Origin of the sequence: Ectopseudomonas alcaliphila (assembly GCF_900101755.1) — a bacterium.
GTDB lineage: Bacteria > Pseudomonadota > Gammaproteobacteria > Pseudomonadales > Pseudomonadaceae > Aquipseudomonas > Aquipseudomonas alcaliphila.
The window spans coordinates 312,393-369,197 of record NZ_FNAE01000003.1 but is presented as its reverse complement, the minus strand read 5'-3'; the positions used below and the strand labels follow the sequence as shown (position 1 = coordinate 369,197).

General features: G+C 62.9%; 49 protein-coding genes (2 of these 49 running past the window's edge). 19 read left to right on the top strand and 30 right to left on the bottom strand.

The annotated features are described in order from the left end of the window. The 3 genes in view from BLR77_RS13385 to BLR77_RS13375 are tightly spaced (at most 26 nt apart) and all read left to right on the top strand, a layout consistent with a single transcriptional unit that may run on beyond the window. Positions 1 to 484: the 3' portion of a DMT family transporter gene (locus BLR77_RS13385; RefSeq protein ID WP_074678531.1), read on the top strand. 461 nt of this gene lie to the left of the window's left edge; the window shows 484 of its 945 coding nt (coding positions 462–945); its start codon lies off the left edge, out of view; its stop codon occupies positions 482 to 484. A gap of 26 nt (positions 485 to 510) precedes the next feature. Beyond that, on the top strand, positions 511 to 957 hold the full coding sequence (locus BLR77_RS13380) for a DUF3291 domain-containing protein (protein WP_074678529.1): 447 nt from the start codon (positions 511 to 513) through the stop codon (positions 955 to 957). A gap of 14 nt (positions 958 to 971) precedes the next feature. After that, complete coding sequence (locus tag BLR77_RS13375; RefSeq protein ID WP_074678527.1) at positions 972 to 2,165, top strand: winged helix-turn-helix domain-containing protein; 1,194 nt, start codon at positions 972 to 974, stop codon at positions 2,163 to 2,165. Here BLR77_RS13375 and BLR77_RS13370 read toward each other — a convergent pair. The 3 genes from BLR77_RS13370 to BLR77_RS13360 form a co-directional block, all read right to left on the bottom strand. Further along, positions 2,162 to 2,548, bottom strand: a complete 387-nt coding sequence (locus BLR77_RS13370; RefSeq protein ID WP_074678525.1) for a lysozyme inhibitor LprI family protein — start codon at positions 2,546 to 2,548, stop codon at positions 2,162 to 2,164. The two genes, BLR77_RS13375 and BLR77_RS13370, sit on opposite strands and share 4 nt — an antisense overlap. 51 nt (positions 2,549 to 2,599) lie before the next feature. Then, entirely contained in the window at positions 2,600 to 3,355 is a 756-nt protein-coding gene (gene loiP, locus BLR77_RS13365; RefSeq protein WP_074678523.1) for a metalloprotease LoiP, read from the bottom strand. Positions 3,356 to 3,516: 161 nt separating this feature from the next. After that, positions 3,517 to 4,863 carry a class II 3-deoxy-7-phosphoheptulonate synthase gene (locus BLR77_RS13360; protein ID WP_074678521.1) on the bottom strand — a complete coding sequence of 449 codons (1,347 nt, stop codon included), beginning with the start codon at positions 4,861 to 4,863 and terminating at the stop codon, positions 3,517 to 3,519. A gap of 262 nt (positions 4,864 to 5,125) precedes the next feature. Between BLR77_RS13360 and BLR77_RS13355 the strand changes: the two genes are divergently transcribed. Both BLR77_RS13355 and BLR77_RS13350 read left to right on the top strand, forming a co-directional pair. Continuing rightward, the gene (locus BLR77_RS13355) at positions 5,126 to 5,905 is read left to right on the top strand and encodes a spermidine synthase (protein WP_074678519.1); all 780 of its coding nucleotides are present in this window, start codon (positions 5,126 to 5,128) and stop codon (positions 5,903 to 5,905) included. Between the two features lie 364 nt (positions 5,906 to 6,269). Continuing rightward, on the top strand, positions 6,270 to 7,961 hold the full coding sequence (locus BLR77_RS13350) for a DEAD/DEAH box helicase (RefSeq protein ID WP_074678517.1): 1,692 nt from the start codon (positions 6,270 to 6,272) through the stop codon (positions 7,959 to 7,961). Between the two features lie 85 nt (positions 7,962 to 8,046). Here BLR77_RS13350 and BLR77_RS13345 read toward each other — a convergent pair whose 3' ends face one another. The 8 genes from BLR77_RS13345 to BLR77_RS13310 form a co-directional block, all read right to left on the bottom strand. Next, positions 8,047 to 8,448, bottom strand: a complete 402-nt coding sequence (locus tag BLR77_RS13345; protein WP_074678515.1) for a helix-turn-helix domain-containing protein — start codon at positions 8,446 to 8,448, stop codon at positions 8,047 to 8,049. Between the two features lie 142 nt (positions 8,449 to 8,590). Then, on the bottom strand, positions 8,591 to 9,088 hold the full coding sequence (locus BLR77_RS13340) for a DUF934 domain-containing protein (protein WP_064494784.1): 498 nt from the start codon (positions 9,086 to 9,088) through the stop codon (positions 8,591 to 8,593). Further along, positions 9,072 to 10,730, bottom strand: a complete 1,659-nt coding sequence (locus BLR77_RS13335; protein ID WP_074678513.1) for a nitrite/sulfite reductase — start codon at positions 10,728 to 10,730, stop codon at positions 9,072 to 9,074. The genes BLR77_RS13340 and BLR77_RS13335 overlap by 17 nt, the downstream gene beginning before the upstream one ends. 207 nt (positions 10,731 to 10,937) lie before the next feature. After that, positions 10,938 to 12,953 carry an SWIM zinc finger family protein gene (locus BLR77_RS13330; RefSeq protein WP_074678511.1) on the bottom strand — a complete coding sequence of 672 codons (2,016 nt, stop codon included), beginning with the start codon at positions 12,951 to 12,953 and terminating at the stop codon, positions 10,938 to 10,940. Beyond that, positions 12,950 to 14,074: a VWA domain-containing protein gene (locus BLR77_RS13325; RefSeq protein WP_074678509.1), complete on the bottom strand. Its 1,125-nt coding sequence runs from the start codon at positions 14,072 to 14,074 to the stop codon at positions 12,950 to 12,952. The genes BLR77_RS13330 and BLR77_RS13325 overlap by 4 nt, the downstream gene beginning before the upstream one ends. Then, the gene (locus tag BLR77_RS13320; RefSeq protein ID WP_202907447.1) at positions 14,067 to 16,538 is read right to left on the bottom strand and encodes a DUF5682 family protein; all 2,472 of its coding nucleotides are present in this window, start codon (positions 16,536 to 16,538) and stop codon (positions 14,067 to 14,069) included. Before BLR77_RS13320 ends, BLR77_RS13325 begins: the two co-directional genes overlap by 8 nt. 3 nt (positions 16,539 to 16,541) lie before the next feature. Continuing rightward, positions 16,542 to 17,636: an AAA family ATPase gene (locus BLR77_RS13315; RefSeq protein WP_074678507.1), complete on the bottom strand. Its 1,095-nt coding sequence runs from the start codon at positions 17,634 to 17,636 to the stop codon at positions 16,542 to 16,544. Beyond that, positions 17,630 to 21,322: a DUF4132 domain-containing protein gene (locus BLR77_RS13310; RefSeq protein WP_074678505.1), complete on the bottom strand. Its 3,693-nt coding sequence runs from the start codon at positions 21,320 to 21,322 to the stop codon at positions 17,630 to 17,632. The genes BLR77_RS13315 and BLR77_RS13310 overlap by 7 nt, the downstream gene beginning before the upstream one ends. A gap of 492 nt (positions 21,323 to 21,814) precedes the next feature. Between BLR77_RS13310 and BLR77_RS13305 the strand changes: the two genes are divergently transcribed. Then, positions 21,815 to 22,843 (top strand): ABC transporter substrate-binding protein, encoded by a 1,029-nt coding sequence (locus tag BLR77_RS13305; protein WP_074678923.1) that lies wholly within the window; start codon positions 21,815 to 21,817, stop codon positions 22,841 to 22,843. Here the strand turns inward: BLR77_RS13305 and BLR77_RS13300 are convergent, their stop codons facing one another. Then, the gene (locus BLR77_RS13300) at positions 22,844 to 23,071 is read right to left on the bottom strand and encodes a DUF2970 domain-containing protein (protein WP_074678503.1); all 228 of its coding nucleotides are present in this window, start codon (positions 23,069 to 23,071) and stop codon (positions 22,844 to 22,846) included. It lies immediately after the preceding gene. A 118-nt stretch (positions 23,072 to 23,189) separates the two neighbouring features. Here BLR77_RS13300 and BLR77_RS13295 point away from each other — a divergent pair, with 118 nt between their 5' ends. Genes BLR77_RS13295 through BLR77_RS13280 form a run of 4 tightly spaced genes read left to right on the top strand, consistent with a single transcriptional unit; the run spans position 23,190 to position 26,965 of the window. Next, positions 23,190 to 24,011 (top strand): AraC family transcriptional regulator, encoded by an 822-nt coding sequence (locus BLR77_RS13295; RefSeq protein WP_074678491.1) that lies wholly within the window; start codon positions 23,190 to 23,192, stop codon positions 24,009 to 24,011. Positions 24,012 to 24,056: 45 nt separating this feature from the next. Next, the gene (locus BLR77_RS13290; RefSeq protein ID WP_074678489.1) at positions 24,057 to 25,463 is read left to right on the top strand and encodes an NAD(P)/FAD-dependent oxidoreductase; all 1,407 of its coding nucleotides are present in this window, start codon (positions 24,057 to 24,059) and stop codon (positions 25,461 to 25,463) included. A gap of 34 nt (positions 25,464 to 25,497) precedes the next feature. Beyond that, complete coding sequence (locus BLR77_RS13285; RefSeq protein WP_074678487.1) at positions 25,498 to 25,839, top strand: cupin domain-containing protein; 342 nt, start codon at positions 25,498 to 25,500, stop codon at positions 25,837 to 25,839. 49 nt (positions 25,840 to 25,888) lie between these two features. After that, positions 25,889 to 26,965, top strand: coding sequence for a polyamine ABC transporter substrate-binding protein (locus BLR77_RS13280; protein ID WP_139202974.1), 1,077 nt, complete (start codon positions 25,889 to 25,891; stop codon positions 26,963 to 26,965). On the opposite strand, the gene BLR77_RS13275 is transcribed toward BLR77_RS13280, so the two are convergent. The 4 genes from BLR77_RS13275 to BLR77_RS13260 form a co-directional block, all read right to left on the bottom strand. After that, positions 26,949 to 27,209 carry a hypothetical protein gene (locus tag BLR77_RS13275; protein ID WP_074678483.1) on the bottom strand — a complete coding sequence of 87 codons (261 nt, stop codon included), beginning with the start codon at positions 27,207 to 27,209 and terminating at the stop codon, positions 26,949 to 26,951. The genes BLR77_RS13280 and BLR77_RS13275 overlap by 17 nt on opposite strands. Positions 27,210 to 27,244: 35 nt before the next feature. Beyond that, positions 27,245 to 29,128, bottom strand: coding sequence for a methyl-accepting chemotaxis protein (locus tag BLR77_RS13270; protein WP_074678481.1), 1,884 nt, complete (start codon positions 29,126 to 29,128; stop codon positions 27,245 to 27,247). 147 nt (positions 29,129 to 29,275) lie between these two features. After that, positions 29,276 to 30,316, bottom strand: a complete 1,041-nt coding sequence (locus BLR77_RS13265; protein WP_074678479.1) for an RNA methyltransferase — start codon at positions 30,314 to 30,316, stop codon at positions 29,276 to 29,278. A 15-nt stretch (positions 30,317 to 30,331) separates the two neighbouring features. Then, the gene (locus tag BLR77_RS13260; protein ID WP_074678477.1) at positions 30,332 to 31,357 is read right to left on the bottom strand and encodes a DUF5924 family protein; all 1,026 of its coding nucleotides are present in this window, start codon (positions 31,355 to 31,357) and stop codon (positions 30,332 to 30,334) included. Between the two features lie 139 nt (positions 31,358 to 31,496). On the opposite strand from BLR77_RS13260, the gene BLR77_RS13255 reads away from it, so the two are divergent. Further along, positions 31,497 to 31,790 (top strand): DUF1883 domain-containing protein, encoded by a 294-nt coding sequence (locus BLR77_RS13255; protein ID WP_074678475.1) that lies wholly within the window; start codon positions 31,497 to 31,499, stop codon positions 31,788 to 31,790. Between the two features lie 88 nt (positions 31,791 to 31,878). After that, positions 31,879 to 31,965 carry a small membrane protein YohP gene (locus tag BLR77_RS25955; RefSeq protein WP_442873392.1) on the top strand — a complete coding sequence of 29 codons (87 nt, stop codon included), beginning with the start codon at positions 31,879 to 31,881 and terminating at the stop codon, positions 31,963 to 31,965. Positions 31,966 to 32,006: 41 nt separating this feature from the next. Here BLR77_RS25955 and osmE read toward each other — a convergent pair whose 3' ends face one another. Both osmE and metH read right to left on the bottom strand, forming a co-directional pair. Next, a complete protein-coding gene (gene osmE, locus BLR77_RS13250; protein ID WP_074678473.1) occupies positions 32,007 to 32,342 on the bottom strand; it encodes an osmotically-inducible lipoprotein OsmE in 336 nt (111 codons plus the stop codon). A gap of 152 nt (positions 32,343 to 32,494) precedes the next feature. Further along, positions 32,495 to 36,205: a methionine synthase gene (gene metH, locus BLR77_RS13245; RefSeq protein WP_074678471.1), complete on the bottom strand. Its 3,711-nt coding sequence runs from the start codon at positions 36,203 to 36,205 to the stop codon at positions 32,495 to 32,497. Positions 36,206 to 36,356: 151 nt separating this feature from the next. Between metH and BLR77_RS13240 the strand changes: the two genes are divergently transcribed. The 3 genes from BLR77_RS13240 (at position 36,357) to nfuA (ending at position 40,444) form a co-directional block, all read left to right on the top strand. Then, positions 36,357 to 38,633 (top strand): fatty acid cis/trans isomerase, encoded by a 2,277-nt coding sequence (locus BLR77_RS13240; protein WP_074678469.1) that lies wholly within the window; start codon positions 36,357 to 36,359, stop codon positions 38,631 to 38,633. Between the two features lie 136 nt (positions 38,634 to 38,769). Continuing rightward, on the top strand, positions 38,770 to 39,789 hold the full coding sequence (locus BLR77_RS13235) for an acyltransferase family protein (RefSeq protein ID WP_074678467.1): 1,020 nt from the start codon (positions 38,770 to 38,772) through the stop codon (positions 39,787 to 39,789). 70 nt (positions 39,790 to 39,859) lie between these two features. Beyond that, positions 39,860 to 40,444, top strand: coding sequence for a Fe-S biogenesis protein NfuA (gene nfuA / locus BLR77_RS13230; RefSeq protein WP_072424033.1), 585 nt, complete (start codon positions 39,860 to 39,862; stop codon positions 40,442 to 40,444). Positions 40,445 to 40,495: 51 nt separating this feature from the next. Here nfuA and BLR77_RS13225 read toward each other — a convergent pair whose 3' ends face one another. The 4 genes from BLR77_RS13225 to BLR77_RS13210 all read right to left on the bottom strand — a co-directional run bounded on the left by BLR77_RS13225 (position 40,496) and on the right by BLR77_RS13210 (position 44,381). After that, positions 40,496 to 40,723 (bottom strand): DUF1272 domain-containing protein, encoded by a 228-nt coding sequence (locus tag BLR77_RS13225; RefSeq protein ID WP_074678465.1) that lies wholly within the window; start codon positions 40,721 to 40,723, stop codon positions 40,496 to 40,498. Between the two features lie 102 nt (positions 40,724 to 40,825). Then, on the bottom strand, positions 40,826 to 41,095 hold the full coding sequence (locus tag BLR77_RS13220; protein WP_074678463.1) for a hypothetical protein: 270 nt from the start codon (positions 41,093 to 41,095) through the stop codon (positions 40,826 to 40,828). Positions 41,096 to 41,276: 181 nt separating this feature from the next. After that, positions 41,277 to 42,470 carry a catalase family protein gene (locus tag BLR77_RS13215; protein ID WP_074678461.1) on the bottom strand — a complete coding sequence of 398 codons (1,194 nt, stop codon included), beginning with the start codon at positions 42,468 to 42,470 and terminating at the stop codon, positions 41,277 to 41,279. Positions 42,471 to 42,506: 36 nt separating this feature from the next. Then, positions 42,507 to 44,381, bottom strand: a complete 1,875-nt coding sequence (locus BLR77_RS13210; RefSeq protein WP_074678459.1) for a di-heme-cytochrome C peroxidase — start codon at positions 44,379 to 44,381, stop codon at positions 42,507 to 42,509. 227 nt (positions 44,382 to 44,608) lie between these two features. Here BLR77_RS13210 and BLR77_RS13205 point away from each other — a divergent pair, with 227 nt between their 5' ends. Next, a complete protein-coding gene (locus tag BLR77_RS13205; protein ID WP_174578063.1) occupies positions 44,609 to 45,820 on the top strand; it encodes a sigma-54-dependent transcriptional regulator in 1,212 nt (403 codons plus the stop codon). A 69-nt stretch (positions 45,821 to 45,889) separates the two neighbouring features. Next, positions 45,890 to 46,357, top strand: a complete 468-nt coding sequence (locus tag BLR77_RS13200; protein ID WP_074678457.1) for a DUF3429 domain-containing protein — start codon at positions 45,890 to 45,892, stop codon at positions 46,355 to 46,357. Here the strand turns inward: BLR77_RS13200 and BLR77_RS13195 are convergent. The 4 genes from BLR77_RS13195 to BLR77_RS13180 are packed head-to-tail and all read right to left on the bottom strand — an operon-like array spanning position 46,325 to position 49,749. Then, on the bottom strand, positions 46,325 to 46,876 hold the full coding sequence (locus tag BLR77_RS13195; protein WP_074678455.1) for an AAA family ATPase: 552 nt from the start codon (positions 46,874 to 46,876) through the stop codon (positions 46,325 to 46,327). The two genes, BLR77_RS13200 and BLR77_RS13195, sit on opposite strands and share 33 nt — an antisense overlap. Continuing rightward, positions 46,873 to 47,442: a nicotinamide riboside transporter PnuC gene (pnuC, locus tag BLR77_RS13190; protein WP_074678453.1), complete on the bottom strand. Its 570-nt coding sequence runs from the start codon at positions 47,440 to 47,442 to the stop codon at positions 46,873 to 46,875. Before pnuC ends, BLR77_RS13195 begins: the two co-directional genes overlap by 4 nt. A gap of 50 nt (positions 47,443 to 47,492) precedes the next feature. Continuing rightward, complete coding sequence (locus BLR77_RS13185; protein ID WP_074678451.1) at positions 47,493 to 48,107, bottom strand: hypothetical protein; 615 nt, start codon at positions 48,105 to 48,107, stop codon at positions 47,493 to 47,495. A gap of 7 nt (positions 48,108 to 48,114) precedes the next feature. After that, complete coding sequence (locus tag BLR77_RS13180) at positions 48,115 to 49,749, bottom strand: methyl-accepting chemotaxis protein (RefSeq protein ID WP_074678449.1); 1,635 nt, start codon at positions 49,747 to 49,749, stop codon at positions 48,115 to 48,117. A gap of 251 nt (positions 49,750 to 50,000) precedes the next feature. Between BLR77_RS13180 and BLR77_RS13175 the strand changes: the two genes are divergently transcribed. Continuing rightward, the gene (locus BLR77_RS13175; RefSeq protein ID WP_074678447.1) at positions 50,001 to 50,831 is read left to right on the top strand and encodes an undecaprenyl-diphosphate phosphatase; all 831 of its coding nucleotides are present in this window, start codon (positions 50,001 to 50,003) and stop codon (positions 50,829 to 50,831) included. Further along, on the top strand, positions 50,828 to 51,550 hold the full coding sequence (locus BLR77_RS13170; RefSeq protein WP_074678445.1) for a DUF1294 domain-containing protein: 723 nt from the start codon (positions 50,828 to 50,830) through the stop codon (positions 51,548 to 51,550). The genes BLR77_RS13175 and BLR77_RS13170 overlap by 4 nt, the downstream gene beginning before the upstream one ends. On the opposite strand, the gene BLR77_RS13165 is transcribed toward BLR77_RS13170, so the two are convergent. The 4 genes from BLR77_RS13165 to mexE form a co-directional block, all read right to left on the bottom strand. Further along, positions 51,536 to 51,889: an MmcQ/YjbR family DNA-binding protein gene (locus tag BLR77_RS13165; protein WP_074678443.1), complete on the bottom strand. Its 354-nt coding sequence runs from the start codon at positions 51,887 to 51,889 to the stop codon at positions 51,536 to 51,538. The two genes, BLR77_RS13170 and BLR77_RS13165, sit on opposite strands and share 15 nt — an antisense overlap. Positions 51,890 to 52,129: 240 nt before the next feature. Continuing rightward, positions 52,130 to 53,518, bottom strand: a complete 1,389-nt coding sequence (locus BLR77_RS13160) for an efflux transporter outer membrane subunit (protein WP_074678441.1) — start codon at positions 53,516 to 53,518, stop codon at positions 52,130 to 52,132. After that, positions 53,515 to 56,694, bottom strand: coding sequence for an efflux RND transporter permease subunit (locus BLR77_RS13155; protein ID WP_074678439.1), 3,180 nt, complete (start codon positions 56,692 to 56,694; stop codon positions 53,515 to 53,517). Before BLR77_RS13155 ends, BLR77_RS13160 begins: the two co-directional genes overlap by 4 nt. A 27-nt stretch (positions 56,695 to 56,721) precedes the next feature. Beyond that, positions 56,722 to 56,805 carry the 3' portion of a multidrug efflux RND transporter periplasmic adaptor subunit MexE gene (gene mexE / locus BLR77_RS13150; protein WP_074678437.1) on the bottom strand. Its footprint extends 1,155 nt past the window's final position, so only the last 84 of its 1,239 coding nucleotides appear in the window; its start codon lies beyond the right edge, outside the window; its stop codon occupies positions 56,722 to 56,724.

Sequence of the window (56,805 nt, the reverse complement as noted above, 5' to 3'; positions counted from 1 at the left end):
TCGCGACATCCTGCTTGGCGATGCGCTGGGACTTTGTGCGGGTATGGCCTGGGGTGCCACCACTGTGGTGGTACGGGGTTCGCGCCTGTCCGAGGCGCCGGCGGGACTGACGCTGTTCTATCAGTTGGCGGTGGCATTCGTGCTGCTGCTGGCCTACGCGCTGGCAGTGGTCGATCTGGCTCAACTGCGCTGGAGCCCAATCGCCATCGGCAGCATTCTGCTGCAGGGTGTGGTGGTGTCGTTCTTCACCTACCTGACCTGGTTCTGGCTGCTGCGCCGCTACCTGGCCTCGAACATGGCGGTGTTTTCCTTCATGACGCCGCTGTTTGGCGTCACCTTCGGTGTGCTGGTGCTGGACGAGCCACTGACCCTGAACTTCATCATCGGCGCAGCGCTGGTGCTATCGGGTATCACCCTGGTCAGCAGCGAGACCTGGCTGCGTCGACGTCTGGCCGCCTGGCGCGGCTTGCCGCAACAGCTCTGATCATTCACCTGCAAGGAGGCTGGAAATTGCCTGCTCATCACCTGGCCCAACTGAATATCGCCTGGATGAAGGCGCCACTTCATGCGCCGGAAATGGTCGATTTCGTCGCCAATCTGGAACGTATCAACGCGCTGGCCGAAGCTTCGCCCGGCTATGTCTGGCGTTTGCAGGACGAGGCGGGTGATGCCACGGCGATCCGTCCGTTCGGTGACGAAGTGCTGGTCAACATGTCCGTCTGGCAGGACGTGCAGTCGCTCAGCGATTACGTCTATAAATCGGCGCACACCGAGATGCTCAAGCGCCGTCGCGAGTGGTTCGAGCGCGTCGAGCAGGCGCACCAGGTGCTGTGGTGGGTGCCGGCCGGCCATCGCCCAGGCGTGGCCGAGGCGGCCGAACGCTTGGCTCACTTGCGTGAGCATGGCGCCACACAGCAGGCCTTCACCTTTCGCCACGCGTTCGCGGCGCCGGCCTGATAGGCTGGGCCGGCATGACGCTCTCACTTTCTCTCGCCGAAGCGCGCCGTCTGGCCCTGGCTGCCCAGGGGTTTGGTCGTACGCCACGCGGTGCCATCGCCCATCGGCAGCTGCAGGCGCAGATCGAGCGCCTCGGTGTATTGCAGATCGACTCGGTCAACGCCCTGGTGCGCTCGCACTACCTGCCGGCGTTTTCCCGCCTCGGTCATTACCAGGCCGAACACCTTGATGAACTGGCCTGGGGCCGTGCGCGGCGCCGGCGTCTGTTCGAATACTGGGGGCACGAAGCTTCGCTGTTGCCGCTCGAGCTTTATCCGCTGCTGCGCTGGCGCATGCGCCGAGCTGCGGATGGGCAGGGCATCTACAGCCAACTGGCGAAATTCGGTGTGGAGCGTCGCGATGCGATAGATGCCGTGCTCCAGACCGTGCGCGAGCGTGGTGCATTGGGCGCCGGCAGCCTTTCCACGCGAACCGAAAAGGCTGGTCCCTGGTGGGACTGGAGTACGGAAAAGATGGCGTTGGAATGGCTGTTCGCTGCAGGTCTGGTCACCGTTGCCGGGCGGCGAGGCTTCGAACGCTTGTACGATTTGCCGGAGCGGGTCATTCCTGCGGATGTGCTGAATCACGCTGACCTGGATGAGGCCGAAGCGCAGCGCCGCCTGTTGCTGCGTTCGGCCGATGCGCTGGGCGTGGCGACCGAGAGGGATCTGCGCGACTACTATCGGCTGGGCGTTAGCGACAGCAAGCGGCGTATCGCCGAGCTGGTGGAGGCGGGCGAGTTATTGCCCGTCACGGTGCAGGACTGGCGGCAGACGGCGTATTGCCGAGGCGAGCCGCGTATTCCACGACGCGTGCGCCATAGTTCGCTGCTGTCGCCCTTCGATTCACTGATCTGGGAGCGCGAGCGGACCGAGCGGCTGTTTGGTTTTCGCTATCGGCTGGAGATCTACACCCCGCAGGCCAAGCGCGTGTATGGCTACTACGTGCTGCCGTTCCTGCATCATGAACGCCTGCTGGCACGGGTGGATCTGCGCAGCGAGCGCGCGGTCGGGCGCCTGGCGGTGCATGCCGTGCATCTGGAGGAGGCAGTGTTGAGCGAGGAGGCGCGCCTGGCGCTGGGCGATTCGCTGCGCGCGCTGGCGCAATGGCTGGGCCTGGATGAGGTGTGGCTGGCACCGAGTGTCAGTCTGCGCGGGCTGCTGGGCTAGCCACCGTTCTCCAGCAGAAACTTCAATTCATCGACGCGCTGGATGTTCAGCTCCATCGGGCAGGTGTAGTACATCGGCGAACCGACATGCTTGCCCTGCAGCTCGCACTGGCCGTTGCGGTAGATCAGCCAGGCCTTCTGCGTCGTTTCCAGTTGTTCGGCATCTTGCGGGGCACTTTCCTGCAGTTTCAGGAACAGCTGCTGGTAGATGCGGTTCATCTCCTTCTTCACCGTTTCCGATACGCCTTCGGCGCAGCCGGCGACGCTGGCGTTGTTGATCATCCCGCTGGCGTCCAGGCAAGCCTGGTACTGCTGGTCATAATCGGCCTGCGCGGCGGGAGAAAGAATGAGCAAGAGTGCCAGGTAGTTGCGTGGTATCGACATGGCGATCTCCAAATGAAACAGAGGCTGCAATGCAGCCCCTGAACATCACCTTTACTTGGCAGCCAGGCGGGTGCGCATGTTGGCGGCGCGGTCACTGGAGCCCGGGTGCGAGTCGAACATGCTGCTCTGGCCGCCGCCCAGCTTGGCCAGTTTCTCGAACGCGGTGACCAGGCCTTCGCGCGGGATGTTGCGCTGGGTCAGCAGGTCGAAGGAGAAGTTGTCGGCGGCGTTTTCCTGGCTCTGCGAGAACTGTGCGTTGACCAGTTGTTCACCCAGGGCGCCGAACTGCGAGGCGGACAGGGCGGCGACGGTACCGTTGCCCGAGGCGGCTGCCGCATTGCGCGCAGCGGTGGTGGCGTAGGCGGTCTGCATGGCCTTCTTGCTGTGGCCGAGGGCGACGTGACCGATCTCGTGACCGAGTACGCCTTCGACTTCGTTGTCGTTCATCAGGTCCATCAGCCCGCTGTAGACGCGCACACAACCGTTGGCCATGGCCCAGGCGTTGACCTCATCGGCCTGGTAAACCTTGTAGGTGATCGGTGTGCCGTTGATCTGGTGGCCGAGGTTGTTGGCAATCTTGTCCAGGCGCTTGGTGTACGGGCTGTTCGGACCGGCGATGTTGGCCGAGGCGTCCATTTCGGCGCAGGCCTGGTCGGACATGCTGCGTACTTCGGCGTCGCTGAGGGTTGCCGCCTGCACGGCCATCAGGCCGGATTGCAGCATGGCGTCAGGGGACATGTTCTGGCAGCCGCTCAGCAGTACGGCGCTGGACAGGGCGAAAGCGGAGAGTGTGGTGCGCAGTTGCATGGTTCATCGTCCTTGTAGGGGTGTTGGCCGCGAGTCCTTTCCGGCTAGGTAGCGTCTACAGCACCTGCACGGTGCTCGCGTTGGGGTGGCATTATGCCGGATACCGCACAAAAGAAGTGCGAGCCGGTTCGCGCCCCGGCCAGTGGCCAGGGCGCAAAAACTCAGCGGCGTACCTGCTTCAGCGTTTCGGCGATCATGAAGGCCAGCTCCAGGGATTGGTCGGCGTTCATGCGCGGATCGCAGTGGGTGTGATAGCGGTCGGACAGGCCATCTTCGGTGATCGGCCGCGAACCGCCGATGCACTCGGTGACATTCTGCCCGGTCATCTCGATATGGATGCCGCCGGCGTAGGTGCCTTCAGCCTGGTGCACGGCGAAGAACTGCCGAACCTCGCTGAGAATCTGCGCGAAATCACGGGTCTTGTAGCCGCTGCTGGCCTTGATGGTGTTGCCGTGCATCGGGTCGGAGCTCCACAGCACCTGACGACCTTCTTCCTTGACCTTGCGCAGCAGGCGCGGGAAGTGCGCTTCGACCTTGTCCGCGCCCATGCGCACGATCAGGTTGAGGCGCCCCGGATCGTTGTCCGGGTTGAGCGTGTCGATCAGACGAATCAGCTCGTCCGGGTCCATGCTCGGACCGACCTTGACGCCGATGGGGTTTTCGATGCCGCGCATGAATTCGATATGCGCGCCGTCCAGCTGACGGGTGCGATCGCCGATCCACAGCATGTGCGCGGAGCAGTCGTACCAGCGGCCGGTGAGGCTGTCGCGGCGCACGAAGGCTTCTTCGTAGTTCAGTAGCAGCGCCTCATGGGCGGTGAAGAAGCTGGTCTCACGCAACTGCGGTGCGCTGTCCATGCCCACGGCACGCATGAAGGCCAGGGTTTCGTCGATGCGGCCGGCGAGCTGGTGGTATTTCTCGGCCAGCGCCGAGTTGGCGATGAAATCGAGGTTCCACTGGTGCACCTGGTGCAGGTCGGCGAAGCCGCCCTGGGCGAAGGCGCGCAGCAGGTTGAGGCTGGCGGTGGCCTGGTGGTAGGCCTGCAGCAGGCGCTCCGGGTCGGGGACGCGGCTGCTGACATCGAAGCCGATGCCGTTGACGATGTCGCCACGGTAGGCGGGCAGGGTGACGCCATCGATGGTTTCGCTGCCGGACGAACGCGGCTTGGCGAACTGCCCGGCCATGCGCCCGACCTTGACCACCGGGCAGCCGGCGGCGAAGGTCATGACGATGGCCATTTGCAGCAGCACCTTGAAGGTGTCGCGGATCTTCGCGGCGGAAAACTCGGCGAAGCTTTCGGCGCAGTCGCCGCCTTGCAGCAGGAAGGCGCGGCCCTGGGTGACCTCGGCGAACTGGCGACGCAGTTCGCGTGCCTCGCCGGCGAACACCAGCGGCGGGTAGCCGGCCAGGGTCTGCTCGACGCGGGTCAGGTGCGCGGCGTCAGGGTATTCGGGCTGCTGCTGGATGGGCTTGGCCCTCCAGCTCTCGGGGCTCCAGGCGTTCGACATGCGGCGTCTCTGTATCGGCTAATTCGGGCTGGTCGGCATCTTAACCGATTCGCGCCTGGCGCCCCTAGCGCGGCGCAGGGCACAGTGGCCGTCCCTATTCGCCGAGGCGCACGTGGCAGCTGTGGTGGCGAGCATCATTATTGCGATGTTGGGCATTGCAGGTGCTGGAATTATCGCGTGACCTGGGGCAGCTGCTTCAATGACAATCGACGCCTTTAGCCCGGTTCTTGTAGTGCGGGATGTCACAGTGGGAGAGGTATCGATGCCAGGGTTGCCGCCAGACGACGAGTTGCAGCTGCAGGACGAGGTTCTGCTGGCCGAGGTGCGCGATGCCTTCGGGGTGATTCGTGTGGTGCAGATCGGCGCCTACCGCTTTCTCGAGTTCGGTGATGCCATCGAGCAAAGCTGCGTGTTTCAGGGCGATCCGAGCTGGCTGGAGTACGACTACACGCGCGCCATGCTGCTGGGCGCGCTGTGCCACGATGCGCCGGAAACCGCGCTGTTCCTTGGCCTGGGCGCCGGTAACCTGACCCAGGCCTGCCTGAAGTTCCTGCCGCTGGAGGATGTCGAGGCCATCGAGCTGCGCCCGGACGTACCGCGGTTGGCCATGGAGTTTCTCGGCCTGGATGATGACCCACGACTGACCATTCGTATCGGCGATGCCACCGAGCTGCTCGACAGCGCGGAAACCGCTGACCTGATCTTCCTCGATCTGTATACCGATCAGGGGCCTGGCGTCGGGCATCTGGCCTGGCGTTTTCTCGAGCGCTGCCGCGAGAAGCTCAACCCCGGTGGCTGGCTGATCATCAACCAATGGGCGGGCAACGATGGCAAGCCGCTCGGCGCGGCGCTGCTGCGTGGGCTCTACCACCGCCACTACTGGGAGTGCCCGGTGAAGGAGGGCAACGTGGTACTGCTGATCCCGGCGGACCTCGATCAGCGCCTGAACATGGGACGTTTACAGATGCGGGCGGGTGAACTGGCGCCGCGGTTGGGGTATTCCCTGCAACCGCTGATCGAGGCATTGCGCCCGGCCACTTGATGCGCCATTGAGTGATTCCTGGCCCGAGAAGCTACAGAAAACGCTCCGGAGAAGGTTTTTGACGCCGCTTGCGCCGGCCCGAAGGCTGGCCGCGAGGGATGGCAGACCACAAAAAACAACACCCGAGTCAGGAATTTCCGGTATAGTTCGCGCCGGCCAATTTTCTGGCCACGTTCAGGTAGTGCAACTCGCCCGGGAAATTAACCCCCGGCAGCCAGTCCCCAGCGGACTATCCTTGACGATTCACTTTCATCACGTTTTCGCAAATCCCCGCCGACCAGGCTGCCAGGGTGACCCACAAGGTCTTACACGGCATGCGCAGCTTTGGAACATGGGTCTTTGCGGATGCACTTGAGGCAGACCCATGACCCAGGAAATCGGCGGCTTCGCCGCGCTCGGACTTCACCCCAATATTCTCGCCGCTCTGACCGCTGTTGGTTACGAAGAGCCGTCTCCCATCCAGTCGCAGGCCATTCCGGTGATCCTCGCCGGCCAGGACATGATCGGCCAGGCCCAAACCGGCACTGGCAAGACCGCAGCCTTTGCGTTGCCGATTCTGTCGAAAATCGACCCGGCCAAGCGTGAACCGCAGGCGCTGATTCTGGCGCCGACCCGCGAGCTGGCCCTGCAGGTCGCCACCGCCTTCGAAACCTATTCCAAGCAGATGCCTGGCCTCAATGTGGTCGCCGTATACGGCGGCGCGCCCATGGGCCCGCAGCTCAAGGCCATCCGCCAGGGCGCCCAGGTTATCGTTGCCACACCGGGCCGTCTGGTCGACCATCTGCGTCGCGACGAGAAAGTGCTGTCCACCATCCAGTACCTGGTGCTCGACGAAGCGGACGAGATGCTCAAGCTGGGCTTCATGGATGACCTCGAAGTGATCTTCGAAGCCATGCCGGAAAGCCGCCAGAGCGTGCTGTTCTCCGCCACGCTGCCGCACTCGATTCGCGCCATCGCTGAGAAGCACCTGCGTGAGCCGCAACACATCAAGATCGCTGCCAAGACCCAGACCGTCTCGCGCATCGAGCAGGCGCACCTGATGATCCATGCCGATCAGAAGACCAATGCCGTGCTGCGTCTGCTGGAAGTCGAGGATTTCGACGCGCTGATCGCCTTCGTGCGTACCAAGCAGGCGACCCTGGATCTGGCCAGTGCCCTGGAAGCCAAAGGCTACAAGGCCGCTGCGCTGAACGGTGATATCGCGCAAAACCAGCGTGAGCGCGTGATCGAATCGCTCAAGGATGGCCGTCTGGACATCGTCGTGGCGACCGACGTGGCGGCTCGCGGTATCGATGTGCCGCGCATCACCCACGTATTCAACGTCGACATGCCGTACGACCCGGAGTCCTACGTACACCGTATTGGCCGTACTGGCCGTGCCGGTCGTGATGGCCGTGCGCTGCTGCTGGTGACCCCGCGTGAGCGTCGCATGCTGCAGGTGATCGAGCGTGTTACCGGGCAGAAGGTCGGTGAGGTCAAACTGCCGAACGGCCAGCAGGTTCTCGACGCGCGCATCAAGAAACTGACCAACAGCCTGGCGCCACTGGTGGCCGATGCCGAAGCCAGCCATGCTGAACTGCTCGACCGTCTGACTGCCGATATCGGCTGCAGCCCTCGTGCCCTGGCCGCTGCGCTGCTGAAAAAGGCCACCAACGGCCAGGCCCTGGACCTGGCCACTGTAGAGCGCGAGCAGCCGCTGGTGCCGGGCGCTGGCGGTGCTCCGCGTGAGCGTCGTGAGCGTGACGGCGACCGTGCCGAACGTGGTGGTGAGCGTGGCGAATACCGCGAGCGCCGCGCGCCGGTGCCGCTGACTGAAGGTCGTGTGCGCTGCCGCACTGCGCTGGGAACTCGCGATGGTATCGCCGCGAAGAACCTGCTGGGCGCCATCCTCAACGAGGGCGGCCTGGCTCGCGAAGCCATCGGTCGCATCCAGATCCGTGAGACCTTCAGCCTGGTCGAACTGCCGGAAGACGGTCTGGACCGCCTGCTGGGCAAGCTGAAAGACACTCGCGTCGCTGGCAAGGCGCTGAAGCTGCGTCGCTACCGCGAGGATTGATCCGCCAGGCTTGATGCCTTGCCACCGGATCAGCAAAACGCCGCGCCCCTAATCAGGGCGCGGCGTTTTTGTTTGTGAAGGACGATCAGCCGGTTTCGCTGAGATTTGCCTTGGGCGCCAGACGGTCGAACACCTCGGGCGTCAATGCTGCTTCGCCTGCTTCGTCCAGCACCTCGCGTGGGTGCTCGCTGCCGGGAATGCTGCTGTCGAGCATGCTCAGCAGCTGCGAGCCACGAGCGGTTAGCACGAAGTTTTCGCCATTGCCGCCTTCGTCTTCTGGGCGCGGCTCGATGAAGCCGTTTTCCAGCAGGCGCGATTCATAGCGAGCAGCCTCGGCGCGCAGGTGATCGAGGTCGTGCTCGGGTTCACCCGCGTTTTCCTGTTCTGCAGCCAGGTCTTCGGCATAGCGGCGCGGTGTGAACGGCTTGCCCGCGGAGTTCTGCGCCTCGTGCAGCAGGCGCTCGATCAGGTCCCAGTTGTGCTTCATGGCGTTGTCTCCCTAAGCGATGGGCTTATAACGTCCGACTTCGCCAATGAGCTGCGGTTCGACCTGAATTGTGCGGGCAAGCTCCCCAAAGCAAAACGCCCCGAACCAGTCGGGGCGTTTTGGCGGCTTCAACTGCCTGCTATCAGGCGCGGCGGCGGAACAGCGGTTGCGGCTGATCGGCCGAGGCCTGGTAAACCTCGCTGTAGTCCTCGAAGGCTTTCAGCGCATCGTACGGATCCTTGTCCGCTCGCACGGCGAAGGCATCGAAACCGACACGCTTGAGGGCGAACAGCTGGTCGCGCAGCACGTCACCGATGGCGCGAACTTCGCCCTTGTAGCCGTAACGCGTGCGCAGCAGGTAAGCGGTGGAGGAGTGGCGGCCATCGGTGAAGGCCGGGAACTCCAGGGCGATGACCTGGAAATGCGCGAGGTCATCGGCGATTTCCTCGATTTCGTCACCCGCTTCCAGCCACACACCGAGCCCGCCGTCGCGAGCCTTGAGGGCGTGAGCATGCTCGCGCCACAGGGCCAGCGGGACGATGATGTCGTCACAATTGGGGATGACGTCGAGCGTCACGTCCTTGGCCAGCAGGTGCCAGGTCTCGTCGACGACCTGGCCGTTCTTAATGATTCGCTGCATAGACGCGCTCCTTGAACGGGTCGATACCGACACGGCGGTAGGTATCGAGGAAGCTTTCTTCTTCGCTGCGTTGCTCGACGTAGACCTTGATGATCTTGTCGATCACATCGGCCATGTCCGCTTCGGCGAAGGATGGGCCGAGGATCTGTGCCAGGCTTGCGTCACGACCGGAGCTGCCGCCGAGAGACACCTGATAGAACTCCTGGCCCTTCTTGTCGACACCGAGAATGCCGATATGGCCAACGTGGTGGTGACCGCAGGCGTTCATGCAGCCGGAGATATTCAGATCGATATTGCCGATGTCGAACAGGTAGTCGAGATCGTCGAAGCGACGCTGGATGGCTTCGGCAATCGGGATCGACTTGGCGTTGGCCAGCGAGCAGAAGTCGCCACCCGGACAGCAGATGATGTCGGTCAGCAGGCCTACGTTCGGCGTGGCGAAGCCTTGCTCGCGCAGCTCGCCCCACAGGGTCAGCAGCTGACGCTGCTCGACGTCGGCGAGGATGATGTTCTGGTTATGGCTGTTGCGCACTTCGCCGAAGCTGTAGCGATCAGCCAGGTCGGCAATGGCATCGAGCTGCTTGTCGGTCACGTCGCCTGGCGCCACGCCGGTGGGCTTGAGCGACAGGGTCACGGCAACGTAGCCAGGCTTCTTGTGGGCGAAGGTGTTGCGCTCGCGCCAGCGGGCGAAGCCGGGGTGTTCGGCGTTCTGCTGGGCGAGCAGGGCGTCTTCGTCCTGCAGGGCCAGGTAAGCCGGATCGACGAAGTGTGCGGCAACGCGGGCGACTTCGGCTTCGGTCAGGGTGGTCGGGCCATCCTTGAGGTGCGCCCACTCGGCGTTGACGCGCTCGGCGAATACCTCGGGGGTCAGTGCCTTGACCAGGATCTTGATGCGCGCCTTGTACTTGTTATCGCGACGGCCATAGCGGTTGTACACGCGCAGGATGGCGTCGAGATAGCTGATCAGGTGCTGCCACGGCAGGAATTCGTTGATGAAGCTGCCGACGATCGGGGTACGGCCCAGGCCGCCACCGACGGAGACGCGGAAGCCCAATTCGCCAGCGTCATTCTTCACCGCTTCCAGGCCGATGTCGTGCACCTCGATGGCGGCGCGGTCGCCCACAGCGCCGTTGACGGCGATCTTGAACTTGCGCGGCAGGTGGCTGAACTCGGGGTGGAAGGTCGACCATTGACGGATGATCTCGCACCAGGGGCGCGGATCGACGATCTCGTCCTTGGCCACGCCAGCGAACTGGTCAGTGGTGGTGTTGCGGATGCAGTTGCCGCTGGTCTGGATGGCGTGCATCTGCACGGTGGCCAGCTCGGCGAGAATCTCCGGCACATCTTCCAGTTCCGGCCAGTTGAACTGCACGTTCTGCCGGGTGCTGATGTGCGCGTAACCCTTGTCGTAGTCGCGGGCGATCTTGGCCATCATACGCACCTGCGCCGAGGACATCAGGCCATAGGGCACGGCGATGCGCAGCATGGGCGCGAAACGCTGGATATAGAGACCGTTCTGCAGGCGCAGCGGACGGAATTCCTCGCCGCTCAGCTCTCCGGCGAGGTAGCGGCGGGTTTGATCGCGGAACTGCTTGACGCGATCCTCGACGATCTGTTGATCGTACTGGTCATAAACGTACATGAAGGGTCCTGTTTTCAGGCTACTTACTGCCAATCAGCGCGCACGGCCGCGCACTCCCGAGGAGCCGGGGCACGATACCAGCTCAGGTTTATGCGTAAAAGTGATGTTTGAATATATGCAAAGAACCATGAGATATAACCGAGGCGCCTGGCATAACCCTGCGCAAGGGCAGTGCTAAAGCTCGGGGATCAAGAGGCTTCAGCCCGTTCAGCCAAGTGACAGGGCTCTGTGCAGCATATGGCTGCTGCTCAGCAGGGTGCCGGGGGCGACGTCCTTGTTCTTCATGAGCTCTGCAAGAAGCTGCGCCAACAGGGCGACACCCGCAGCGTGAGCCAGGGCCTGCTGCTGCGCAAGGACTTCGCGCTGATGCACGGAAAGCTGTTGCCGACCGCAGCTGGCCAACATTTCGAGTACATCCAGGGCCGGTTCCACCAGGCGACTGGCAAGGCTGGAAGCTTGCGTTGGCGCAGGTGTCGCTGGGCGCTGGCGATCGAGCAGGCGCTCGATGCGGGCGAACAGGCGGCGGTTGAAGCTCAGGCCGCCACGGACCACCGACTCGAAGTCCAGCGACACGCAGCGCAGCTCGCTGCCATCGCCGATCATCAGGGCAAGGGGCTCCAGGCGTCGCTGCCGACCGTCGTGCACCGGTCGAACGAGCACTGCACGAATGTCCTTGCTCGCTTTCTGCGCACGCTCCAGGTTGTCCAGGCGCTCGCGTAGCTGAGCGGTGCAGGGCAGCTCGAGCAACAGGGTGTCGCCTTGATCGTCCTCCAGTACCCAGTTCAGCGACTGATGCACTTCATCAAGACTCACCTCATGGCAGCGGGCTGGCCGCAGTAGCAGACTGGTTGGTAACTCTGCGCTCAAGGTCGCAGCATCTTCGAGCTGTTCGCGCAGCTCACTCCATCGCCCCACGCCCAGGGTATTCAGGCGTGGATCATTGGCCTGCCAGCGCGGTAATGCTTCACTGCGCGTATCGCCATGGGCCGCCAGGCGGCCATCCTCAGCCAGGCGCGGCTCGGTCAGGCGTAGCGGTGTCTGGCACAACTGCCGCGGAGTCGATTTCCACAGTGCCAGATGGGACCAGACCGCATCACGGCGAAAGCCCGGATCACTGTTGTTGGGGCGCGCCAGGCTGACTTCGCGCACTTCACCCTCGTTGGCATCCCAGAAGGCCAGCGTCAGGCCACGAGCGCCGCCAGGCGTGCTCCACCAGTGGCCGCCCAGGGGCAAGAGCTCGAGGCTGTCGCCACTCTGGTAGTCACGCCGCTGGCGCCCGCGCAGCGGCGGCAGGGTTGCGCCCTCCGCGCGCCGCAGGGCCTTGCACAGGGCATGTACACGGGCCATCTGCACCAGGGTTTCGCGTTCGCTGACATGGTCGTCACGGGCGGCCAGACGACCTATCTGCCCACCCAGGGTGCGTAGCTGGGCGGCGAGCCTGGGCAACCCTTCGGTGCGTGCCGACAGGTTGAGCATGCGCAGCTGCATGGCGCTGGCAGGGCTGGTGTGGGACAGGCCCTGAAGCAGCAATTCGTGGAGCAACTGCTCGATGCTGGTGAGCAACTCGTGCTCCGCCGGGTTCAGTTGCTGCGGGTCTGTTGGTGCTGGCGCGCTGTCTACGGGCCACGCCCAGGCTTGTCCGTGGGTTTTGAACAGCAGGGCCAGCGCCGTCAGGTGCAGGGCCTTGCGTTCGCTCTCACGGCTTTCCGAGAGCATGCCCTCGAAGCCAGCGCCAGCCAGGTAGTTGACCTCGCAGTCGAGGCTCGGCAGCTGGATGCTCAGGCGTCTGCCGTGGCTCTGCCGGCTGATCTCGCCGATCGTGTCGAGCCACTGCCGCGCCTTGCGTGTGGCGGCTTTGCCGGCGAGCTTCTGCAACTGTTGCGGATCGAGACTCAGGGCTTCTCGCAAGGCCTCATCGGGATCACCCGCTACCTGCTCTGCTGCCTGCGGTTCGGCCTGTTCGCGCAGCCAGAGCACGGCGGCAAGAATGTGCTTGCAGCAACTGGTGGCGGGGCAGGTGCAGCGCGCCGCATCGATACCGGCCGCGCTCAGGCGAACCTGCTGGCCGTCGGCCTCGATCAGACCGCCGTCGTCATCCTGCGCCAGCCAGCGCAGTTTTCCGGCATCGACATCCTTGGCGGCGCGACGCAGCAGGCCGGCATTGGCCAGGACTTCCAGCGCTGCGTCGTCATAGCTGCGGTAACGCTGCTGCCAGGCGCTCACTGCATCACCTCTGCCAGCCATTGGGCGAAATGTTCCGGGGTCAGCGCGGCGATGTGCATGCCGCGCGCCGCCAGGCGCTGGCCCATCGCCGGGTCATACACCGGTTGTGCGCTGTCATCCAGCGCGGCCAGGCCCAGTAGCTTGACGCGCGCTTCGTTGAGGCGCGCCACGCAGGCCAGCAAGGGGCTGACTGCCGCGCCTTCCTCGAAATCGCTGATCAGCGTCAGCACCGTGCGTTGCGGGTTCTCCACCAGCTGTTCGCAGTAGCGCATGGCTTTGCCGATGTCGGTGCCGCCACCCAGTTGCACGGTCAGCAGCACCTCGACCGGGTCATGCGCGAGGTGGCTGAGATCCACCACCTGGGTATCGAACAGCACCAGGCGCACGCGTACGCTGGGCAGGCTGGCGAGAATGCTGGCGCAGATCGCGCTGTACATCACCGAGTCGAGCATCGAGCCGCTCTGGTCGACGCAGAGAATGATGTCCCAGGGGAGCTGACGGCGGATGCGTGCGTTGAAGCGCGGCGACTCGATCAGCAGGCGTTTGCTCTGCGGATCGTAATGTTTGAGGTTGGCGGCGATGGTGGCGCGCCAGTCGAAGTTCTGCGCGTTCTTGATCAGCGAGCGCCGAAAGCGATTGCGTCGCCCCTGGATGGCCTGGGTAAAGCGGCTGCGCAGGCGCTGCAGAATCTCCTCGACCACGCGGGTGATGAGTTGGCGAACCGCATCGCGGGTTTCCTCGCCCAGGCGGCCGCGCACGCCCAGCAACGCCTTGGCCAAGGCCGGGCTGGGTTCGAGTGTCGCCAGACTGGCGGGGTCGGTGAGCAGGGCGCTGATTTCGTAGCGTTCGATGGCCTGCGCCTGCAGGCGTTCGAAGGTCGAGCGTGGGAACAGGCTATGGGCTTGCTCCAGCCAGTTCAGTGCGGTCAGTTGGCTGTCATCCAGCGAACCCGCGCGTCCGCCCTGAACGTGGCCACGGCGCTGGTATTCGCGGTTGTAGAGATAGTCGAGGGTCTTGTCCAGGCGTGCCTGCGTCGCATCGAAGTTCGCCCCATGCAGCGCGCGGTCGGCATAGCGGCCGAGAATCAGCCGCCAACGGCGTGCGGTTTCCAGATCAGTCATCAAAGCCCTCCGTGGCCCAGCCAAGCAGGCCATCGCGGGCCAGCGAGCGCCCCAGCGCGAGTTGCAGGGCGGCGCCGGCAAGCAGGTCGTTGCCGTCGAGTTCGTGGTGGGTGTTATCCAGGCCGGCTGCAGTCATGCCGTTGAGTGCGGCCAGGCTGTCGGCCAGGCGACCGGTTTCGCGGGGTTTGAGGCGGGTAAAGGCCAGGCGCAGATCCGGCAGGTGACGGACGAAGGTATCTTCATCCCACTGCGCCACCAGATGATTGAGCTGTTGCGCCAAGGTATCGATGCGCAGTATCAGCTCGGGCGCTGCCGTCAGCAGGCCGTCGAGGTAGCGCACGGCACTCTCGCTATCGGCCCCCGGGCCGAAACGCAGTGCCAGGGCGTTGGCCAGTTGTTCTTCGCTGCCGCGATCATCGACGAAGCGCAGCGCGTCCAGTGCTCCGGCTATGCCGGCCGGAGCCCGCGCAGCCAGACGTTCGAGCGCCTCGTGCAGGGCCTCCTGCTGCACCTCGAGGCCCGCCTGGCTTGCGCCGAGGTGGACGAACTCGCGCAAGCCCAACAAGGCGTTGATGGCCGTGGCCTCGCGCTCTGGCGCGCAGGTTTCGAGACCCGGCAGGAGAAACAGTGCGGCCGGCAGAATGCGCTGCAGCAGCGCCGGCAACTGCGTGTGCTGCTCGAGGCCGAGCAGTTCGCGGCCACGCCACAGGTGCAGCAGGCGTTGACCGCAGGTCACTACCGAGGACAGCTCCGGGTCTTCGTCCAGGTGCTCGGCCAGGCGCTCGAACAGCCTGGGTAGCTGCTCGCCCAGGCCCACCAGCCCGGCACGCGCCAACAGTTGCACTGCGCGGCTGGCGCTGCGTCCCTGGCCACTGCCTTGCAGTGCCTGCTCCTCGTCGAGCAGCTTGCGCAGTGCCACCTCATGCAGGCTGCTGCCGAGTTCGGAGCATTCGATCAGGCGCGCTTCGACCAGAGGCGACCAGGCGTATTCCCACTCTTCGAACAGCAGATCCAGCCCCGTGCCATTGACGAAGTCGGGCCCGCCGCGGTGGCGCACGAAGCCGCTGTCCAGATAGGCCATCAACTGCAGGAAACGACCACGGGCGCGGTGCCGCGGCTTGCGGTAGAGGTCCAGTCGCGCGCGGCGCGGCAGGCTGTCGGAAAGATCGAGGCGGTGCGCCATCGCCAGGCGACGGGCTTGCGCCACCAGTGGTGGAACCTGCGCCGAAGGCGGCACGTCGCCCAGGCGGTTGCCACTGAGCTGGCTTCTGACCGCCGCGAGAAAGGCAGCCTGGCCATCGTCCAGGCTGCCCTTGACGAAGCACGAATGGATGGCGTCGAGCAGGTCGTAGCGACCGGGGCCGGGATGACCGCGCAAGCTCGCCAGGCCGGCAGCCTGCTGCGCGGCGCTGCTGACGCTGGCGAAGGACAGTGAGTCGGCCAATTGCCGAGCACGGGTCTCGCTGGCAATGGCGCTGAGAAACTGGGTGGCGATGCGTTGGCGCGAATCAGCGCCCGCCTGTTCGTCGAGCAGGGCATCCCAGATGCGCTGGTAGTAAGCCGGGGAGGGCATGCCGGAGGCATAGCCATTGAGTGCATCGAGACGATCGAAGCTGTAGCGGATCAGCCAGGCCTGGCTGTCGCTGTGGAGCATTTCGCTAGCGGGCGGCTTGCTCGCCGCGCTGGCCAGGGCTTCGACCAGCGGCAAGCTGTGAAAGCCGCCGGTCACTATCAGGAGTGGCCCTTCGTTGCGTGCCCGCCAATTCTGAATGCAGGCAAGCATGTGCGCTTCGCGAGCCAGCGAGCCTTCGCCGGCCAATACATCGTCTTCATAGTCCAGGCGCGCCATGGCGCACCAGGCGAAGGTGTCGCCGAACAGCCTGCGCCAGTCCTGCAGTGCCTGGCGCGGGCGCAGCTCGAAGAGGTGTTCCCAGAGTTCGTCGTGATCGCGGCAGTGCGCCTGGCGCGCCAGGGCCGCGATGTAGTCGCTGTGTGCCAGGTAGCGCTCGGCCATCAGGCTGCGACTGTTGTCCGCGTCATCTTCGGCGTCCTGTTGGCCCGCCCAGGGCAGATCGATGAAGGCCAGCTTTGCCCCCAGGCGATGACCTTCACGCAATGCCTGCCACTCCGGCGAGTAGTCGCAAAAGGGAAAGAACGCCGAACGCAGCGTGGCGTCTGCTGAGCCTGCGCGGTGCTGCGAGAGAATGGCCAGCGGAGGCCGGCTGTGGGGATCGAGCAGGTCTGGGAGTAGGCGGTCGAAGTCGGCCGGGCCTTCGATCAGCACCGCGGCCGGGCGGATTTCCTCGATCAGCGCACGCAGTGCGAAGGCGCAGGCCGGACTATGGTGGCGCACTGGCGCAAAGTGCACGCCGGCCTCGGCCAATGCGAGGCGACTCTGCTCGGCGCTGTGCAGGCGAGCCGGTAGGCGTGCGTCGGGAACCTGCGGAGTGTGTGCCTGTGGCATGCCTCAGTCCCACAATCCCTTGCAGGCATCGAAGAAGCACTTCCAGTTGGCGTCACGCCGGGCACGTTCGCGTACCACACTGTCGAGGTAATGGCGCAGGCGTTTGGCATCGTCACGATTGTCCTTGAACACCACACCGAGCAACTGCCGCGCAAGCTCGGCCGGGGTCAGCCGGCCGTCGCCGAAGTAGCGCGCTTCCAGAGCGCCGGCATAGGCGACGCTGACCGCCTCGGCGGTCGACATGACGGCTTCCGGCGCCTTGATCGCAGTACCTTCGCGTGTGCTGCCGGCGCGTAGCTCCTGAAATACCGTGACCAGCAGGCCGATCACGTCGCGCTCGACCTTCACCGGGGCGTTCTCGCCCAGCTCGCGCTGCAACTGGCGCAGCACCAGCTCGACCTCGAACTCGCTGTCGCCGATAGGGCGTACCGTCTCGAAGTTGAAGCGCCGTTTGAGCGCCGCCGACATCTCATGCACGCCGCGGTCGCGCAGGTTGGCGGTGGCGATCAGGTTGAAACCCGGGCGGGCAGGCAGTTGGCCAGCCTCGCCGAGCTCGGGAATCATCATCTGCTTCTCCGAGAGCAGTGAGATCAGGACGTCCTGAATCTCCGGCGGGCAGCGGGTAATTTCCTCGAAGCGCACCAGCTTGCCCTGGCTCATGCCCTGATACAGCGGCGAGCCAACCAGCGCGCGCAGGGTCGGCCCTTCGGCCAGCAGCAGGGCGTAGTTCCAGGAGTACTTGATATGGTCTTCGGTGGTGCCGGCGGTACCTTGGATGGTCAGCTGCGAGTCACCGCTGATGGCCGCGGCGAGCAACTCGGAAAGCATGGACTTGGCGGTGCCCGGCTCGCCCACCAGCATCAGCCCCTGGCGGCCAAGCAGGGTGACGATGGCGCGATCGACGAGGCTGTCATCGCCATAGAATTTGCGGCTGATGCCCAGCGCTTCGTCGCCGAGGATGAAGCGGCGTACCGCGCGCGGAGAACGCAGCCAGCCGGGCGGTAGCTCGGCGCCACTTTGCTGATCTGCCGCGCTGAGGCGCTGCAATTCATCGGCATGCAGCTGTTCGGCGGCCTGACGGAGAACGGGGGTTACCATGGTGTCTTCTTCTCCCACTCGGGGTCGAAGCCGCTGCAAGCGTCGGCGACGCTGTGATAGTCGGCGTAGGTTTCAGCCAGCAGTATCGGCGCGATGTCTGGCAGCGGCAGCGCTTCGCTGCTCGACCAGCGTCGCCCCGGTTTTTCGTACCACAGGCGGGTGAGGGCGGCTGGAACGTTCTCTTCCGGCACGCAGTTGCCGGTAAAACCGATGCACACGCGCAGGCCAAGGCTGGAAAAGTCCTTGAAGTAGTGATCGAAGAAACCACCGTCCTCGGCTGCGGCGCGCTGGTAGCCGAGCTTGGTCAGAATACCGCGCAGGGTGAAGGTGTCGCTCAGCCAGCCTTGGCGATCATGGATGGCGTTGTCCTTGCAGTCATCACTCGTCAGCGTGGGCAGCTGCCGAATCATCTGCGGGAACAGCGGCTTGATCTTGTAATCCTTGAAGTGGCGAACCCAGCCCTTGGCTGCGCCGTCGTCCACGAGCGCCGCATGAGCCAGGCGAATGCGGCTGTCATCGGCCAGCTCCAGCTCGTCGTCGTCCAGATCGATCAGGCTGCCATCCTCTGTGGGGCGGAACAGGCGCTCTTGACCGTCGCTGGCGATCTCGGCCCAGACCAGGCGCTGCAACAGGTGGCGCATGATCGGGTGCTGCAACAGGTACTCACGCCACTCGCCGACTGGCCAGGCGCGAGCAGCACACATGGCCTCGTAGAGACGCTGGGTCTGCAACTCGACAACCTGCTTGAGCTCCTTCTTGCTGGTGGAGAACAGGGTCTTGGCTTCTTTGATCAGCGCCGGGTCATCGCTCTTGCGCGGCTCCGGCAAGGCCTTGACCACCTTGCCGTCGGGGTTGAGCAGTTCCAGCTTGAGCGCCGCATCGAGACGCGCGCTGAACAGTCGCTCGCCGTACTGCAGCACGAGTACGCCATTTTCGTCGAAACCGGCACTGGGAATGGTCCGGTCAGCCAGCTCGTCGGCACTCCAGCCGTTGCGCAGGGCGATCTGTTCGACCAGTTCGCGGGCGCGGGTCTGTACCGATGCCGTGCGGTGGCGGCGAGCAACCGAAAGCAGCAACTGGATCACCAGCGGTTCGTTGCTGTTGGCGGCGGCGCCGAGCATCGCCTCGATCTGCGAGCGGCGCATGTAATGGTCGCGCATGAAGGCCTGCAGCAGGCTGACCAACTGGTGGCCTGGGGCGCACCAGGTCAGCGCGAGGATACCTTTGTCGGCGATGGCGCTACCCAGGTAGATGCCCAGGTGTTCCTTCTTCAGGGCCTCGAAAGCCTGCTCCTCGGTGATGTCGGCATATTCGGGCGAATACTTCGCCCAGGACTTGTAGCTCTGCATGCGCTGCGCGAGGTTGTTCTGGGCGTGGGCAATCGCCTCTTCCAGACTGGGGTTGAGGGTGTCCTGGGCGATGAAGGCATGCAGCAGAAAACTGCCCAGCGCGCTGCTGCTGGCGGGGGCAAGCAGACCCAGGTAGCGATTGAGCAGGGCATTGCCGGCCGGCTCCTTGAGCTTGCAGGCGAGAATCACCCACCAGCGCAGAATGTCGGCTGCCACTGGTTTGCCGTCCTGCCATTGGCAGGCAGGCAGCCGCTCCAGATCCAGCCAGGCCAGGCTGGAAGGTGCCTTGGCTTGCAGGCCTTTCTTCGCCTCGGCCAGTAGCACCGCCGGTGTCAGGTGTTCGCCGATATCCTCGCCCAGGCTCTCCAGGGCGGTGAGCAGAGCGGCACGCACGGTCTCGCGCTTTTCCTTGGCCAGTGCGGCCTTGAGGGCAGGAATGGTTTCCGGCTTGCCCAGACGCTGCAACCATTCGGCAGCCAGGGTACGGATTTCCTGCTTGCTCGAGGCAAGCGCTTCGACGGCGCGGTCGGCGATATCCGGCAGGGTTTCCAGCAGGCGCTGAGCGTCCAGGCGATGAGTCTTGCTGCCGCCCAGGGCAAGTTCCAGCAACACCGGAATGAAACGTGCCGGGAGCACGGGGAACTGCTCCAGCAGTGTCAGCGCAGTGCCCTGGCTGTAGCCCGAGCGCTCAGGCGCCGGGCGCAGGCCGAAAGCTTCCTCGAGAAATTCGGGGTGTTCGGCGAAGAAGGGCCAGACCTTCTCCGGTGAGAGCTGTTCGAGGGGCGAATTCCAGCCGAAACAGACGGCAGCGGTGGCCCGTGCCGCGTCCCCATGGCCGCTGCGCCGCAGGGCATCTTCCAGGGTGCGCAGATCCAGCCGCTGCAGCGCCTCGCCGCGCAGCCAGTCCGACACGCGATACCAGTTGAAGTACTTGTCGCTGGAGGCGCGCAGTACATGCAGCAGGTTCACCTCAACGCTGGCTGCCAGCCGGCCGCGATACTGCAGAACCGAGTCCAGGCCTGCCGGCTCCTTGCGCGGGCCGCGCCCGTTGAGGCGTTCCACGGCGTTGCGCAGGTCGTTGTCGTCAAGTGCTTGCAGGTTCTTGTAGGCACGTTGGCGCCAATCCCACTTCTGCTTGTGTTCGCGATTCTGGCGGATCTCTTCCTCCGCGCCGATGCGGTTTTCCTCGAGCAGCTCCCGCAGGTTCTGCCGCAGCAGCTGCAGGGTAGCTTCGCCCAGCTCGTATTCTTCGCAACGCTCGAACGGTGGTGCATCGGGTAGCTCTTGCTGCTGGGCAGCGCTCTGGCTCTGCAGGCGGGCCAGCGCATTGCCGAGCGCCTGCTGCACCGGCTTGGAGCTTTCGATCTGCAGGCGGGCCTGCAACAGCGGGCGCGCCGCCTCGCCACTGCGAGCGAGCATGTCGGCAGCCTGGACGCGCTCGCTGTTGCTGCCGTGTTCCAGCAACTGCTCAAGGTGCGTCAGCTTGACCGGCAGGGGCAGCGTCTCCACCTGCGGCACCGCCGCGTTGCGCACGCTCTTGGCCGGATTCACCGCCAGATGCACCAGCACGTCTGCGTATGCCTCGGCCAGTGCAGGGGTGTGGCCGAGCACGTCCACCAGTGACAGACAGCCACTGGCTGAAAGTCGACCCGGTAGCGCACGTGTGGTTTGCGGATGCGCCAGGAGTCGTTCGCTGAGGCCGGGTAGCTTGAGCAGCGACGCGAGATCGCGGTGATGATAGTCGGCCAGGTCGCGCCGATCGAACACCAGCAGCAGGGCGTCGTCGGCCGGCAGTTCGTCCACCGCGGCCAGGCGGATCAGCAAATCCATGTGCCAATGCCGGCGCATATCGGCGCTGTGCTTGTCGCCGATGTTCTTCAAGGTCGTGTGTAGCGCATCCACGACCAGATAGATGTACCAATCGGGCACTTTGGCGATGCGTACCAGATTCGCGCTGTGACAGGCCGCCTGCAGCACCTTGCCGAAGCGCGCAAGCGCCGGCAGATCCGTCTCCGCGCTGAGGATGTAGAGGCGGGCACGGGCATTGGCGGCGGCATTGATGCGCTTTCGGTGTTTCTGCAGATCGTTGTGAATGTTGCTGGAGGGATACCACCAACCCAGGGTGGCGGGTTGGTCGAGCAACATCACGGCTTCTTCCCCGCCAACCTTGGCCAGCTCCAGCAGCACCTCTTCCTGCCGGCCGCTCAGTACGTAGGTCGCCGCACGTTCGGCTAGGCCGGGCGCAAGAATATCCAGTACCTCGAGGCTTTCGGTGGCGTGCTTGGCAAAGGGAGTCGTGGAAGTGAGACCGATCTTTTCCAGCAGTTTCTGCAACATGTTGGGCCCGTCCTTGGAAATGTGGTGGTCAATCGTAATCCATTCGTGTGGCTGGAGACTCATCGAAATGAGTAGCACGTTGCGGTTCTGTGTGCTGATGCGAATTTTGTCTTGATACCTCTTGAAGTGGCTGGTGCCGGGGGCTGCGCCGTTTCCTTCGGGTAAAGCAGGAGAGCAGGGCATAGTCGGACGGTTTGAGCGATGGCCAAGGCTGGTCTTAAATGCAGTGTGCGTCACCCACAATCACAAGAAGAGGGGGAGTCATGAGCGAACACACCGACATGGAAAATTCCGACAGCGTTATCGATGCCTGGGCGATCTTCTGCCTGATCCTTATTGCCGTGGGTACGGCGGTCTTCTGGATCAGCGGGCAGTGAGGGCAAAGGCCGACGTGCATTAACGGTCGGCCTTTTGTCATTTGCGCCCTATACTGCGCCCCGGTAATGGGGGAGGGGTGCCGTGATCCGGTGGGTGTTGGGCCTGTGGTTATTGCTGTGCTGCGCATTGGCGTCAGCGCAACAGCGTGCGCCGTCTGTGATCTTCCTCAATCCCGGTTATTCCGACGAGCCGTTCTGGACCGACTACAGTCGCTATATGCAGGACGCCGCAGGCGACCTCGGCATCGAGCTGAAAGTGCTCTACGGCGAGCGTGATCCAGCGCGCATGCTCAGCAATGCCCGGCAGGTTCTCGACGGTGAGCACCCGGATTATCTGATCTTCACCAACGAGCAGTTCCAGGGCCCTGTGCTTTTGCGCCTGTTCGAGGCCAGCCAGGTTCGCCTTTTCGCCCTGCACAGCACGCTCACCGACGAGCAGCAGGCGCTGATCGGTGGCAGTCGCGAGCGTCACCGCAATTGGCTGGGCAGCCTGGTGCCCAACGATGAAGAGGCGGGTTACCTGATGGGGCGCGAGCTGATCGCGCTCGCCAAGGGACAGCAGGCCGAGCTGCTGGCGTTTTCCGGGGTCAAGCAAACACCGTCATCGATCTTGCGTCTGGCCGGCCTGCAGCGTGCACTGAACGAAGCGCCGCATGTGCGGCTGGTGCAGGCGGTGCATGGCGAGTGGCAGGAGCAGCGCGCCTATGAGCAGGCGGTCAGCCTGTTGCCGCGCTATCCGGATGTGAGCCTGGTCTGGTCCGCGAACGATGCAATGGCATTTGGCGTGATGCGTGCGGCCAGCGAGCAGGGCAGAGACCTGCGCTATGCCGCGCTGAACAATTCGGCTCGGGTGCTGCAGGCGCATATCGATGGGCGAATTGACGTTCTGGCGAGCGGCCATTTTGTTCTGGGCGCTTGCGCCCTGGTGATGCTCAATGACCATGCCCGCGATCTGGACTTCATCGAGCGCGGCGGCAAGGACCAGGTGGCCTCTCTGCTGCGCATAGTCGACAGGGCGCAATCGCAGAAACTGTTGGCGCGCCTTGGCCAGCCGGATATCGACATGGACTTTCGCCAGTTCAGCGCGCTGACGCAGCCGCAACAGCAGCGCTACGACTGCTCGATAGCATCTCTGCTGGACTGATCAGCCTGTTGCCAGGTGCAGGATCAGTTTTACCGCGCCCAGCAGCACGACGACGAACAAGGCCGTGAAGAAGACGCCGAGCAGAATGAAATGGCTGGGTTTGCCGCGACTGAAGTCGCGGCTACGGTTCTTCCCGCTCTGTACGCCGAGCGCTGCCGCCAGTACGCTTTGCAGCATCTCGCGCAGGGTGAGCGGGGCCTGTTGGGGGGCTTTGTCCTGATCAGTCATGGCCAACCTCTTTGTCAGTCTTGCAAGCATAGTCCGCAACCTGCCAGCCAGCACGAGGGGCTAGGCTGGTTTGAGCGAATCAGGCAATCTGCCGGTGCGCTGACCACCGACGCCGACCATGCCTGACGATCTTTTTGCCGACGATGCCGCGCAGTCCGAGCGCACCCGTGAAACCATCCTGCGCTATCACCTGAGCTGGAAGCACCGCGACCTCGACGCGGTAATGGCGTTGTATCACCCGGATATCGAGTACAACGACTTCTATCAGCAGCGCTGCATGCGCCTGGGCGAGCTGCGCGAGTACGTCGAGAACAACCTGCCGCGTCGTCCGGGCGAGTTGCTGGAGCACGTCGACCGCATCCGCATCGACGGCCACACCGCCTTCATCCAGTACTGCACCAGCCTGCAGGGTGGAGAGGGGCTGGTGTCGTTTCGCACGGGAGAGGCAATCACCGTGCGCGACGGACTGATCTGGCGCATCAACGAATATGCCACTCTGGTGCGTGAGGCGCGGGGCACTGGCGAAACCGTCAGTTCGCGCCCGGCAATCAGCCGCCTGGGGCTGTCGACACGTCAGCTAGGGCAACTGGCGCAGGATCTGCAGGACTATTTCCAGCGCAGCCAGCCCTTTCTCGACCCCGAGCTGGATCTGCAGCAGGTGGCGGCGGCCACCGGGTATAGCCGCAACCAGATATCCCATCTGCTCAATCAGGTGCTTGGCGAGAGCTTCTATCGCTACGTCAATCGGGCCCGCCTGCAGCACCTGCTCGACGGGTTGCAGGCGGGAAGCGACATCAAGCGTATCGACGAGCTGGCCTTCGCCGCCGGTTTCAACTCGTTGTCGGCCTTTTACAGCTGCTTCAAGCGCCATACCGGGCTTTCCCCGAAAGCCTATCTCAAGCAGATTTCCTCGCGGGCACGCACGCAAGACAGTGACTGATCGCCCCAACTAGCCTTGGCTCATCGATCGATGACGGAGGCGTGGATGAATCCCTGGCGCAACATCAGTCTGTGGATGGATCAGCTCGATGATCCGCTACAGGCGCGGCCCAGCCTGCAAACCGAACTGCACGCCGACGTGGCGATCATCGGCGCGGGTTATACCGGCCTGTGGACCGCCTATTACCTCAAGCGCCAGGCGCCGCAGCTACGGGTAGTGATGCTGGAAGCGGAGACCGCCGGTTTCGGTGCTTCCGGGCGCAACGGTGGCTGGCTGATGGGCAACCTGCTTGGTGAGGATCGCCTGCTGGCCGGCCTGCCGACAGCCGAGCGCAAGGCGTCCTTCGATCTGCTGCACGGCATTCCCGATGAGGTGGCCTCCGTGGTTGCCCGTGAAGGCATCGACTGCGATCTGCGCAAGGGCGGCGTGCTCTATTGCGCGGCGCGTTACCCGGAGCAGGAAGTGCGTCTGCGTGATTACCTCAGGGAACTGCGTGCACTGGGCCTGAGCGAAGACGACTACCGCTGGTTGACTCCGAGCGAGCTGGCCGCGCAACTGCGCATGGCCAATGCCTACGGCGCGCTGTACAGCCCGCATTGCGCGACCATCCATCCGGCCAAACTGGTTCGCAGTCTGGCGCGTTGCGTCGAAGGGCTGGGGGTTGAGCTCTACGAGCGCAGCCCGGTGATCGACTGGCAGCCAGGCCTGGTGCGCACCGCTCAGGGTTTTGTCACGGCTGATTGGGTGGTGCCGGCCATAGAGGGTTACGCCGCGACCTTGCCGCCGCTGGGTAATCACCAGTTGCCTGTGCAGAGCCTGATCGTTGCCACCGAGCCTTTGCCGGCGGATGTCTGGGCCGGTATCGGCCTGGCGCGTGGGCAGGCGTTCAGCGAATTCAGCCGGCAGGTCACCTACGGCCAGCGCAGCCTCGATGACCGCCTGATCTTCGGCGCACGCGGTGGCTACCGCTTCGGCGGACGCCTGCGCAGTGGCTTCAACCTCACCGAAGATGAACTCGGCCTGCGCCGTTATCTGATGGGGGAAATTTTCCCGCAGCTGCGCAACGTGCGCTTCACCCATTCCTGGGGCGGCAACCTGGGCATGGCCCGCCGCTTCCAGCCGCACATGCTGCGCGATACGCGCAACCGCATCGCCTTGTCTGGCGGTTATGGCGGCGAGGGCGTCGGTGCCAGCAACCTGGGCGGGCGCACCCTGGCCGATCTCATCCTTGGCCGCGACAGCGAGTTGTTGCACCAGCCCTGGGTGTTGAGTGACAGCCCGATTTCCAGCCTGAAGCGCTGGGAGCCCGAACCCTGCCGCTGGCTTGGCTACAACGCAATCATCCGCAGTTTCGTCCATGAGGACGAGGTGCTCGCCAACCCGCGCAGTCCGGCCTGGCGCCGGCGTCTGGCGCAAGCGGTGGCGGCACGCATGGAAAGCCTGATGGGCTGAGCGAGCGCCAGCCATCCCTTGATCTGGAGTACACATGAACATCACCCATTTTCGTGACACCCCCAACGTCGCTCTGGAGGCGTCCAACCCGGTTGCCGTACCCCTGAGCGAGCCGGTGGCGGTTACTTCGACCACCAGCGTCGAGCGCAGTGACGGTGTCGAGACCGGCGTCTGGGAATGCTCGCCCGGCCGTTGGCGCCGGCAGATCGTGCAGCAGGAGTTCTGCCACTTCGTCGCTGGCCGCTGCACCTTCACCCCGGATGGGGGCGAGCCCATCGAGATTCGCGCCGGCGACGCACTGATGATGCCGGCCAATACCCTTGGTATCTGGGACATACAAGAAACGGTGCGCAAGACCTATGTGCTGATCTTCTGAATCAGCGACTTTTCAGTACTGCCTAGAACAACAACTCATGAGGTATCCCATGCTGAAGAAACTCCTGCCGTGCCTGATCCTGGCCGGTACCGCCCATGCCGCTGATAGCGTGCGCATCTACAACTGGACCGACTACATCGCCCCGGACACCCTCAGGCAGTTCGAGGCGAGCAGCGGCCTGGGCACCCATTACGACGTTTACGACAGCAACGAGACCCTGGACGCCAAGCTGATGGCTGGGCGCTCAGGCTACGACGTGGTATTTCCTTCCAACCACTTCATGGCCCGGCAGATTCAGGGCGGCGCGCTGAAGAAGCTCGACCGCAGCAAGCTGCCGAACTGGAACAACCTCAGCCCGGTGCTGATGAAGACGCTGGAAGTGAACGACCCGGGCAACGAGCATGGCTTCCCTTATCTTTGGGGCAGCACCGGTATCGGCTACAACGTCGACAAGGTGCGTGCAGTGCTGGGCGATGACGTGGCCATGGACAGCTGGGATGTACTGTTCGATCCGGCCAAGCTGGCCAAGCTCAACGAGTGCGGCGTGGCGATCCTCGACAACGGCCCGGAAATGCTGCCGATTGCCCTGCATCACCTGGGCTTGCCGCACCACAGCAAGAACCCCGAGGACTACAAGCGCGCCGAGGCGCTGCTGATGGAGATGCGCAAGAACGTGCGCTATTTCCACTCCTCCAAATACGTCGGTGACCTGGCCAACGGCGAAATCTGCATGGCTGTGGGTTTCTCTGGCGACATCATGCAGGCTGGTGCGCGCGCCGCCGAGGCCGGCAACGGCGTGCAGATCCGGTACGAGATTCCCAAGGAAGGCGCGCCGATCTGGTTCGACATGGTGGCCATGCCGGTCGACGCGGGCAACGAGGAGGGGGCTTACGCCTTGATGAACTACCTGCTGCAGCCCGAAGTGATGGCGGCCATCAGCAATCATGTGAAATACGCCAACGGTAATGCCAAGGCCGATGGCCTGGTCGACCCGGCGCTGAAAGCCGACCCGACCGTGTATCCGCCGGAGTCGGTGATGGACCAGCTCTACACCCTGGAGGCCATGCCGCTGAAGATCGATCGGGTGCGCACGCGGATCTGGAGCAAGGTCAAAAGCGGCGTCTGATCGCCGATGAAGCCAGGTTTGGCATCGCCTGAGGAAGGTCTGAAAAGGCTGTCATTGCCGCGCAGGCGGCAATCCGGCAAGTTTGCAACGCCTGTGCTCCCGCCTGCGCGGGAGTGACTGTGACGGTTTTTTTCAGAATGTCCTGATGCCGTTCTACCAAGAGAAACGCCGCGAGCCTTTGCAGGTTCGCGGCGTTTTCTTTTCCTGTGGGAGCGAGCTGGCTCGCGAACAAAAAAGCTTCCAAGCAGAGCTCGTTCCTACGACAAGGTCATATGAGCATCAGACCTTGAAGCGGCCCAGCAGGCGATCCTGCTGGCCAACCTGGTCCACCATCGACGCGCACTGGCGCACCTGCTGCTCGGCACCGCCAGCCAGTTCATGGCTGATGTCGCGGATGTTGGTGGTGTTGCGGTTGATTTCCTCGGTGGTCGCGCTTTGCTCCTCGGCCGCAGTGGCGATCTGCAGGTTCATGTCGTTGATGCGGGTGATCGCCTCACGGATACGCCCGAGCATGTCGTTGGCCGCGCCAGCGTCTTCAGCTGTCTTGCTGGCTGTATCGCGGCTCTGCTGCATACGGCTCTCGGCCTGACGCACGCCGCTTTGCAACTGGTCGATCATCTGGCGGATTTCCTGGGTGGCCTGCTGGGTGCGCGAGGCCAGCGAGCGCACCTCATCGGCCACCACGGCAAAGCCGCGGCCGGACTCACCGGCACGTGCGGCTTCGATGGCGGCGTTCAGCGCCAGCAGGTTGGTCTGTTCGGCGATGCTGGTGATCACTTGCAGGATCGACTCGATGTTGTGGCTGAGCTTGGCCAGCTCGTTGATCGCATGGCTGGTGCCATCCATCTCGTCGGCCAGATGGCGGATCGCGGCGCTGGATTGCGATACCACGCGCACGCCGTTCTCGGTTTCTTCGTTGGCGGCCACGGCAGCCTGGGCTGCAGCCTGAGCGTTGCGCGCCACCTCTTCGGCGGTAGAGGCCATTTCCTGCATGGCAGTGGCCAGTTGATCAAGCTCCTGCAGCTGTTCCTGCAGGCGACGGGCAGCCTGTTCCGACTCGTTGGAGGTCAGTGCAGTACTCTCGCGGACCTGATGCGAGCTGCCCATGACGTCGCCAATCAGGCTCTGCAAGGTCTGCAGGAAACGGTTGAACTCCTGTGACAGCTCGCCGATCTCGTCGTTACTGGTGATCGCCAGGCGGCGTGTCAGGTCGCCTTCGCCGCTATTGATTTCATGCAGCGAGGTGCTGAGCAGGCCCAAGGGTTTGAGCAGGCTGTTCATCAGCAGGCCCAGCACCACCAGGCTGATGGCGACGCCGACCACGGTGCCAACCACGGCCAGCCAGGTCAGACGGTTGGCTTCGGCCATCACCACGCTTTCGTCCAGTACCACGCCGATGTACCAGTCCATGCCGCGCAGGTTGGGAAGCGGAGTGAAGGAAATCAGCAGGCTCTTGCCGTCGGCCTCCACTTCACGCAGTTCCTTGCCCAGCGCCGGGCTCTGGCCGTCGAACAGCTCGCTGTAGGACTTGCCGTTGTACTCGGCATTGGGGTGGGAAATGATGTTGCCCGAGCGGCTGAGCAGGAAGGCATAGCCGGCGCCATTGAAGTCCAGGGTGTTGACCGCATCGGCGACCGACTGCAGGCGGATATCGCCGCCAAACACGCCGAGAAACCGCCCAGCATCGCTGATTTTGGCCACTGCCGAAATCAGGATCTCACCGGTGGTGGAGTCGACATAGGGTTCGGTCAGAACAGCGCGATCAGCTGATTTGCCAAGGCCATACCAGGGACGCTTGCGGCCGTCATAGTCTGCGGCGGGATTCCAATCTGCGCTGTTCTTGAGGGTTTGCCCGGTTGCTTCCAAGGCACCGAAGACGAGGATGAATTCATCCTTGAGCAGGGGCAGATCGAATACGCGTTGGGTTTCTTCCGGGCCGTAATGACTGTCGATGGTCTGTGACATCGTGTCCATCAGGCGTAGCTTGGCGTTCAGCCAGTTCTCGATCTGCCGTGCCAGGGCATTGCTCGACTCGGAAATGCTGGATTCGACCTGGTTGCGCAAGGTATCGCGCACTTGGGTGACCTGTATTAACGACAGCAGGCTGGTGGTGAGGAAAAGCACGGTAGCGGCTGCGAGGCCGACCTTGTGGGCGATTTTCATGAATGGGCTCCTGGGCGCCATGACGACGGGGTTGCATCCATGCAATGCGGTTCTTTACAAACCTAGTACAGTGCTGGCGTTTTGCCTGCTGGACGTGTGGTCTCTCTGTACGCTTCTGTATCGGTTCGCAGATGCCGTTCTTGAGCCTCAGCCGCGCTTTCTATGCAAGCGACTGGTATTGACCACATCCACCGCGCGGGCGCGCAGCTGGCCGCAACCGCCGTCGACATCCTGGCCAGCCGAATTGCGCACCTTGGTCAGTACGCCACGGCTGTGCAGGTAGCGCACCATCTCGACGATGCGCTCGCCATCGGGGCGCTGGTAGTCGTCGGCTTCCAGGCTGTTGTAAGGGATCAGGTTGAGCACGGCGAACTTGCCCTTGAACAGGCGCAGGATGTTGTCCATCTCTTCCTGGCTATCGTTGATGCCCTTGAGCAGCGTCCACTGGTACTGGATCGGGTAGTCGATGGTGCGGGCGTAGGCTTCGCCCAGTTCCACCAGCTCTTCGGGATCGATGCGCGGCGCCTTGGGCAGCAGGCGCTGGCGCAGTTCGGCGTCGGTGGTATGCAGCGACAGTGCCAGGGCAGGGCGCACGCGTTGCTTGGGCAGGCGTTCGAACACCCGGGGGTCGCCAACGGTGGAGAACACCAGATTGCGCTGGCCGATGCCGCCCTCGGTGCCGAGCAGATCGATGGCCTCAAGTACGTTGTCGAGGTTGTGTGCCGGCTCGCCCATGCCCATGAAGACCACTTTCTTCACCGGGCGAAAGCGCCGACCCAGGGCGACCTGGGCGACCATCTCGGCACTGCTGAGCTGGCGCAGCAGGCCGCTCTTGCCGGTCATGCAGAACACGCAGGCTACCGCGCAGCCCACCTGGCTGGAGATGCACAGACCATCACGCGGCAGCAGCACGCTTTCCACCATCTGTTTGTCGGCCAACTCCACCAGCAGGCGTGCCGAGCCATCGGCGCCAGGGTGTTCGGAGCGCAGCCGGGCCAACGCGTCCAGCTCGCTGGCGATGGCCGGCAGCCCTTCGCGTACCGTCAGGGGCAGGAAGTTCTCGGTCTTCTGATGCTTGGTGCCAGTGTCCAGCGCCTTGCCCTGCAGCCAGGCACGGGTAATGCGCCCGATATGCTGGGGTTTGGCGCCAAGGTCGGCGAGGCGTTGGTTGAGTTCGGTGAGCTGCATGGGGCGCGCATGCTATCACTTGGCCGTGTGGGCGACCACGTCGAAGCGCAGCACACCGATCATCTGTCCGGCTTCGGTGACGACCCGCACCTGCCAGCGACCTTCAGGCGAGGCCGGGAAGTTGAGTTTATGCGTCCAGGCGCGGTAGCCCTCCTTGCGCCCGCCGTTGATGTCCAGCGCAATGCGGTCGACTTCCCGGCCATTGTGCTGCCAGACGTGGTAGATGCGTTCGTTGAGGCCGCGTGGCGCATTGATCGAGGTATAGGCGTAGAGCCCGTCGTCGCGCAGCTGTTCGGGGCTGATCTGTTGCAGGCTCTCGCCTGGCGTGCGTTGCTCGCCATCGAAGCGGTCGCTGATCGCCACTTCGGTCAGCCACAGCGTTGCCGGTGGTACCCAGGCGCGCGCCATCCAGCCGGCGCCGGCCATAGCCAGAGGCAGGGCGGCCAGCAGCACGATGCGCCGCCAGCCGGTGAAGCCGATCAGGCCCGGCAGGCTCGGCAGAGCCAGCAGCGTGGCGACCAGCAAGGCAATGCGGTAGCTCTGTGGGGTACTGAGGTGAAAGATGATCGGCAGTGCGGTGAGCATCACCGCGAACAGTGCCAGGCTGTGCAAGATCAGCAGCAACCAGCGTCGCGGCGCCAGCCAGCGGTAGTAGATCGGGTCGGTGATCGAAGCCAGTGCGGCGAGTGCCAGCAGGCCGCTGAACAGTAGCTGCCCACTGTTCCAGGTGGTGGTGATGAAGAAGAACGGCAGGACGAAGAACAGGCTTTCCTGATGGATCATCTGCGTGCCGTAGCGTAGCAGCGGCAGCGGCAACTCGAAGCCAAAGCGCCGGGCAATGCGTTCGCGCAGCAGGTTCTCGAGAATCAGCCAGACCCAACTGACCAGCAATACCACGCCCAACACCTTGGCCAGATGCGCCTGGCGGTCGACCAACAGAAAGCTGGCCACGCCCGAACAGAAGCCGAACAGGGCGACCAGGCCTGGGTAACGGCGCAGCAGGGCGATCAGTGTGGGGATGCGGTCGAGCAGGGTTTTCATGGCGGCAGCAAATGGCAGGATTGGGCGCGCATCCTAGGTAGCGCGAACCTTGGCTGCAAGCGAGTCGTCAGCTGCGCTGGCGATGCCGCGCCGCTTGCGGCACTATTGCGCCCCTGTTTCACCACCGAGTCCGAAAACGATGAAATTCATCCATCAACGCGAGCATCTGGAAGAGGGCGATCTGGTGGTCATCCAATGTTCGCAGCCCTGCAACATCCGCCTGATGAACGACGCCAACTTCCGCGCCTTCAGGAATCGTGGCCGACACAGTTATCACGGCGGCGCCTTCATCAAGTTCCCGGCGAAGATCCGTGTACCCTCCAGTGGCTTCTGGAACATCACGCTGGATACCGTGAGCCGCAAAGCGGTGAGCGTGACACGCAAGCCGCAGATGGAATACAGCATCAAGATCGTCCGTCGCCCGGGCGCCTGATACTCGCCGCAGCTGTTGAAGAAAAAAGCTAAACGCTGACAGCCAGACCGAGGTCAAAACCCGTGAACCTCGAAAAAGGAGAGTCAGCATGCTGAAGTTTCTGGGCGGTACCGTCGGTATCATTTTCATCATCGGCCTGATAGTGGTAGTTGGATTGCTCTCACTGATCTTCTAGCCAATGAATAGCCCCGCTGCGCGCAGCGGGGCTGAACGCCTTCAGAGCCTCTTGCGCTGGTTGCCCTGGTGCTGCTCGCAGGTCATGAAGCCCTTGCTGTCGACCCGACCGTTGACGTCGAAGTCAACGTAATAGGGTTGTTCCAGACCATCGACATTCAGCACATAGTTGTTGCAGGTGCCACCTGTGACGCTATTGCGTCCTTCCGAAGAGGGTGGCCCACCGAGGGTGCGCACCTGATCCTGAGTCATACCGTGGTCCACCTGCTTGACCAGGGGCTCGTTGCGGAAGGTCACGTAATCGGCCGGGTTCTCGAAGGTCGAGCAACCGCTCACCGCGGCCGCTACGGCCAGTACTGCAAGACTGTGCTTGTACATGTCATCGCTCCGTCGATTGAGCCGAATTGGCTCGACATGTTTTGGAGCAGCAGCCCTGCATCAGAGTTCGAGTTTTTTCGATGATCGGCGCGAGTTGCGCCTCGTTCGTTGCGTATAAATGAAAAGAGCCCGCAATCGCGGGCTCTTTTGCATCAGTCGTCGTAGCCCAGGTTGGGCATCAGCCAGCGTTCGCTGACGCTGATGTCCTGCGCCTTGCGCGCGCTGTAGCTTTCGATCTGATCCTTGTCGACCTTGCCCACGGCAAAATACTGCGCCTCGGGGTGGGCGAAGTACCAGCCGGACACGGCGGCGGCCGGGAACATGGCGTAGTGCTCGGTGAGGAACACGCCGCTCTGGCCAGCCTTGTGGTAGTCGGCTTCCGGGTCGAGCAGCTTGAACAGCGTGGCCTTCTCGGTGTGATCCGGGCAGGCCGGGTAGCCAGGGGCAGGGCGGATGCCCTTGTACTGCTCGCGGATCAGCGCCTCGTTGTCCAGTTGCTCGTCCTTGGCGTAACCCCAGTATTCCTTGCGTACGCGCTCGTGCAGCCATTCGGCGCAGGCTTCGGCAAGGCGGTCGGCCAGGGCCTTGACCATGATCGAGTTGTAATCGTCGCCCTTGGCCTCGTAAGCCTTGGCCACTTCCTCTGCGCCGATACCGGCGGTGGTGATGAAGCCGCCGACGTAGTCGGTCACGCCACTTTCTTTCGGCGCGACGAAGTCGGCCAGCGACAGGTTCGGCTTACCGTCGGGCTTGATGGTCTGTTGGCGCAGGTGGTGCAGGGTGGCCAGGGGCTTGCCGTCGTCACCGTAGACTTCGATATCGTCATGCGCGACCTGGTTGGCGGGCCAGAAACCGAAGACGGCGCGCGCCCTGATCAGTTTCTCGTCGATCAGTTTCTTCAGCATCGCCTGAGCGTCATGGAACAGGCTGGTGGCCGCTTCGCCGACCACTTCATCGGTGAGGATGCGCGGGTATTTGCCGGCCAGGTCCCAGGAAATGAAGAACGGCGTCCAGTCGATGTATTCGGCCAGCACGTTGAGGTCGATGTCATCCAGCACCCTGACGCCGGTAAAGCTCGGTTTCGGTGCGGTGTGGCCCGACCAGTCGAACTTTGGCTTGTTGGCGATGGCGTTGTCGTAACTCAGGCGTTCGGTGCGCGAGGCGCGGGCTGAGGTGCGCTCACGCACCACCACGTACTCATCGCGGGTACGCTGCACGAAGTCGGGCTTGAGTTCCTTGGACAGCAACTGGGTGGCCACGCCGACCGCGCGCGAAGCGTCGGTGACGTAGATCACCGCATCATTCTTGTACTGCGGGTCGATCTTCACCGCCGTGTGCGCCTTGGAGGTGGTGGCGCCGCCGATCATCAAGGGCAGGGTAAAGCCCTGGCGCTGCATTTCCTTGGCGACGTGCACCATCTCGTCCAGCGACGGGGTGATCAGCCCGGACAGGCCGATGATGTCGCATTTTTCTGCGATGGCGGTCTGCAGGATCTTTTCTGCCGGCACCATCACGCCCAGATCGACGATGTCGTAGCCGTTGCAGCCCAGCACCACGCCGACGATGTTCTTGCCGATATCGTGCACGTCGCCCTTGACCGTGGCCATGAGGATCTTGCCCTTGGCCTCCGGCTTGTCGCCTTTCTCCGCTTCGATGAAAGGAATCAGGTGGGCCACGGCCTGCTTCATCACCCGCGCGGACTTGACCACCTGCGGCAGGAACATCTTGCCCGAGCCGAACAGGTCGCCGACCACGTTCATGCCACTCATCAGCGGGCCTTCGATGACTTCAATGGGGCGCGCGCACTGCTGGCGGCACTCCTCGGTGTCTTCGACGATGAAGGCGGTGATGCCCTTGACCAGCGCATGTTCCAGGCGTTTGTCGACCGGCAGCGAGCGCCATTCCTCGTTTTCGACTTCCTTGACGGCGCCGTCGCCCTTGTATTTGTCGGCGATGGCCAGCAAGGCATCGGTGCCGCCCGGGGTGCGATTGAGCACCACGTCCTCGACCTTGTCGCGCAGTTCCTTGGGAATCTCGTCATAGATTTCCAGCTGGCCGGCGTTGACGATGCCCATGGTCAGGCCGTTCTGGATCGCGTAGTAGAGGAATACCGAGTGAATCGCCTCGCGTACCGGATTGTTGCCACGGAAGGAGAACGACACGTTGGACACGCCGCCCGAGCTCAGCGCGTAGGGCAGGTTGTCGCGAATGAAGGCGCAGGCTTCGATGAAGTCCACGGCGTAGTTGTTGTGCTCTTCGATACCGGTGGCGACGGCGAAGATGTTCGGGTCGAAGATGATGTCTTCCGGCGGGAAGCCCACTTCATTGACCAGAATGTCGTAGCTGCGCTGGCAGATTTCCTTCTTGCGCGCGGCCGTGTCGGCCTGGCCGACTTCGTCGAAGGCCATTACCACCACGGCGGCGCCATAGCGCTTGCACAGTTTGGCGTGGTGCTTGAACTGCTCGACGCCTTCCTTCATGGAAATGGAGTTGACGATGCCCTTGCCCTGGATGCACTTCAGGCCCGCCTCGATCACTTCCCACTTGGAGGAGTCGATCATGATCGGCACGCGGGAGATATCCGGCTCACCGGCGATCAGATTCAGGAAGCGAACCATGGCCGCCTTGGAGTCGAGCATGCCCTCGTCCATGTTGATGTCGATCACCTGGGCGCCGGCTTCCACCTGTTGCAGGGCGACTTCCAGGGCCTCGGTGTAGTTCTCCTCGCGGATCAGCCGGGCGAACTTGGCCGAACCGGTGATGTTGGTGCGCTCGCCGACGTTGACGAACAGCGAACTGCGGTCGATGGTGAAGGGCTCCAGGCCCGACAGGCGGCAGGCCTTGGGAATCTCCGGAATGGCACGCGGCGGGTATTTGCCGACCGCCTCGGCGATGGCCTGGATATGCCCGGGGGTAGTGCCGCAGCAGCCGCCGATGATGTTGAGAAAGCCGCTGGCAGCGAATTCTTCGACCACAGCAGCCATTTCCGCCGGACTTTCGTCGTACTCACCGAAGGCGTTGGGCAGGCCGGCGTTGGGGTGGGCCGAGACGTGGGTGTCGGCCTTGTTGGCCAGCTCTTCCAGATACGGGCGCAGGTCCTTGGCGCCGAGGGCGCAGTTCAGGCCGACAGAGATGGGGTTGGCGTGGCGTACCGAGTTCCAGAACGCCTCGGTGGTCTGGCCGGACAGCGTACGGCCGGAAGCGTCGGTGATGGTGCCGGAAATCATGATCGGCAGCTCGACGCCATCTTCATCGAACACCTGCTGTACGGCGAAGATCGCCGCCTTGGCGTTCAAGGTGTCGAAGATGGTCTCGATCAGGATCAGGTCGGCGCCGCCTTCGATCAGGCCGCGAGTGGCCTCGGTGTAGTTCTCCACCAGTTCATCGAAGGTGACGTTGCGGTAGCCGGGGTCGTTGACGTCCGGGGAGATCGAGCAGGTGCGGCTGGTAGGGCCCAGGACGCCTGCGACGAAGCGCGGGCGATCGGGGGTTTCCAGGGTCTTGGCGTCGGCCACTTCACGGGCCACGCGGGCACCGGCGACGTTCAGCTCGAAGGCCAGGCCTTCCATGCCGTAGTCAGCCTGAGACACCTGGGTAGCGTTGAAGGTGTTGGTTTCCAGAATGTCGGCGCCGGCATCCAGGTAGGCCTTCTCGATAGCGGCGATGATCTGCGGCTGGCTGAGCAGCAAGAGGTCGTTGTTGCCTTTAACGTCGCTCGGCCAGTCGGCGAAGCGCTCGCCACGGTAGTCGGCCTCTTCCAGCTTGTAGCTCTGGATCATGGTGCCCATGCCGCCATCGAGGATCAGGATGCGCTCCTTCAGGGCTTGCTGGAGGGCTTGGAGGCGGGCGCTACGATCGGACATGAGGACTACCTGAGCAAAGCGGAAACAAGGTGCGCGATGATAGCAAAGCTGCAGGGTTCTGGAGCGTTGCGGGTGTTTTCATGAATTTCATTCATGTTGCCGTGGGCAGCGTCTCGTTAGAATTGCCACCATCGCAATCAGAGACGTTGTCATGCTCAAACCTGCTGCTCTATTTCTTCTTTCTTGCGCAGCCGGTCTGGTCCGTGCGGACGCTATTTCCTACATCGACGACGTACAACCCATCCTCACCCACAAGTGCGTGGCCTGCCACACCTGCTATGACGCACCGTGCCAGCTCAACCTCGGCAGCGCTGAGGGCATTGCCCGCGGCGCCAGCAAGCAGTTGGTGTACGACGGTACCCGCAGCAAGGCGCAAGCGACCACACGACTTTATCTGGACGCCCAAGGCGAAGCAGCCTGGCGTCAGCGCGACTTTCATTCGGTGCTCGATGGCGAGAATGGCCAGGCGGCGCTGATCAAACGCATGCTGGAGTTAGGCCGCAGCCAGCCGCTGGAGGCCAATGCCAAGCTGCCCGACAATCTCGATATCGCCATCACTCGCAGCAACAGTTGCTCATTGCCAGATGAGTTCGCCGCTTACGCGCAGAAGAATCCCCATGGCGGTATGCCGTTCGCCGTTACCGGCCTCAGCGATGGCGAGTACGCCACCCTGGAGCAGTGGCTGGCGCAGGGCGCACCGGTCGCCGAGCAGGTAGTCAAACCCAGCGCGGTCGAATTGCGCCAGTTAGAGCAGTGGGAGCACTTCATGAACGCGCCTGGTGCGCGCCAGAATCTGGTCTCGCGCTGGCTGTACGAACACCTGTTCCTGGCGCACCTGCACTTCGAGGGCGGTGAGCCTGGGCACTTCTTCCAGATGGTGCGCTCGCGTACCCCCAGCGGCAAACCCATCGATCCTATCGCTACGCGCCGCCCCAACGACGATCCGGGCACCGAGTTCTACTACCGCCTGTGGCCGATCCAGGGCGTGATCGTGCACAAGACGCACATCACCTATCCGCTGGGCGACGCTAAACTGGCACGGGTGCAGGAGCTGTTCTTCGGTGAGGACTGGGCACTGGACGCTGTACCCGGTTACGGCGCACAGCGCCGCGCCAACCCCTTCGAAACCTTCGCCGCGATTCCGCCGCGGGCGCGTTATCAGTTCATGCTGGATAACGCCGAGTACTTCGTCCGCACCTTTATCCGTGGCCCGGTGTGTCGTGGGCAGATCGCTACCGACGTGATCCGTGACAACTTCTGGGCCGTGTTCCAGGCGCCGGAGCACGATCTCTACATCACCGATGCCGATTACCAGCGCGAGGCCACGCCACTGCTGGCCATGCCCGGCCAGCTCGACGATATCGGCGATCTGCTGGGCCTGTGGCGCAACTATCGCAACAAGCGCAATGACTACGAGAACCTGCGCAAGGACGCCTACGCCGCTGCTTCTCCAGCGGACTGGTCGCATATCTGGAGCGGTAACGACAACGCGCTGCTGTCGATCTTTCGTCAGCACGACAGCGCTTCGGTACGCAAAGGCCTGCTCGGCGAGATCCCGCAGACCCTCTGGTGGCTGGATTACCCACTGCTGGAGCGCACCTACTACCAGTTGGTGGTCAACTTCGACGTGTTCGGCAACGTCTCGCACCAGGCGCAGACGCGCCTGTACTTCGACCTGATTCGCAACGGCGCCGAGGTGAATTTCCTCCGTCTGCTGCCGGCACGCTCGCGTGAGGCTTACCTGGATGACTGGTATCAGAACAGCGGCAAATTGAAGATGCTGATGGACTACACCACGGTCGATCATCGCTCGCCGAGCGCCATTGGCCTGACCGGCAACGATCCGAAGAAGCAGTTCGCCACACAGCTGCTGCAGCGCTACGCCACGCTCAATGCGCGTCCTGACCCGATCAACCGCTGCACGGGCGCCTATTGTTATCGGGAAGGTTTGCCCAGGGAGTTACAACATGCCGAACAGACGTTGGCGCGTCTGACCAGTCGTCCGGCGGGCGGCCTGCGGGTCATCGACCAGTTGCCGGAAGCGACGATGCTGCGGGTGGAGTTGAGCGATGGCTCGCGCGAAATCTACAGCCTGCTGCGCAATCGCGCGCACAGCAACGTGGCGTTCATGCTGGGCGAGGAACTGCGCTATCAACCGCGTCTGGACACCCTGACCATCTACCCTGAAGTACTGAGCAGCTACCCGAATTTCCTGTTCACCGTTAAAGCGGGTGAGGTGGATGCCTTCGTCAGGCAGATGGAGGGTGTCAGCGACGCCAAGTCCTTCGAGCGTATCGTCGAGCGCTGGGGAGTACGGCGCAGCCATCCCGAGTTCTGGCGCTATTTCCACGATCTCGCCGAGCATATTCGTGAAACCCAGCCGTTGGAGGCGGGCGTGCTGGACATGAACCGCTACCAGAACCTCTAGCCGACTCTTGAGCAACCAGGCGCGTCGTTCAGCCTTTCCTTCGCCGACCTTTCTTCCACGGCTGCGGTCGGACCCTGTGGCTGCCTGATTCGGGCGGCCCGGTTTCGAATTCAGCGAAAGGGGGAATGGCGGTTTCATGCTGGTTTCTGTGCAGGCTTTACGGGCGTTGGCGGCCTGGGTTGTGGTCTTTCATCACGTCATGCAGGTGTTCTTCGATTTTCAGGCCGACAGTTTCGTCGGTCGTTTCTTCGCCGAAAGGGGCGCCGTTGGTGTCGACATTTTTTTCGTCATCAGCGGGCTGGTGATTTATCTCTCCACCCAGGGCAAGCGCATCACGCCCTGGCGTTTCATGCTCAGTCGCGTGGTGCGTATCGTACCGGCCTACTGGCTGTACTCGTTGATCGCGGCGCTGATCATCGCCTTTGCCAATCCGGTGATGCCGGTACAGAAATTCGACCTGCATCATCTGCTGCTCTCTCTGCTCTTCATTCCGGCCGAGAACCCCGGCGGGTTTGGTCTCTATCCCACGCTCAATGTCGGCTGGACGCTGAATTACGAGATGTTCTTCTACCTGCTGTTCGCCCTGGCCTTCATGCTGACCGAGCGACTGCGTCTGCTGTTTATCGTCCTTGCCCTGGCCACCTTCAGCCTGCTGGCGACCCAGCCATGGATGAGCGATTTCTACCGCAACAGCATCGTCTACGAGTTCGTCTTCGGCATGCTTCTGGGGGCGATTTACAAACGGGGCTGGATTCGCCAGGGCCTGTGGTTGCCGCTGCTGGTCATCGCCGCTGCGCTGCTGGCCATCCATCAAGTCGACAGCTCCATGCGCCTGCTGCATTGGGGGCTACCGAGCACGTTGATCGTGGCGGCCTGTATCGCCATGGAACCCTGGTTCCAGGACAACCGACTATTGAGGCACATGGGTGACTGCTCGTACTCGGTGTATCTGCTGCATGTGATCGTCCTGTCGCTGGGCTGGTACCTGCAGGCCAGTCTCGACCTCGCTCCCGCTCTCGTCATCGCTGCCTGCATACCGGTGATCGCCCTGGCTGCATGGGCCAGCTATGAGCTGATCGAAAAGCGTTTCTTCGTTTGCGCCAAGGTCTGGGTCGGGCAGCGAGCCGATCAGAGCCGGCTGCAGTCGCTATCCTGAGTAAATTAGTAGGACTATATTCAGGTCGTCACTTGGCGTACAATCCGCCGCATGACCGTGAGGAGTAGCCATGAGCGCCATCATCATTACCCAAGCTGCCGAAGATTACCTGGCTGAGCTGCTGAGCAAGCAGGACACTCCGGGTATCGGCATCCGAGTTTTCATCACCCAGCCAGGTACGCCTTACGCGGAAACCTGCATTGCCTACTGCAAGCCGGGTGAGCAGAAGCCTGAAGACACCGCCGTTGGTCTGGCCAGTTTCACCGCCTGGATCGATGGCATCAGCGAGCCTTTCCTGGAAGACGCAGTCGTCGACTATGCAACCGATCGTATGGGCGGCCAGCTGACCATCAAGGCGCCGAACGCCAAGGTGCCGATGGTCAACGAAGACAGCCCGCTCAACGAGCGCATCAACTACTACCTGCAGACCGAGATCAACCCCGGTCTTGCCAGCCACGGCGGCCAGGTCACGCTGATCGACGTCGTCGAAGAGGGCATCGCGGTGCTGCAGTTCGGTGGCGGTTGCCAGGGCTGTGGTCAGGCTGATTACACCCTCAAGGAAGGCATCGAGAAAACGCTGCTCGAGCGCATTCCAGAGCTCAAGGGTGTGCGCGATGTGACCGACCACAGCAATCGCGAGAACGCCTACTACTGACAGGCGCAGTACACATGAAAAAGGGGCGACCGGAGTCGCCCCTTTTTCATTTCAGACCTTGAGCACGCGTTTGCTGGAGGCGGGGAAGCGTTCGAGCTTCTCGGGCGGGCGAATCGGGCGCTTCACCAGTTCGCCACCGCAGTTCGGGCAGCGTAGCGCCAGGACGGATTCGGCGCAGGAGCGGCAAAAGGTGCACTCGAAGGAGCAGATCAAGGCGTCAACACTGGCTACAGGTAGATCGCAGTCGCAGTTCTCGCAATTGGGGCGCAGTTCAAGCATGGCGCTAGGCTCGGCACAGTGGGTGATCGCAGCAGTCTGCAGTCGCCTCAGGCTAAGCGCAACGGGCAAATCTGGGGGCGCGCAAGGCGCCCCGAAAACGACTTACTCCGGCATGCTCCACGGCGCCAGATCGAAACCTTTGCGGCTCAGCTCATCGCGCGAGCGCTGCAGCGCATCTTCCAGCTGTTGCGGGTCGCTGTAGGTGGCGCTGGACAGCTGGGTGCGGCCGAGCAGGCGGGTATTGGTACGGTCGATGACGCTGATGCTGACGACGCCGGTGCCGTCCTGCGGAGCCCAGGCCACGCACTGGAACGGGCGGAAGGCGCGATCGGCAATCAGCAGGGCTTCGTTGAAACGCAGCGGTGTGTTCATGGGGTCGGTTTCTCCGAGTTGATCCCAACAATCAATGGCGGCCAACAGGTTATTGATGTTGGCCTTTCAATGTTGTTGATGAACTCAGCAGACCCATAAGTCACACATAGCTGAAAAAAGTTTTATTACCGGCGTAGTGTGCCTTGATGAAAACTTCTGGCGTCTCGCCGGCTACAACTTTCTACTGCGAAAGTTCCACCTCTGTTTCTTGCGTAACTGGCTGCGGCGCAGCGCTAGCAGGGGCTGGGGCGTTGCGCTGATGACGATAGGCGCTTACCGCCTCATATACCGACTTGCGCAAACGGTTTATGCCACCGATAGGCCGGTGTTCGGGAAGTGCATGCCAGGGGTTGAAGGACAAATTGTCGCAGAACAGGTTTTGTTCGCGGCTATCGAAGTCCTGAGGCTGTACGGTAATACGCGCAACGCTCTCGAAGGGCGATATCTTTTCACTCCATTCGACAGTCGGATCTTCGATGGGCATGTAGTACTGCGCGTTCTGCTTTTGCACCTGAAGTTCAAAACAGGCCGGTGCGCGGTCCAGTGACAGTTGCTGGTAAAGCGCATTGCGCAGGAAATTGGGCAGGTCGGTGTTTTGTTCCGGCAGCTCGTAGGGTGGGCAATTCTGTGGGGCGGGTACCACGCGGTACTTGATGTTCAACTCGCCGAGCTTGAACGGCGCGATGGAGTTGTAGGTGGTGGCCACGGGGCTTTCTGGCGCCGGAGCCAGGGTCTTCAGGGCGATGAACAGGTGGCGCACTTCCCAGGTGCGCGGATCCCAACTGGGGAAGAAGGCCAGAGCCTTCTTGCCATCGGCCTGGGCGGCGAAGTTGGTGCGGTACTCAGCCACGTCGCGAACGAAGAACGCCGGATGGTTGAACATCACGAAATCCTGCTCGCCAGTATGCGCCGGGCTCTTCATGAGCTTCTCGCCAGGCACGTCGAGCAGTTTGATGGCCATGCCGCGGGCATCGCGGGCACGGTCGAACTGCGGGTAGGCGTTGCCGTTGGACAGGCGCATCCAGGCCTGCCAGGTGTGCCCAGGCTCACTGAACACACCTTGGCGCAATGATTCGTCCAGAGTATCCAGCACCTGTACCTCGGCTTTGACACAGCCATGGGCCTTGGCGTGGGCGTCGCGCAGCACGCGGGTGTTGTCACGGTGCTGTTCGACGATGCGTACCGCATCTTCGATGATCAGCCTGGTCAGCACTGGTTCATCCGCGGCAATCTGTTCCTGCGTGGAGACCGGGCCGGAGAGTTTCCAGGCGTAATAGGCTTCGCCCAGCCCCCAACCAACCAGGCCGACCAGGCCGATGGTGAGCAGCAGTTTACCGAGCAGGCGACCGAGCCAGAGCCAGAAGCGTTTCAACATCGTTGCAATCCTTGTTCTCGAACCTATTGGTTGAAATCAGCCTTCGCAGCTCGGGCCGGGTGTCCAGGCTTGTACCGGCACGTCACTGAGCTGGGTTTCCAGGTCTGCGTTACCGAGCACCTTGAGGTATTCGATCAGGGCCAGGCGCTCGTCCGGCGCCAAGGCGCGCCCGATGACGCCCTCCTGGCGGCAGCCATCGCGGAACTCGTGACCACCATTACCATTGCCGGTGACGCGGGTGTCGAGCAGGAAGCCGCCTGGGAACTTGTCGCTGCGATAGCCCACGCGTACCGGGTCGAATTCGAAGTTGCCGACCCAGAACTGGGCCTGCCGCTCGTAAACGGGGGAGAGCAGCTCGAACAGGTTGGGCACCGAGCCGTTGTGCAGGAAGGGTGGGGTAGCCCAGATGCCGTCGAGTGGGCGGGCCTTGTAGCCGCGCTTTTCCTGAACGCCGATGGGCAGGCCGTAGCCATCCATTTCCTTGCGTTGGCGCGGGCCGATGCCGGCGTCCTGATAGGCGCGGTTCTCCACGTAAGCGGTGATGTAGGCCAGGCCCTTGGCGCTGGAAATGCTCTTGAAGTCGACCTCATCGAGACTGGAGCCAAACAGCTGCACGTCCAGACGTGCCAGCTCGGCCTTGGTCCAGCCCAGGCGGCTGATGTCGAAGCGATGATCGGCGATGTTGTCGGCTGTGGTCGGGTCGGTACCGACGATGCTGATCGGTACGACGCGCATCTTCCACTCGGGATCGCGTGACGGTGCCAGGCGCTGGTCGCGCGGCTTGGGATCGGGGGCATGGCAATAGGCGCAATTCTCGGTGTAGAGCGCTTTGCCACGGCTGGCCAGAGGCAGATCCACCTTGCCGAATACGGCTTCCGGCCACTTGGGTGGCTGCAGCCGCTTCAAGGTTTCCTCCAGGGTGTAGAGGTCATGCAGGCGCACGCTGGAGGCGTAGCGATCAGCTTCGGCGACGCCTTTGCCGTGTTCGTCGAGCAGATGCAGGCTGGCACCGACGCCAAGGGCTTCGCCAACGTTGCGCGCCATCGGCTGCATGGCCGAGCCATTCCATTGCACCCAGTCGAACTTCCAGATGTCCCAGAGTTGCGGGTAGCTGACCGGTGCATTGGCGACGCGGTAGTTGGCGTCGTCCAGAACATCGCCGAATACGGTGTTGGCGATACGACCGAACGCATCGGTACGGCCAAAACCTTCTTCGGTCGGGTACAAGCCGCGGTGCCAGTCGTTGAAAGCAGTCGCCAGCAGCCGGTCGAGCACCTGCTTGAAGTCCTCGCGCAGTTGGTCACGGCCCTGCGGGTACTGATCACCCAGAACTTCCTGAGCAAAGCGGCGGAATTTCAGCGGGTTGTAATAGGTGAAAGCCATGCTCATGCCCAGCGCCTGGCCGAAACCGCCGCCGCGCAGGGTCGGCACGGTGGAGGCGAGGGAGTGCAGGGCGGCCCCCCCGTCGATGCGCACGGCCTGGCCTTTGTAGCGCAGTTCACCGGTATGGCAGGCGGCGCAACTGATATCGAGAAAGTGCTCGCCGCTTTCGCTGTCCTGATGACGGGTAAAGCCGACCGGCAGATTGCCGGGATTCAGATCGCTTGGCTGTTGCTTGGGATCGGTGAGAAAGCCGAAGCGGGCCAGATAGTCGAGACGGGCGAACTTCTCGGTGCCGAACGGCATTTCCAGAGCGCTGAACCAGTCATAACGCAGACCTTTAACCGTGGTGCCCTGCGGCGTGTAGTAATAGGTCTGGCGCTGCTCTTCGCTCCATTGCTGCAGATAGTGCAACTCGCTGGGCTGCTGATAGGTCGGGAGATTGGGGTTGGCCACGTAATACAGCGCCACGGCCAGGCCGATCAGTGCCAGCAAAATGACGAGTTTCAGAGTACGGCGAAGCAGACGCATCAGAGACATCCTTGTAGCGTTCTTATTAATCGGCCTGTTATGCCAATACTGCAGGCTATTGGCAAGGTGCCATCGCCGTGATCATGAAAACTCTGCAATAACCAGCAGGAACAACGGATATAGAGAAATGATCCATGGAGCGTCAAAGTTCTTGCTAACTTTACGTTTGCGAGCGCCAAATTGTTGTTTTTATTGGAATTACAAAATAATGGCGCCAAGGATGGGATATGTTGGAGGCTGTTTCCGTCGCATCCCGGCAATTACTGGTGCTCGAACCTTTCGATGCATGCGAGACGCTGTTTCAGCCTTTGCAGGCGGCTGGCTGGACCTTGCAGCGCTGCACGCCAGAGACGCTCAACGACCATGCCGGCGATGCACTCCTGCTTCACCTCGATCAGCAACCGAGTCATGCGCTGCTCAAGCAGTTGCAACTGACTGGGCTTGGTTGCGTAGTGCTGGCGGATGCCGGGTGCTTGATGCAGGTTGACCGCGATGAACTGGTCGGCGAATGGTTCTTCGCTGCGCTGCCATTGCCGGTGGAAATGCCCCGCCTACTGGAAACCTTGCAACAGGCGCAGGCAGGCACTCGCTTGCTCGGATTGACAAGCGGAGGACAGTTGCCGGCGTTTCTCGGCAACTGTGGTGCAGCGCGCAGTCTGCGCCGGCAGCTGGTTCGCCTGGGTCATATCGATGGCCCGCTACTGGTGAGCGGGGAGCGTGGCAGCGGCAAGCATCTTCTGGCACGGTTGCTCCACCAGCGTTCATCTTTTGCGGCGCAGGCCATGCGCGCTATCGACTGTGCCGAGCGATTCGACGACGCTGCTCTCGCCGCATCAACTGTCACCACCGTGCTGCTCGAAAATGCATCCCGGCTTTCTGAGGTGGAGCAGCAAAGGGTGCTGGACCACCTGCAGCGCCATCCTCAGGCACATCTATTGACTCTGGACCGAGGCGAGTTGGTGCAGGCACTGTTGCAGGGAGGTTTCAGGCGGGACCTGTTTCAGCAACTGGCGGTGCAACAACTGCAAACACCGAATCTGCGCGAGCATCCTGGTGATCTGTTGCTGCTGGCCGAAGCGTTCGCCAACCAGCACGGAGCGGTGATCGGGCGGCATCATCGGCGTTTCAGCGAAGAAGCGATAGACGCCATGACCAGCCATTCCTGGCCAGGTAACGTGCGCGAGCTGCGCAATCGCGTGGTGCGCGCACTGGTGCTGGCTCAAGGGCGACAGATTCTGGCAGCCGACCTTGGCTTGCGCCCGGCACAGGCGAGCAGCGACGCACCGGTGACGCTGGAGGATTACATACTACGGGCCGAACGGCAGGCGCTGAACGACGTCCTGGGCCGCTACAGCAACAACATGAGCCAGGCAGCGCGAACGCTCGGAGTGTCTCGGCCAACCTTCTATCGCCTGCTGCACAAACACCGCCTGCGCTGAGGCTCATGGCTGTAACGCTTGAGAAACACTGCTAAGGTGCTCGGCAAACCTATCGCCAAGGAGATCGTCATGCACCCGTTCGACGCCGAGAAGCCGCCGCAACTGGCCGTGTTGCTGGGTTATGCCGGCCTGGTGCCATTCGTTGGCGGTGCGCTGGGCATCTGGGTGATTCCCATGGGCTGGCGGCCTTTCGTGCTGGCTGCGTTGTTGGATTTCGCGGCGGTGATCCTGGCCTTCATGGGCGCCATTCACTGGGGCCTGGCGATGCGTGCGGAGGAAACCGACGAGAAGGCCAAGTTGCAACTGGGGCTTTCGGTGATCCCGCCCTTGCTGGGTTGGGCCGCGCTGGCTGGCGGACTGCCGATGGGCCTGTCGCTACCGATTTTCCTGTTTGCCTTTATCGGCCTCTATCTGGCAGACATGCACGCGGTACGCGTAGGACTGGCACCGCAATGGTATCCGGCACTGCGTACGCCATTGACGCTGGTGGTGTGCCTGAGCCTGTTAGTGGCCTGGGCCAGCGTACTGATCCGCTGAGCCGAGCAGCGTTGCGACCTGCTTCAGCGCCGCCTGGCGCCGCTCGTCCCAGCCTCCTGACAGTTCGCAGAAACGCTGCTCGTTACCCTGCAGCCAATCCCGGCAGGCCTGATGAAAAGCCTCGCGTTCTGCCAACTGTGGCTGGCAACGCTGGCCATCTTCGATCCAGGGCACGCCGGCGGGGTCGAGCAACAGGTGCTGGTCGTAGTGACGTGCCAGCAACTCGGCCTCCAGCCACTGCGGACAATCGCCAAACAGGCATTGGCTCCAGAGCATGTTGCTCAGCAGGTGGGTGTCGAGAATCAGCAGTGGCGGCCTGACTGCCCGCGCAGCATCCTCCCAGGCCAGTTGCCCGCGAGCGATCTCGGCGATGTCGGCGTAGCAGGTATCGCGCTGCTGCTCATCGATGAAGTGGCGCACGTACTCACCCACTACCACGCCGCCGAAGCGCGCCTGTATTTGCGCCGCCAGCCAGCTTTTGCCGCTGGACTCCGGCCCGGTCAGCACCAGTACTTTCATGGCGCGCACTGCAACGCCGGGTCGCGGCGCCAGCTCAGCCAGCCGCTGACGGCCAATGCGGTGAAGGCGGCGTAGAGACCAGCAGTGAGATACAGCTCGCTATACAGGAAGAAGGCCACATAGCAGAGGTCTACCACCACCCAAAGTGCCCAGCATTGCAGGCGCTTCTGCGCCATCCACAGCTGCGCGACCAGGCTGAATGCAGTCAACGCCGAATCCAGCCAGGGCGAACTGGCGTCGGTGTAGGTGGCCATCAGATAGCCGAGCAGCCAGGCACCGATCACGCCGCTCAGCAGGCCTGCGGCAACCGCAGCGATGCCCAGGCGACTGACCTTGCGTCCATCGTGACGTTCGCCGCCGCGGGTCCACTGCCACCAGCCGTAGAGTTGCAGCGCGGCGAACAACAGCTGCAGAAGCAGGTTGGAATACAGCCGCCAGTCATAGAACAGCCAGGCATAGAGCAACACCATGATCAGGCCGATGGGCCAGCACCAGGGGTTCTGCCTGACCGTCAGGCATACCGCGACGATGCCGAGCCCGGCAGCAACGAGTTCGAGCCAGGACATCCGGCGTCCTCAAATCAGGAAAGGGTGGCGATTGTACTGATGCCGGCGGTTCAGCACACCAGGCTGTCGGCTTGTCGATAGAGCATCAGCAGCTTGCGGGTGATGGTTTGCTGGATGTCGTCGCGCTCGAAGCTCGACAATCGCTCCAGGCGTGCCAGTTGCAGGCGATGCAGATGGATATAGGGCATCTGCTGGTCGAACTCGCGCAGGTCGCCCTTCATCAGCACCGGCAGGAACAGATCACCGATTTTCTTCTGGTTACTGATGATCTGCGCCAGTGCCGGTTTGAAGGGCATGGTCTTGGGCGCCGGCCCGCCGTCCTTGATCTGGGTGCTGAGCAGGAGCCCCGGTTTGCCCAGAACCTTGCCCGGCAACACGCACAGGCCCGTCTTGCGGATGGCCTGTCTGTCGATGCCGTGCAGGGTGTCGTGGAAGGCGTAAGGATTGGGCAGCACCACCATCTTGCGGCCAAGATCGGTGGGGAAGTGCAGGCTGTAGTTGGTGTACAGCTGCCCCACCGATTCGGAATAGACGCACAGGCGATTCTCGAACAGCTTGATGAAACGCTCGGCCAGCTCGCGGCGGGCCATGCTGTCCAGGTCCCAGATCAGGTCCTGGTTCTGTGGCCGACTGAAATCGACCTCCTGATGTTGCATGCTGCTCATGCTCGACTCATACGCGGAATTGCCCAAGCAGACGATTGAGCTGGTCGGCCAGCTGTTTCAGGTGCTGGCTGGCCGCGCTCGACTGTTCGGCAGCCTCGGCGGTGTTGTGCGCCAGTGCTGCCGTCTGCGTGACGTTCTGATTGATGTCTTCCACCACGTGGGATTGTTGCAGGGTGGCACTGGCGATCGAGGCATTGAGCCCGGTCAGGTTGCGTAGCGATTGGGCGATCTGGGCGAGGCTCTCACCGGCCTGGCTGGCCTGTTCCACGGTCAGCTGGGACGCGCGGCTGCTTTCGTTGATCACCTTGACGGCTGCTTCGGAGTTGCCTTGCAGGCGCTCGATCATACCCTGAATTTCCGCGGTGGACTGCTGGGTACGTTGCGCCAGAAGCCTCACTTCGTCCGCAACCACGGCGAAACCGCGGCCCTGCTCACCGGCGCGGGCAGCCTCGATGGCGGCGTTGAGGGCGAGCAGGTTGGTTTGCTCGGCGATGGAGCGGATCACCTCCAGTACGCTGCCGATCTGCGTGCTCTCGCTGGCCAGTGATTGAATCACCTCTACGGCCTTGTCGATGGTGCCCGACAACTGATCGATCTGACGCAGGCTCGCCTCGATGTTCTGCTGGCCCTGGCTGGCCTGCTCCTCGGCGGTGTGCATCTCGCTGGAGGCGTGCTCGGCGTTCTTCGCCACGTCCTGTACGCCGTAGGTCACCTCGTTGACAGCGGTCGCCACCAGCTCCATCTGCTGCGCCTGTTGCTGGCTGTGGCGTTGCGCCTCGCTGGAGATGTCGCCAAGCGAGCGGGCGGCCTGATCGAGCGAGCCTGCCGAATCGAGCATCTGCCGGATCACATGGCGCAGCTTTTCGGTAAAGGCATTGAAATAGGTCGCCAGCGCAGTCAGTTCGTCCCGCCCGTGGCTGTCGAGGTTGCGGGTCAGGTCGCCTTCACCACTGGAAATGCTGGCCATGGCGTCCACTGCTGCCTGTAACGGCTGCACGATGCTGCGCGTAATCAGCACCACCAGGCCAGTCAGGAGCAGGGCGATCAACAAACCGATGCCCATGGCTTTGATCGCCTGGGCCCTGAACTCCGCCTGCACGTCATCGACATAGACGCCGGAGCCGATGATCCAGCCCCAGGGCTGGAACAGTTCGACATAGGAGATTTTCGGTACCGGGTCGGTGGCGCCGGGTTTCGGCCAGCGATAGTCGACCTGGCCGGCCCCCTGGCTGCGGGTAATGGCGACCATCTCGTTGAACAACGCCTTGCCGTCCGGATCCTTGAAGCCGGAAAGGTTCTGGCCCTCGAGCTTGGCATTCATCGGATGCATGAGCATGGCCGGCGTCTGATCGTTGATCCAGAAGTACTCCTGGCCGTCGTAGCGCAAACCGCGCACCACTTCCATGGCCTGCTTCTGTGCTTGCTCGCGGCTCAGGCTGCCGGCACTTTCCAGGCCATGGAAATGTTTGAGAATACTGGCGGCGCTCTGCACCACATGCTCGGTCTTTTCCGACTTGCCGGCATAAAGATCGATGTGGAGCTGGCGCAGCATGTAGGCGCCCTGCAAGATCAGCGTCAAAATGGCCAGCGCCAAGATCAGCCATAGACGGCGGCTGATAGGAAGACTACGTAAGCTGTTCATGGACGAATTCCTGACTGTTGTAATTGTCGGCTTCAGGGCCACCTCGAAGGGGGCGAGGCAATACTGTCATATCAAGGCATTATTCACTCTATTTGTCTGATAGCATTTCGGCCGCCCGGCGCAGAACCTGAATGAGCACCGGGCTAGACCGTTGCAAGGAACCTCCATGACGGTTTCGTGTCCCAGGGCCGGGGCCATGCTCCACGTTCTGAGTTTTACGCGTAGGTAGTTGCCGCGCTTTGGGGGATTTGATGGATTTCTGGGTGGCCTTTCAGGCCCTGATTCTGGGCGTAGTGGAAGGCCTGACCGAGTTCTTGCCGATTTCCAGTACCGGGCACCTGATCGTGGTCGGTGACCTGCTGGGCTTCAATGGCGAAACGGCGACGGCGTTCAAGATCATCATCCAGCTCGGCGCCATTCTGGCCGTGATCTGGGAGTTTCGAGCGAAAGTGCTTGGGGTCGTCGTTGGCCTGCCCAATGACCCGAACGCGCAGCGTTTCACCTTCAACCTGCTGTTGGCGTTCATTCCGGCAGTGATCTTCGGCCTGACCTTCGCCGATCTGATCGAACACTGGCTGTTCAACCCGATCACTGTCGCCATGGCGTTGATCATCGGCGGCATCATCATGCTCTGGGCGGAGAAGCGCGAACACGCGATCAAGGCCGAAACGGTCGATGACATGACTTGGAAACTGGCATTGAAGGTTGGCTTCGCGCAATGTCTGGCGCTGATTCCAGGCACATCCCGTTCGGGCGCTACCATCATCGGCGGTCTGGTGTTTGGCTTGTCGCGCAAGGCCGCGACCGAGTTCTCCTTCTTCCTGGCCATGCCAACCATGGTCGCAGCCACTGTCTATTCGCTGATCAAGTACCGCGACATTCTGCAGATGAGCGACTTGCCGATCTTCGCCATCGGCTTCGTCAGCACCTTCATCGTCGCGATGATCACCGTACGCGCCTTGCTCAAGTTCATTACCAGCCACAGTTATGCCGTGTTCGCCTGGTACCGCATCGCCTTCGGCCTGGTGATTCTCGCCACCTGGCAGTTGCACCTGATCGACTGGAGCACGGCGCAGCCGTGATCGGTAACGAGCGCAAGGGGCGCCTGAAAAGCTGGGACGACGCCAAGGGTTTTGGTTTCGTCCAGCCGCTAAGCGGCGGTGCTGAAGTCTTCGCGCACATATCGGTGATGCGCGGTGATCGCCGTCCGCAGCCTGGTGAAGAGGTGTTGTTCATCGAGGGGCGTGACGAGCGAGGACGGCCGCGTGCCGAACATCTGCGATTGGCGGGCGAGCTGAGCCTTGATCGCCAGGCGATTCGGCGTAAACCGAAAAGCCCCGGCAAAGCCGCTCCTGGGCTGCGAAAGCATGCTGCCAGCGCCGTGCCCAAGGCAGCGGTGCAGGGCTCTATCCGAAATTTCTCCAGCAAGGCGGTGATTCTTGCTCTGCTATGCGCCTTGCCCTTGCTCGGCGCGCTGCAGTTGTTCGGTAGGCGTTTCTGGTGGGTGTTGCCGCTTTATCTGCTGGCCAGCCTGCTGAGTTTTCTGCAGTACTGGCTGGATAAACGCAGCGCTCAGAGCGGTGGCCGCCGCACGGCGGAAAACACGCTGCATCTGGTAGAACTGGCCGGCGGCTGGCCAGGTGCACTGATCGCTCAGCAGACATTCCGGCACAAGACGCGCAAGGCGTCCTATCAAGCCGTTTTCTGGCTGATCGTCGCGGTTCATCAGCTGTTCTGGATCGATCTGCTGTTGCTCGACGGCACCTACATCGCCCGCCACATACCCTTATTCGTCCAGTAGCAGGCCCGGTTGCAGGCGCTTGGGCAGGCGGCGTACCACCAGATGATGCGAGCGCGTCAGCAGTTGGCGCAGCTCATCGTCGCCCAGCGGCGGCCGCTGGGCGTTCATGCTGATCCAGTGGGCGCGAGCCAGATACGGGGCAGGGCGGATGCCAGGTCGGTCGACATGACCGAGAAACAGGTCGTGATCGACCTTGAAGGCCAGATCCTCGCCAAGAAAATCGAGAATGGCGAACATCTTGTTACCGGCCACCGAAAACACCCGGTTGCTACCCCATTTGAAGTCTTCACGGGCACCGGGCAGGCTGAGGCAGAAGCTGGCTATCTGATCGGGCGTCATTGGCATGTCCGTCAATGGTCGAAACGGCAGTCTATCGGCTGGGGCAGTCCGTGCGTAGTCGATCAAGTCGGCATTGCCTGCAGGCGCAAGGGCTGATGATCCTCGATCTGGCGTTGCTGAACGGCTGATGCAGTTTCCAGCAGCGATTGGTGCTCAGCTGTTGGCCTGGATAAAAAAGCCCCGAAGCACTGGCTCCGGGGCTGAGGAGGGTCGGCATGGCGCCGACCGGGGGAGAGTGGGTTAGGCCTGCGGCTGCCAACCGCCGCCGAGCGCCTTGTAGATCGCGACGATGCCGCTGTACAGCTCGACCTCGGCCGAGGCCTGGGCATCTTCGGCGGCCAGACGCTCACGTTCGGCATCGAGCAGCACGAGGAAATCCACCGTCCCTTCGCGATAGCGAATCGCTGCCTGATCCGCCGCTGCACGGCTGGCTTCTGCCTGGCGCACCAGGGAAACCAGACGCTGCTGGCGTTTGGCGTAATCGCTGAAGGCGTTTTCCGATTCTTCCAGGGCCAGCAACACCTGCTGTTCATACTGCGACAGCGCACCATCGGCCTCGGCCTCGGCGCCGCGCAGACGTGCTCGAACGCTACCGAGATCGAAGGCCGCCCAGCTGATGCTCGGCGCTACGCCCCAGGCGCGGGCAGCTGACGAACCCAGTTGTGAGCCACGCCCAGCGGTAAAGCCGAGAAAGCCGGTGAGGCTGACGCGTGGGAACAGATCCGCCGTTGCCACGCCAACGTCCGCCGTGGCTGCCGCCAGCTGGCGCTCGGCCGCCTGGATATCCGGGCGACGACGCAGCAGTTCGGCCGGATTGCCAATGGGCAGGGCCTTGGCGATCACCGGCAGCGGTTTGGGCGCCAGGTCGACCTGCAGCTGTTCCGGGCGCTGGCCGAGCAGGGTGGCGATGCGATTCTGTGCCCGCACCTGTTGCGCCTGCAGTTGCGGCAGGCTGGCTTCGGTGGCGGCCAAACGGGCATCGGCACGCAGGACGTCCAGTTCGTTGCCGACGCCGGCGTCACGCAGTTGCTCGGTGATGGAGCGCGAATCCTGCTGATTCTTCAGGTTCTCGCGGGCGATGTTTTCGCGCAGCTGTGCGCCACGCAGGGTGCCGTAGGCATCGACCAGTTCGGCGATCAGACTGACCTGCAACTGATAGTAGTCAGCCTCGGCCACTTCGATGCGTGCTTCGCTGGCTTCCAGTTGACGCTGGATGCGGCCGAACAGATCCAGTTCCCAGGCCATGTCCAGCCCCAGGTCGTAGCGTTCCTGACGGATGCGCTCATCTGTAGTCGGAGGCTGCTGAGCCTTGCCGAACTCGCCACTGGCACGGCTGGTGACGGTAGGGAAGCGGTCGTTGGCCACGTCATCGCGGATCGATCGCGCTGCACGCAGGCGGCTGAAGGCCACGCGCAGCTCGCGGTTGTCCTGCAGCGAACGCTGCACCAGCAGGTTCAGCGTCGGGTCGTCGAATTGCTGCCACCAGGCGGCTTCGAAACGGCTACGGTCGTAATCGGCCGCCTCCAGCGCTGTGGAGCGCGCTGGTTCGGTGACCGGTGCCCGATAGTCCGGGCCGACGGCGCAGGCCGACAGCGCCAGGGTCAGGAGAGCGGGGGCGAAGGCTTTCATGCATGCGACTCCTGCAGGCGGGCGGCTTTGCGGGCTTCGCGTTTTTCGACGAAGCCGCGGATCAGTACATAGAACACCGGCGTCAGCAGCAGCCCGAAGAAGGTCACGCCGATCATCCCGGAGAACACTGCCACACCCATGGCATGGCGCATCTCGGCGCCTGCACCGCTGGACAGCACCAGCGGTACCACTGCCATGATGAAGGCGATGGAGGTCATCAGAATCGGGCGCAGACGCAGGCGGCAGGCCTCAAGCACAGCCGCGACGCGGTCGAGCCCCTCTTCCTGTTTCTCCTTGGCGAACTCAATGATCAGAATGGCGTTCTTGCAAGCCAGGCCCACCAGTACGATCAAGCCGATCTGAGTGAAGATGTTGTTGTCGATACCCGCGATGATCACCCCGACGATGGCGGTGAAGAGCACGATCGGTACGATCAGGATCACCGCCATTGGCAGGCTCCAGCTTTCGTACTGGGCAGCCAGCACGAGGAAGGCCAGCAATACGCAGAGCGGGAAGATGAAGATCGCAGTGTTGCCGGCGAGGATCTGCTGGTAGGTCAGATCGGTCCACTCGAAGGTCATGCCAATTGGCAGTTCCTCGTTCAGCAGTTTGGCGATGGCTGCCTCAGCCTGGCCCGAGCTGTAACCCGGCGCGGCGGCACCGTTGATCTCGGCGGTGAGGAAGCCGTTGTAATGCATCACCCGATCAGGGCCGGCACTGTCATTGACCTTGACGAAGGTCGACAGCGGCACCATTTCCCCACGGTTGTTGCGCACCTTGAGCTGACCGATCTGCTCCGGCTCCAGACGGAATTGCTGGTCGGCCTGGACGTTGACCTGGTAGGTGCGGCCGAAACGGTTGAAATCGTTGGCATACAGCGAGCCCAGGTACACCTGCAGGGTGTCGAAGATGTCGTTGATGGCCACGCCATGGGTCTTGGCCTTTTCGCGGTCGATGGCGGCATCGACCTGCGGCACGTTGACCTGGTAGCTGGTGAACACCGACATCGGGTTCAGCTCCGGCAACTGACGGGCCTTGTTGAGGATGTTTTGGGTCTGCGTGTACAGCTCTTCATAACCCAGGTTGCCACGATCCTGAACCTGCAGGCGGAAGCCGCCAATGGTGCCCAGCCCCTGTACTGGTGGTGGCGGGAAGATGGCGAGGTAGGCCTCCTGAATCTCACCAAACTGGCCGTTGAGCTCGGCGGCAATGGCGCCGGCCGACATGCTTTCATCTTTGCGCAGGTCGAAGTCCTTGAGCGCGACGAAAACGATGCCGCTGTTGGGGCTGTTGGTGAAGCCATTGATCGACAGGCCGGGAAAGGCGATGGTGTTTTCCACGCCCGGATGTTTACCGGCAATGTCGCTCATGTGCTTGATCACCGCTTCGGTGCGATCGAGCGTCGCGGCATCCGGCAACTGGGCGAAGGCCACCAGGTACTGCTTGTCCTGCTGTGGCACGAAACCGGTCGGGGTGCTGGAGAAGCCCAGGTAGCCGAGCACCAGTAGACCGCCGTAGATCAGCATGGCGATGCTGCTACCACGCAGCACGCGACGCACGGTGCCGACGTAGCGGTTGCTGGCGCGCTCGAACATACGGTTGAACGGGCCGAACAGCCAGCCACCGAACAGTTTGTCGAGCCCGCGCGAGAAGGCATCTTTCGGTGCGTTATGGTCCTTGAGCAGGATGGCCGCGAGTGCTGGCGACAGGGTCAGCGAGTTGATTGCCGAGATCACCGTGGAAATGGCGATGGTCAGTGCGAACTGCTGATAGAACTGACCCGAGAGGCCCGAGATGAAAGCGGTTGGGATGAACACGGCGCACAGCACCAGAGCGGTGGCGACGATGGGGCCGGTCACCTCCTTCATGGCCTGGCGGGTGGCCTCGACCGGGGATTTGCCCAGAGCGATGTTGCGCTCGACGTTCTCCACCACGACGATGGCGTCGTCCACCACGATACCGATGGCCAGCACCAGGCCGAACAGCGACAGCGCGTTGAGCGAGAAACCGAACATGTGCATGACCGCGAAGGTGCCGATCAAGGACACCGGCACGGCAGCCAGCGGGATGATCGAGGCGCGCCAGGTCTGCAGGAACAGGACGACCACCAGCACCACCAGCACCACGGCTTCGAGCAGGGTGTGCACCACCGCCTCGATGGAGCCGCGGACGAAGATGGTCGGGTCATAGACGACTTCGTAGTCCATGCCTTGCGGGAAGCTCTGCTTCAGCTCGGCCATGCGCTCGCGCACCGAGTCGGAAAGCGCGATGGCGTTGGAGCCCGGGCGCTGGAATATCGGAATGGCCACGGCCGGCTGATTGTTCAAAAGCGAGCGCAGGGCGTACTGGTTGGAGCCCAGCTCGATGCGGGCAATATCGCGCAGGCGGGTGATCTCGCCGTTGTCACCGACGCGGATGATGATGTTCTCGAACTCTTCCTCGGTGACCAGGCGGCCCTGGGCGTTGATCGACAGCTGGAAGCTGTTGCCGGCGTCGGAGGGCGGCGCGCCGAGGGCACCGGCGGCGACCTGGCGGTTCTGTTCGCGAATGGCGGTGACCACGTCGGTGGCGGTGAGCCCGCGCGAGGCCACCTTGTTCGGGTCGAGCCACACGCGCAGCGAGTAGTTGCCCATGCCGAACAGCTGCACATCGCCCACGCCGTCCAGGCGCGCCAGCTCGTCCTTGACGTTGAGCGCGGCGTAGTTGGACAGATAGAGCATGTCGTAGCGCTGATCCGGCGAGGTCAGGTGCACCACCATGGTCAGGTCCGGAGAGGCCTTGTCCACGGTCACGCCGAGACGCTGCACCTCGGTGGGCAGGGTCGGCATGGTGCGGGTGACGCGGTTCTGCACCTGCACCTGGGCGTTGTCCAGGTCGGTGCCGAGGGCGAAGGTCACGGTCAGCGTCAGGCGGCCGTCGATGGTCGATTGCGACGACATGTAGAGCATGCCCTCGACGCCGACGATGGCCTGTTCCAGCGGCGAGGCGACGGTTTCACCGATCACCTTGGGGTTGGCACCGGGAAAATCGGCACGCACCACGACGGTGGGTGGCACCACTTCCGGGTATTCGCTGATCGGTAGCTGGAACAGCGAGATGGCGCCGCCGATCAGGATCAGCAGCGACAGCACCGCGGCGAAGATCGGCCGCTGGATGAAGAATTGCGAGAAATTCATGGGTCTTTCCTCTGAGCGCGGTCTGGATCAGCCGCGCGGCGAGCGAGCTTCGATTTTTTCGGCGGCGATACGCGGGGCCTGGCTACCATCGACGGCCTGGCGCATACGGGC

Coding starts and splice junctions, on each gene's coding strand:
- BLR77_RS13375 (WP_074678527.1), top strand. CDS start 972: ATGACGCTCTCACTTTCTCTCGCCGAAGCGCGCCGTCTGGCCCTGGCT.
- BLR77_RS13370 (WP_074678525.1), bottom strand. CDS start 2,548: ATGTCGATACCACGCAACTACCTGGCACTCTTGCTCATTCTTTCTCCC.
- loiP (WP_074678523.1), bottom strand. CDS start 3,355: ATGCAACTGCGCACCACACTCTCCGCTTTCGCCCTGTCCAGCGCCGTA.
- BLR77_RS13360 (WP_074678521.1), bottom strand. CDS start 4,863: ATGTCGAACGCCTGGAGCCCCGAGAGCTGGAGGGCCAAGCCCATCCAG.
- BLR77_RS13355 (WP_074678519.1), top strand. CDS start 5,126: ATGCCAGGGTTGCCGCCAGACGACGAGTTGCAGCTGCAGGACGAGGTT.
- BLR77_RS13350 (WP_074678517.1), top strand. CDS start 6,270: ATGACCCAGGAAATCGGCGGCTTCGCCGCGCTCGGACTTCACCCCAAT.
- BLR77_RS13345 (WP_074678515.1), bottom strand. CDS start 8,448: ATGAAGCACAACTGGGACCTGATCGAGCGCCTGCTGCACGAGGCGCAG.
- BLR77_RS13340 (WP_064494784.1), bottom strand. CDS start 9,088: ATGCAGCGAATCATTAAGAACGGCCAGGTCGTCGACGAGACCTGGCAC.
- BLR77_RS13335 (WP_074678513.1), bottom strand. CDS start 10,730: ATGTACGTTTATGACCAGTACGATCAACAGATCGTCGAGGATCGCGTC.
- BLR77_RS13325 (WP_074678509.1), bottom strand. CDS start 14,074: ATGACTGATCTGGAAACCGCACGCCGTTGGCGGCTGATTCTCGGCCGC.
- BLR77_RS13320 (WP_202907447.1), bottom strand. CDS start 16,538: ATGCCACAGGCACACACTCCGCAGGTTCCCGACGCACGCCTACCGGCT.
- BLR77_RS13315 (WP_074678507.1), bottom strand. CDS start 17,636: ATGGTAACCCCCGTTCTCCGTCAGGCCGCCGAACAGCTGCATGCCGAT.
- BLR77_RS13310 (WP_074678505.1), bottom strand. CDS start 21,322: ATGTTGCAGAAACTGCTGGAAAAGATCGGTCTCACTTCCACGACTCCC.
- BLR77_RS13300 (WP_074678503.1), bottom strand. CDS start 23,071: ATGACTGATCAGGACAAAGCCCCCCAACAGGCCCCGCTCACCCTGCGC.
- BLR77_RS13295 (WP_074678491.1), top strand. CDS start 23,190: ATGCCTGACGATCTTTTTGCCGACGATGCCGCGCAGTCCGAGCGCACC.
- BLR77_RS13290 (WP_074678489.1), top strand. CDS start 24,057: ATGAATCCCTGGCGCAACATCAGTCTGTGGATGGATCAGCTCGATGAT.
- BLR77_RS13285 (WP_074678487.1), top strand. CDS start 25,498: ATGAACATCACCCATTTTCGTGACACCCCCAACGTCGCTCTGGAGGCG.
- BLR77_RS13280 (WP_139202974.1), top strand. CDS start 25,889: ATGCTGAAGAAACTCCTGCCGTGCCTGATCCTGGCCGGTACCGCCCAT.
- BLR77_RS13270 (WP_074678481.1), bottom strand. CDS start 29,128: ATGAAAATCGCCCACAAGGTCGGCCTCGCAGCCGCTACCGTGCTTTTC.
- BLR77_RS13265 (WP_074678479.1), bottom strand. CDS start 30,316: ATGCAGCTCACCGAACTCAACCAACGCCTCGCCGACCTTGGCGCCAAA.
- BLR77_RS13260 (WP_074678477.1), bottom strand. CDS start 31,357: ATGAAAACCCTGCTCGACCGCATCCCCACACTGATCGCCCTGCTGCGC.
- BLR77_RS13255 (WP_074678475.1), top strand. CDS start 31,497: ATGAAATTCATCCATCAACGCGAGCATCTGGAAGAGGGCGATCTGGTG.
- BLR77_RS25955 (WP_442873392.1), top strand. CDS start 31,879: ATGCTGAAGTTTCTGGGCGGTACCGTCGGTATCATTTTCATCATCGGC.
- osmE (WP_074678473.1), bottom strand. CDS start 32,342: ATGTACAAGCACAGTCTTGCAGTACTGGCCGTAGCGGCCGCGGTGAGC.
- metH (WP_074678471.1), bottom strand. CDS start 36,205: ATGTCCGATCGTAGCGCCCGCCTCCAAGCCCTCCAGCAAGCCCTGAAG.
- BLR77_RS13240 (WP_074678469.1), top strand. CDS start 36,357: ATGCTCAAACCTGCTGCTCTATTTCTTCTTTCTTGCGCAGCCGGTCTG.
- BLR77_RS13235 (WP_074678467.1), top strand. CDS start 38,770: ATGCTGGTTTCTGTGCAGGCTTTACGGGCGTTGGCGGCCTGGGTTGTG.
- nfuA (WP_072424033.1), top strand. CDS start 39,860: ATGAGCGCCATCATCATTACCCAAGCTGCCGAAGATTACCTGGCTGAG.
- BLR77_RS13225 (WP_074678465.1), bottom strand. CDS start 40,723: ATGCTTGAACTGCGCCCCAATTGCGAGAACTGCGACTGCGATCTACCT.
- BLR77_RS13220 (WP_074678463.1), bottom strand. CDS start 41,095: ATGAACACACCGCTGCGTTTCAACGAAGCCCTGCTGATTGCCGATCGC.
- BLR77_RS13215 (WP_074678461.1), bottom strand. CDS start 42,470: ATGTTGAAACGCTTCTGGCTCTGGCTCGGTCGCCTGCTCGGTAAACTG.
- BLR77_RS13210 (WP_074678459.1), bottom strand. CDS start 44,381: ATGCGTCTGCTTCGCCGTACTCTGAAACTCGTCATTTTGCTGGCACTG.
- BLR77_RS13205 (WP_174578063.1), top strand. CDS start 44,609: ATGTTGGAGGCTGTTTCCGTCGCATCCCGGCAATTACTGGTGCTCGAA.
- BLR77_RS13200 (WP_074678457.1), top strand. CDS start 45,890: ATGCACCCGTTCGACGCCGAGAAGCCGCCGCAACTGGCCGTGTTGCTG.
- BLR77_RS13195 (WP_074678455.1), bottom strand. CDS start 46,876: ATGAAAGTACTGGTGCTGACCGGGCCGGAGTCCAGCGGCAAAAGCTGG.
- pnuC (WP_074678453.1), bottom strand. CDS start 47,442: ATGTCCTGGCTCGAACTCGTTGCTGCCGGGCTCGGCATCGTCGCGGTA.
- BLR77_RS13185 (WP_074678451.1), bottom strand. CDS start 48,107: ATGAGCAGCATGCAACATCAGGAGGTCGATTTCAGTCGGCCACAGAAC.
- BLR77_RS13180 (WP_074678449.1), bottom strand. CDS start 49,749: ATGAACAGCTTACGTAGTCTTCCTATCAGCCGCCGTCTATGGCTGATC.
- BLR77_RS13175 (WP_074678447.1), top strand. CDS start 50,001: ATGGATTTCTGGGTGGCCTTTCAGGCCCTGATTCTGGGCGTAGTGGAA.
- BLR77_RS13165 (WP_074678443.1), bottom strand. CDS start 51,889: ATGACGCCCGATCAGATAGCCAGCTTCTGCCTCAGCCTGCCCGGTGCC.
- BLR77_RS13160 (WP_074678441.1), bottom strand. CDS start 53,518: ATGAAAGCCTTCGCCCCCGCTCTCCTGACCCTGGCGCTGTCGGCCTGC.
- BLR77_RS13155 (WP_074678439.1), bottom strand. CDS start 56,694: ATGAATTTCTCGCAATTCTTCATCCAGCGGCCGATCTTCGCCGCGGTG.